Origin of the sequence: Treponema bryantii (assembly GCF_900113965.1) — a bacterium.
GTDB lineage: Bacteria > Spirochaetota > Spirochaetia > Treponematales > Treponemataceae > Treponema_D > Treponema_D bryantii_A.
In genome coordinates this window covers 1-55,080 of record NZ_FORI01000006.1, presented here as the reverse complement: position 1 = coordinate 55,080, position 55,080 = coordinate 1, and the positions used below count along the sequence as shown (strand labels likewise).

At 41.4% G+C, this 55,080-nt stretch carries 71 protein-coding genes and 2 tRNA genes (1 of these 73 only partly in view); 13 read left to right on the top strand and 60 right to left on the bottom strand.

Going from position 1 to position 55,080, the window contains the following annotated elements; all coding sequences use genetic code 11:
- On the bottom strand, positions 1-351 hold the 5' portion of the coding sequence (radC, locus tag BM161_RS08650; protein ID WP_074931751.1) for a RadC family protein. It extends 345 nt beyond the left edge of the window; only the first 351 of its 696 coding nucleotides appear in the window; it begins with the start codon at positions 349-351; the stop codon falls past the left edge of the window.
- Between the two features lie 105 nt (positions 352-456).
- Between radC and BM161_RS08645 the strand changes: the two genes are divergently transcribed.
- A complete protein-coding gene (locus BM161_RS08645) occupies positions 457-1,056 on the top strand; it encodes a glucosaminidase domain-containing protein (protein ID WP_074932114.1) in 600 nt (199 codons plus the stop codon).
- On the opposite strand, the gene pyrH is transcribed toward BM161_RS08645, so the two are convergent.
- The 5 genes from pyrH to cysS all read right to left on the bottom strand — a co-directional run bounded on the left by pyrH (position 1,053) and on the right by cysS (position 6,393).
- Positions 1,053-1,751, bottom strand: a complete 699-nt coding sequence (gene pyrH, locus BM161_RS08640; protein WP_074931749.1) for a UMP kinase — start codon at positions 1,749-1,751, stop codon at positions 1,053-1,055. The genes BM161_RS08645 and pyrH overlap by 4 nt on opposite strands.
- A gap of 17 nt (positions 1,752-1,768) precedes the next feature.
- Positions 1,769-3,478, bottom strand: coding sequence for a transglutaminase domain-containing protein (locus BM161_RS08635; RefSeq protein ID WP_074931748.1), 1,710 nt, complete (start codon positions 3,476-3,478; stop codon positions 1,769-1,771).
- Entirely contained in the window at positions 3,478-4,188 is a 711-nt protein-coding gene (locus BM161_RS08630) for an anti-sigma factor family protein (RefSeq protein ID WP_074931745.1), read from the bottom strand. The genes BM161_RS08635 and BM161_RS08630 overlap by 1 nt, the downstream gene beginning before the upstream one ends.
- Complete coding sequence (locus tag BM161_RS08625; RefSeq protein WP_074931742.1) at positions 4,169-4,738, bottom strand: RNA polymerase sigma factor; 570 nt, start codon at positions 4,736-4,738, stop codon at positions 4,169-4,171. The genes BM161_RS08630 and BM161_RS08625 overlap by 20 nt, the downstream gene beginning before the upstream one ends.
- An 89-nt stretch (positions 4,739-4,827) precedes the next feature.
- Complete coding sequence (gene cysS, locus BM161_RS08620; protein ID WP_074931738.1) at positions 4,828-6,393, bottom strand: cysteine--tRNA ligase; 1,566 nt, start codon at positions 6,391-6,393, stop codon at positions 4,828-4,830.
- A gap of 125 nt (positions 6,394-6,518) precedes the next feature.
- Here cysS and murB point away from each other — a divergent pair, with 125 nt between their 5' ends.
- From murB to BM161_RS08600, 4 genes are all read left to right on the top strand, one after another.
- On the top strand, positions 6,519-7,496 hold the full coding sequence (gene murB / locus BM161_RS08615; protein WP_083425739.1) for a UDP-N-acetylmuramate dehydrogenase: 978 nt from the start codon (positions 6,519-6,521) through the stop codon (positions 7,494-7,496).
- Positions 7,497-7,569: 73 nt separating this feature from the next.
- A complete protein-coding gene (locus tag BM161_RS08610; protein WP_074931734.1) occupies positions 7,570-8,751 on the top strand; it encodes a Crp/Fnr family transcriptional regulator in 1,182 nt (393 codons plus the stop codon).
- Positions 8,752-8,782: 31 nt separating this feature from the next.
- On the top strand, positions 8,783-9,331 hold the full coding sequence (locus BM161_RS08605; RefSeq protein WP_074931732.1) for a hypothetical protein: 549 nt from the start codon (positions 8,783-8,785) through the stop codon (positions 9,329-9,331).
- Positions 9,332-9,396: 65 nt separating this feature from the next.
- Positions 9,397-9,834, top strand: coding sequence for a DUF192 domain-containing protein (locus tag BM161_RS08600; RefSeq protein ID WP_074931729.1), 438 nt, complete (start codon positions 9,397-9,399; stop codon positions 9,832-9,834).
- A gap of 50 nt (positions 9,835-9,884) precedes the next feature.
- On the opposite strand, the gene BM161_RS08595 is transcribed toward BM161_RS08600, so the two are convergent.
- The 45 genes from BM161_RS08595 to BM161_RS08375 all read right to left on the bottom strand — a co-directional run bounded on the left by BM161_RS08595 (position 9,885) and on the right by BM161_RS08375 (position 40,627).
- Entirely contained in the window at positions 9,885-11,036 is a 1,152-nt protein-coding gene (locus BM161_RS08595) for a tetratricopeptide repeat protein (RefSeq protein ID WP_074931726.1), read from the bottom strand.
- A gap of 36 nt (positions 11,037-11,072) precedes the next feature.
- Positions 11,073-12,023, bottom strand: a complete 951-nt coding sequence (locus tag BM161_RS08590; RefSeq protein WP_074931724.1) for a PilZ domain-containing protein — start codon at positions 12,021-12,023, stop codon at positions 11,073-11,075.
- Between the two features lie 123 nt (positions 12,024-12,146).
- Positions 12,147-12,389, bottom strand: a complete 243-nt coding sequence (locus BM161_RS08585; protein ID WP_074931721.1) for a hypothetical protein — start codon at positions 12,387-12,389, stop codon at positions 12,147-12,149.
- 18 nt (positions 12,390-12,407) lie between these two features.
- Positions 12,408-12,920: a 50S ribosomal protein L17 gene (gene rplQ / locus BM161_RS08580; RefSeq protein ID WP_074931718.1), complete on the bottom strand. Its 513-nt coding sequence runs from the start codon at positions 12,918-12,920 to the stop codon at positions 12,408-12,410.
- Positions 12,910-13,968 (bottom strand): DNA-directed RNA polymerase subunit alpha, encoded by a 1,059-nt coding sequence (locus tag BM161_RS08575; protein WP_074931715.1) that lies wholly within the window; start codon positions 13,966-13,968, stop codon positions 12,910-12,912. Before BM161_RS08575 ends, rplQ begins: the two co-directional genes overlap by 11 nt.
- A gap of 15 nt (positions 13,969-13,983) precedes the next feature.
- A complete protein-coding gene (rpsD, locus tag BM161_RS08570; RefSeq protein WP_074931713.1) occupies positions 13,984-14,580 on the bottom strand; it encodes a 30S ribosomal protein S4 in 597 nt (198 codons plus the stop codon).
- A 19-nt stretch (positions 14,581-14,599) separates the two neighbouring features.
- Complete coding sequence (gene rpsK / locus BM161_RS08565; protein ID WP_022931779.1) at positions 14,600-14,980, bottom strand: 30S ribosomal protein S11; 381 nt, start codon at positions 14,978-14,980, stop codon at positions 14,600-14,602.
- Positions 14,981-14,996: 16 nt separating this feature from the next.
- A complete protein-coding gene (gene rpsM / locus BM161_RS08560) occupies positions 14,997-15,365 on the bottom strand; it encodes a 30S ribosomal protein S13 (protein ID WP_074931710.1) in 369 nt (122 codons plus the stop codon).
- Positions 15,366-15,382: 17 nt separating this feature from the next.
- Positions 15,383-15,496, bottom strand: coding sequence for a 50S ribosomal protein L36 (rpmJ, locus tag BM161_RS08555; RefSeq protein WP_074641226.1), 114 nt, complete (start codon positions 15,494-15,496; stop codon positions 15,383-15,385).
- Positions 15,497-15,628: 132 nt separating this feature from the next.
- Positions 15,629-16,963, bottom strand: a complete 1,335-nt coding sequence (gene secY / locus BM161_RS08550) for a preprotein translocase subunit SecY (protein WP_074931708.1) — start codon at positions 16,961-16,963, stop codon at positions 15,629-15,631.
- A gap of 13 nt (positions 16,964-16,976) precedes the next feature.
- Positions 16,977-17,459: a 50S ribosomal protein L15 gene (gene rplO, locus BM161_RS08545; RefSeq protein ID WP_074931705.1), complete on the bottom strand. Its 483-nt coding sequence runs from the start codon at positions 17,457-17,459 to the stop codon at positions 16,977-16,979.
- 1 nt (position 17,460) lies between these two features.
- Complete coding sequence (rpmD, locus tag BM161_RS08540) at positions 17,461-17,643, bottom strand: 50S ribosomal protein L30 (protein ID WP_022931783.1); 183 nt, start codon at positions 17,641-17,643, stop codon at positions 17,461-17,463.
- 3 nt (positions 17,644-17,646) lie between these two features.
- Positions 17,647-18,162, bottom strand: a complete 516-nt coding sequence (rpsE, locus tag BM161_RS08535; protein ID WP_074641232.1) for a 30S ribosomal protein S5 — start codon at positions 18,160-18,162, stop codon at positions 17,647-17,649.
- An 8-nt stretch (positions 18,163-18,170) separates the two neighbouring features.
- Complete coding sequence (gene rplR, locus BM161_RS08530; RefSeq protein ID WP_074931702.1) at positions 18,171-18,533, bottom strand: 50S ribosomal protein L18; 363 nt, start codon at positions 18,531-18,533, stop codon at positions 18,171-18,173.
- Between the two features lie 11 nt (positions 18,534-18,544).
- Positions 18,545-19,084 (bottom strand): 50S ribosomal protein L6, encoded by a 540-nt coding sequence (rplF, locus tag BM161_RS08525; protein WP_074931698.1) that lies wholly within the window; start codon positions 19,082-19,084, stop codon positions 18,545-18,547.
- A gap of 15 nt (positions 19,085-19,099) precedes the next feature.
- On the bottom strand, positions 19,100-19,498 hold the full coding sequence (gene rpsH / locus BM161_RS08520) for a 30S ribosomal protein S8 (RefSeq protein WP_074641238.1): 399 nt from the start codon (positions 19,496-19,498) through the stop codon (positions 19,100-19,102).
- Positions 19,499-19,507: 9 nt separating this feature from the next.
- Positions 19,508-19,693 (bottom strand): type Z 30S ribosomal protein S14, encoded by a 186-nt coding sequence (locus BM161_RS08515; RefSeq protein ID WP_022931788.1) that lies wholly within the window; start codon positions 19,691-19,693, stop codon positions 19,508-19,510.
- Positions 19,694-19,700: 7 nt separating this feature from the next.
- Positions 19,701-20,252 carry a 50S ribosomal protein L5 gene (rplE, locus tag BM161_RS08510; protein WP_074931694.1) on the bottom strand — a complete coding sequence of 184 codons (552 nt, stop codon included), beginning with the start codon at positions 20,250-20,252 and terminating at the stop codon, positions 19,701-19,703.
- Entirely contained in the window at positions 20,252-20,566 is a 315-nt protein-coding gene (gene rplX / locus BM161_RS08505) for a 50S ribosomal protein L24 (protein WP_074641241.1), read from the bottom strand. The genes rplE and rplX overlap by 1 nt, the downstream gene beginning before the upstream one ends.
- 12 nt (positions 20,567-20,578) lie before the next feature.
- Positions 20,579-20,947, bottom strand: a complete 369-nt coding sequence (gene rplN, locus BM161_RS08500) for a 50S ribosomal protein L14 (protein WP_022931791.1) — start codon at positions 20,945-20,947, stop codon at positions 20,579-20,581.
- Between the two features lie 17 nt (positions 20,948-20,964).
- The gene (gene rpsQ / locus BM161_RS08495) at positions 20,965-21,240 is read right to left on the bottom strand and encodes a 30S ribosomal protein S17 (RefSeq protein ID WP_074931691.1); all 276 of its coding nucleotides are present in this window, start codon (positions 21,238-21,240) and stop codon (positions 20,965-20,967) included.
- A gap of 10 nt (positions 21,241-21,250) precedes the next feature.
- Positions 21,251-21,463, bottom strand: coding sequence for a 50S ribosomal protein L29 (gene rpmC / locus BM161_RS08490; RefSeq protein WP_022931793.1), 213 nt, complete (start codon positions 21,461-21,463; stop codon positions 21,251-21,253).
- Between the two features lie 10 nt (positions 21,464-21,473).
- The gene (gene rplP / locus BM161_RS08485; RefSeq protein ID WP_074931689.1) at positions 21,474-21,893 is read right to left on the bottom strand and encodes a 50S ribosomal protein L16; all 420 of its coding nucleotides are present in this window, start codon (positions 21,891-21,893) and stop codon (positions 21,474-21,476) included.
- A 2-nt stretch (positions 21,894-21,895) separates the two neighbouring features.
- A complete protein-coding gene (rpsC, locus tag BM161_RS08480) occupies positions 21,896-22,639 on the bottom strand; it encodes a 30S ribosomal protein S3 (protein ID WP_074931686.1) in 744 nt (247 codons plus the stop codon).
- Position 22,640: 1 nt separating this feature from the next.
- Positions 22,641-22,997 (bottom strand): 50S ribosomal protein L22, encoded by a 357-nt coding sequence (gene rplV / locus BM161_RS08475; RefSeq protein WP_022931796.1) that lies wholly within the window; start codon positions 22,995-22,997, stop codon positions 22,641-22,643.
- A 16-nt stretch (positions 22,998-23,013) separates the two neighbouring features.
- On the bottom strand, positions 23,014-23,295 hold the full coding sequence (gene rpsS, locus BM161_RS08470; protein ID WP_022931797.1) for a 30S ribosomal protein S19: 282 nt from the start codon (positions 23,293-23,295) through the stop codon (positions 23,014-23,016).
- A 17-nt stretch (positions 23,296-23,312) separates the two neighbouring features.
- Positions 23,313-24,137 carry a 50S ribosomal protein L2 gene (gene rplB, locus BM161_RS08465; RefSeq protein ID WP_074931683.1) on the bottom strand — a complete coding sequence of 275 codons (825 nt, stop codon included), beginning with the start codon at positions 24,135-24,137 and terminating at the stop codon, positions 23,313-23,315.
- 26 nt (positions 24,138-24,163) lie between these two features.
- Positions 24,164-24,448, bottom strand: a complete 285-nt coding sequence (locus tag BM161_RS08460) for a 50S ribosomal protein L23 (RefSeq protein WP_074931679.1) — start codon at positions 24,446-24,448, stop codon at positions 24,164-24,166.
- The gene (gene rplD, locus BM161_RS08455) at positions 24,448-25,086 is read right to left on the bottom strand and encodes a 50S ribosomal protein L4 (RefSeq protein ID WP_074931675.1); all 639 of its coding nucleotides are present in this window, start codon (positions 25,084-25,086) and stop codon (positions 24,448-24,450) included. Before rplD ends, BM161_RS08460 begins: the two co-directional genes overlap by 1 nt.
- Before the next feature lie 10 nt (positions 25,087-25,096).
- Positions 25,097-25,717: a 50S ribosomal protein L3 gene (gene rplC, locus BM161_RS08450; RefSeq protein WP_074641251.1), complete on the bottom strand. Its 621-nt coding sequence runs from the start codon at positions 25,715-25,717 to the stop codon at positions 25,097-25,099.
- Positions 25,718-25,835: 118 nt separating this feature from the next.
- Positions 25,836-26,144, bottom strand: a complete 309-nt coding sequence (rpsJ, locus tag BM161_RS08445) for a 30S ribosomal protein S10 (protein WP_022931802.1) — start codon at positions 26,142-26,144, stop codon at positions 25,836-25,838.
- A gap of 73 nt (positions 26,145-26,217) precedes the next feature.
- Positions 26,218-27,402, bottom strand: coding sequence for an elongation factor Tu (gene tuf, locus BM161_RS08440; RefSeq protein ID WP_074931672.1), 1,185 nt, complete (start codon positions 27,400-27,402; stop codon positions 26,218-26,220).
- A 632-nt stretch (positions 27,403-28,034) separates the two neighbouring features.
- On the bottom strand, positions 28,035-28,505 hold the full coding sequence (gene rpsG / locus BM161_RS08435; RefSeq protein WP_074931669.1) for a 30S ribosomal protein S7: 471 nt from the start codon (positions 28,503-28,505) through the stop codon (positions 28,035-28,037).
- Between the two features lie 12 nt (positions 28,506-28,517).
- Positions 28,518-28,892: a 30S ribosomal protein S12 gene (gene rpsL / locus BM161_RS08430; RefSeq protein WP_074641255.1), complete on the bottom strand. Its 375-nt coding sequence runs from the start codon at positions 28,890-28,892 to the stop codon at positions 28,518-28,520.
- Positions 28,893-29,100: 208 nt separating this feature from the next.
- A complete protein-coding gene (rpoC, locus tag BM161_RS08425) occupies positions 29,101-33,405 on the bottom strand; it encodes a DNA-directed RNA polymerase subunit beta' (RefSeq protein WP_074931666.1) in 4,305 nt (1,434 codons plus the stop codon).
- Positions 33,398-36,955 carry a DNA-directed RNA polymerase subunit beta gene (gene rpoB, locus BM161_RS08420; RefSeq protein ID WP_074931663.1) on the bottom strand — a complete coding sequence of 1,186 codons (3,558 nt, stop codon included), beginning with the start codon at positions 36,953-36,955 and terminating at the stop codon, positions 33,398-33,400. The genes rpoC and rpoB overlap by 8 nt, the downstream gene beginning before the upstream one ends.
- Positions 36,956-37,126: 171 nt before the next feature.
- Positions 37,127-37,510, bottom strand: a complete 384-nt coding sequence (gene rplL, locus BM161_RS08415; RefSeq protein WP_074931660.1) for a 50S ribosomal protein L7/L12 — start codon at positions 37,508-37,510, stop codon at positions 37,127-37,129.
- Between the two features lie 135 nt (positions 37,511-37,645).
- Positions 37,646-38,161, bottom strand: a complete 516-nt coding sequence (rplJ, locus tag BM161_RS08410) for a 50S ribosomal protein L10 (RefSeq protein ID WP_074931657.1) — start codon at positions 38,159-38,161, stop codon at positions 37,646-37,648.
- A complete protein-coding gene (gene rplA / locus BM161_RS08405; RefSeq protein WP_074931654.1) occupies positions 38,161-38,838 on the bottom strand; it encodes a 50S ribosomal protein L1 in 678 nt (225 codons plus the stop codon). Before rplA ends, rplJ begins: the two co-directional genes overlap by 1 nt.
- A gap of 1 nt (position 38,839) precedes the next feature.
- Complete coding sequence (rplK, locus tag BM161_RS08400) at positions 38,840-39,271, bottom strand: 50S ribosomal protein L11 (RefSeq protein ID WP_074931651.1); 432 nt, start codon at positions 39,269-39,271, stop codon at positions 38,840-38,842.
- Between the two features lie 157 nt (positions 39,272-39,428).
- Positions 39,429-40,007 (bottom strand): transcription termination/antitermination protein NusG, encoded by a 579-nt coding sequence (nusG, locus tag BM161_RS08395; protein ID WP_074931648.1) that lies wholly within the window; start codon positions 40,005-40,007, stop codon positions 39,429-39,431.
- Positions 40,008-40,016: 9 nt separating this feature from the next.
- The gene (gene secE / locus BM161_RS08390; protein ID WP_074931644.1) at positions 40,017-40,199 is read right to left on the bottom strand and encodes a preprotein translocase subunit SecE; all 183 of its coding nucleotides are present in this window, start codon (positions 40,197-40,199) and stop codon (positions 40,017-40,019) included.
- A 21-nt stretch (positions 40,200-40,220) separates the two neighbouring features.
- Positions 40,221-40,293 (bottom strand) — tRNA-Trp (locus BM161_RS08385).
- Positions 40,294-40,332: 39 nt separating this feature from the next.
- Positions 40,333-40,509: a 50S ribosomal protein L33 gene (rpmG, locus tag BM161_RS08380; protein WP_074641270.1), complete on the bottom strand. Its 177-nt coding sequence runs from the start codon at positions 40,507-40,509 to the stop codon at positions 40,333-40,335.
- A 45-nt stretch (positions 40,510-40,554) separates the two neighbouring features.
- A tRNA-Thr gene (locus BM161_RS08375) sits at positions 40,555-40,627 on the bottom strand.
- Between the two features lie 222 nt (positions 40,628-40,849).
- Here BM161_RS08375 and epsC point away from each other — a divergent pair.
- The 3 genes from epsC to BM161_RS08360 all read left to right on the top strand — a co-directional run bounded on the left by epsC (position 40,850) and on the right by BM161_RS08360 (position 44,078).
- On the top strand, positions 40,850-41,719 hold the full coding sequence (epsC, locus tag BM161_RS08370) for a serine O-acetyltransferase EpsC (protein ID WP_074931641.1): 870 nt from the start codon (positions 40,850-40,852) through the stop codon (positions 41,717-41,719).
- Between the two features lie 241 nt (positions 41,720-41,960).
- Positions 41,961-43,307, top strand: a complete 1,347-nt coding sequence (gene radA, locus BM161_RS08365) for a DNA repair protein RadA (protein WP_074931638.1) — start codon at positions 41,961-41,963, stop codon at positions 43,305-43,307.
- Positions 43,308-43,658: 351 nt separating this feature from the next.
- Positions 43,659-44,078 carry an Hsp20/alpha crystallin family protein gene (locus BM161_RS08360; protein WP_074931635.1) on the top strand — a complete coding sequence of 140 codons (420 nt, stop codon included), beginning with the start codon at positions 43,659-43,661 and terminating at the stop codon, positions 44,076-44,078.
- Between the two features lie 173 nt (positions 44,079-44,251).
- On the opposite strand, the gene pgsA is transcribed toward BM161_RS08360, so the two are convergent.
- The gene (pgsA, locus tag BM161_RS08355) at positions 44,252-44,848 is read right to left on the bottom strand and encodes a CDP-diacylglycerol--glycerol-3-phosphate 3-phosphatidyltransferase (RefSeq protein WP_074931633.1); all 597 of its coding nucleotides are present in this window, start codon (positions 44,846-44,848) and stop codon (positions 44,252-44,254) included.
- Between the two features lie 38 nt (positions 44,849-44,886).
- Positions 44,887-45,708: a cytidylate kinase-like family protein gene (locus tag BM161_RS08350; protein ID WP_074931630.1), complete on the bottom strand. Its 822-nt coding sequence runs from the start codon at positions 45,706-45,708 to the stop codon at positions 44,887-44,889.
- Between the two features lie 119 nt (positions 45,709-45,827).
- On the opposite strand from BM161_RS08350, the gene BM161_RS08345 reads away from it, so the two are divergent.
- Positions 45,828-46,397, top strand: coding sequence for an NUDIX hydrolase (locus tag BM161_RS08345; protein ID WP_074931627.1), 570 nt, complete (start codon positions 45,828-45,830; stop codon positions 46,395-46,397).
- A gap of 47 nt (positions 46,398-46,444) precedes the next feature.
- On the opposite strand, the gene BM161_RS08340 is transcribed toward BM161_RS08345, so the two are convergent.
- Positions 46,445-47,134, bottom strand: a complete 690-nt coding sequence (locus tag BM161_RS08340; protein WP_074931624.1) for a LysM peptidoglycan-binding domain-containing protein — start codon at positions 47,132-47,134, stop codon at positions 46,445-46,447.
- Between the two features lie 2 nt (positions 47,135-47,136).
- The gene (locus BM161_RS08335; protein WP_074931621.1) at positions 47,137-48,144 is read right to left on the bottom strand and encodes a hypothetical protein; all 1,008 of its coding nucleotides are present in this window, start codon (positions 48,142-48,144) and stop codon (positions 47,137-47,139) included.
- Between the two features lie 165 nt (positions 48,145-48,309).
- On the opposite strand from BM161_RS08335, the gene BM161_RS08330 reads away from it, so the two are divergent.
- Positions 48,310-48,531 carry a YdbC family protein gene (locus tag BM161_RS08330; RefSeq protein WP_074931618.1) on the top strand — a complete coding sequence of 74 codons (222 nt, stop codon included), beginning with the start codon at positions 48,310-48,312 and terminating at the stop codon, positions 48,529-48,531.
- Here BM161_RS08330 and holA read toward each other — a convergent pair.
- The 4 genes from holA to hprK are packed head-to-tail and all read right to left on the bottom strand — an operon-like array spanning position 48,528 to position 51,462.
- Positions 48,528-49,502 (bottom strand): DNA polymerase III subunit delta, encoded by a 975-nt coding sequence (gene holA, locus BM161_RS08325; RefSeq protein ID WP_074931615.1) that lies wholly within the window; start codon positions 49,500-49,502, stop codon positions 48,528-48,530. The genes BM161_RS08330 and holA overlap by 4 nt on opposite strands.
- Positions 49,503-49,533: 31 nt before the next feature.
- A complete protein-coding gene (gene lexA, locus BM161_RS08320; RefSeq protein WP_074931612.1) occupies positions 49,534-50,145 on the bottom strand; it encodes a transcriptional repressor LexA in 612 nt (203 codons plus the stop codon).
- 21 nt (positions 50,146-50,166) lie between these two features.
- Positions 50,167-50,433 (bottom strand): HPr family phosphocarrier protein, encoded by a 267-nt coding sequence (locus BM161_RS08315; protein WP_074641293.1) that lies wholly within the window; start codon positions 50,431-50,433, stop codon positions 50,167-50,169.
- Between the two features lie 39 nt (positions 50,434-50,472).
- Complete coding sequence (gene hprK, locus BM161_RS08310) at positions 50,473-51,462, bottom strand: HPr(Ser) kinase/phosphatase (protein WP_074931609.1); 990 nt, start codon at positions 51,460-51,462, stop codon at positions 50,473-50,475.
- Between the two features lie 185 nt (positions 51,463-51,647).
- On the opposite strand from hprK, the gene BM161_RS08305 reads away from it, so the two are divergent.
- Positions 51,648-51,935: an HPF/RaiA family ribosome-associated protein gene (locus BM161_RS08305; RefSeq protein WP_074931606.1), complete on the top strand. Its 288-nt coding sequence runs from the start codon at positions 51,648-51,650 to the stop codon at positions 51,933-51,935.
- Positions 51,936-51,937: 2 nt separating this feature from the next.
- Here the strand turns inward: BM161_RS08305 and BM161_RS08300 are convergent, their stop codons facing one another.
- Entirely contained in the window at positions 51,938-53,353 is a 1,416-nt protein-coding gene (locus BM161_RS08300) for an RNA polymerase factor sigma-54 (RefSeq protein ID WP_143090525.1), read from the bottom strand.
- A 47-nt stretch (positions 53,354-53,400) separates the two neighbouring features.
- Here BM161_RS08300 and BM161_RS08295 point away from each other — a divergent pair, with 47 nt between their 5' ends.
- The gene (locus tag BM161_RS08295) at positions 53,401-54,735 is read left to right on the top strand and encodes a DUF1015 domain-containing protein (RefSeq protein WP_074931598.1); all 1,335 of its coding nucleotides are present in this window, start codon (positions 53,401-53,403) and stop codon (positions 54,733-54,735) included.
- Between the two features lie 87 nt (positions 54,736-54,822).
- A partial coding sequence (locus BM161_RS08290; protein WP_143090502.1) for a transposase occupies positions 54,823-55,080 on the top strand: 258 nt, incomplete at its 3' end.

Here is a 55,080-nt window from a genome sequence, read left to right as displayed (position 1 = left end):
TTTACTCACCGCATAATTCTGCACATAGGGAACCACATCCGAAGAACTTTTTATCGGCGCACACAAATGAGAACTGCGTCGTTTTCCAAGCTCCAGAGCCGCCGCCACTGCCAGTGCTTTTCCCTGCCCCACACCCTTTAGCCTCAAAAGATTATCAACAACATCAGCAGGGTCAGAATCATCAAGAACTTCTACAATTTTTTCAGCCATCACTTCTACCGGCATACAACTGGTACCCGAACCAAGAATAAGCATAACCAGCTCTTCATTAAACAAAAACGAAAGCCCGTGCTCCATGGCAATTTCACGCACAGACGGTTTTATCTTATTGCTGTTATTCTGATTTATCATAAAAACCTCTACCTATAATATTGTTTTGATATGACAAAAAAGGAAAAGATTTTCAAAAAACTTTTAGAATTTCAGATTTTTTTTGCTTTCTCCGAAAATTTACATATGAAAAATAAGATTTTTATTGCTGTGATTGCAGCCGCAGCGCTTTTTACCCTTAATTCGTGTGCTTCTATGCCAAAGTCAAAGGCAAAGAAACCCGTTCAGCTTTCCCGCCGTATTATGGACACAGGCATACTCAATGCAGATCAGCTTGCCAATTATTTTATAAGCAGAAATTCAGAAGCAAACCGCGACCACATAAAGCAGTTTGCCCAGTATTATATAGATGAAGCTGCAGCAGAAGGTGTTAATTCAGATGTAGCCTTTGCTCAGATGTGTCTTGAAACAGGATATCTCAGATTCGGAGGTCTTGTTCAGCCGGAGTTTCATAATTACTGCGGTCTTGGCGCTATGGATGCAGAACATCCCGGAGAACAGTTCCCCGACGAACAGACTGGCGTACGTGCCCATATTCAGCATTTGCAGGCATACGGCACTACAGAAGATGTAAAGCTCGTTAAAGAACTTGTGGACCCGAGATATAACTGGGTCCACAAAACAAAGTTTATTAAAGATATTTACGGTCTGGCCGGCACATGGGCCACAGACCCTTTATACGGCCAGAAAATCGAAACCGTTTTAACCAACATGGGCTATTTTTAGCCGATAGTAGTTCCAAAATATTCCTTATCTTCCAGAATAGCCTGGATATTTGGAATATTCTTTCCGCCGGCGCAGATAACCTTCATGCTAAGCTCGCTGGCTTTTTTTGATGCGATCGGATCAAACGGACAGTTCTTTCCAGGAGTCCATTCGTCGCCAACCATCTTGCGGAAGTCTGCCCAGGAAATTGTATCCAGAGGTTTTGCATCAGGATTCTTACGTGGATCATCTGTATAAACCTTTTCAATATTAGAAAGATTTACGATTGTCTTAGCATCAAACTTTTCACCAAGATAAACAGCATCAGTATCTGTAGAGAATCCTGGTTTCCAGCCGGCAGCAACAAGCACCTGACCATCAAACTTCAAATTATCTTCAGTTGGATTATAAACAACATCATTCTTGCAGTAGTCACCAAAGCATGCTTTCAAAAGCTGAGCATTAAGGCGTGTTGCCATAATTCCAATCCAGTCTGCAGCGTTTGCATCAAAAGCATCACCTGTCTTTTCACAAACTTCTTTCAAACCATTCTGATAAACACGTGCAGGAGCTCCACCGCCGGCAACCAGAATAAGTCTGTTCTGCTTGTCTGCATCAAGCCATTTTTTACACATTGTAACAAACTCGCTTAAAAAAGCGCTGTCCGGCTTATCCGGAGCAATAATTGAACCACCAACAGATAAAATTTTTGTCATTTTCTTATAACCTCCAGTTAATAAACTCCCTTCACTACCGGCACAGACCAGTAGCTGCTGTATTTTGCTGTATCTTTATTTGCCTCTTCCCAGATAGACTGCAAAGCAAAGCTTCTTGGCTGCTGCACAATCTTGCTGTCTGCACTGAACGGCTTGAGCTGACTCCAGCCCCTAGAGAACATTATATGATGAGAATCCATATTTCCAAAGTAATATGTTTTTTCATCCGTAACATCACTGTCTGTCCAGCTCTTATAAACAAGGCCGGCTCCAAGTGCAGGGTCTGCAGGAACCCAGCCCACTCTGTCAATGTAGAACTCACACCACCAGTGAGACTGTGTCTGTAAATCTGAATTTACAAGAACACCGCCATCTGTATATGCAGGAATCTCAGCCGCTCTGAGTAATGCAGTATAAATTACCGCAAAATCATAAGCATCGCCGTTTCCCTTTTTAATCAGATCAAGAGGATCAGAATCTCCATTACGAACCTTTCCAATAATCTGATAATTATCGCACATATAATTATAAATCAGTTTTGCCTTATTCCAGGCATTTTTTTCTTTTCCGATAATCTTTTCACAGAGTTCTTTTACCGCAGCCTCATTACTTGGAACCAGGGCATCTGCCTTAAGCGCACTGCTCAAAAGATTCTTTTCTGTATTCTTATAATTTCCAATCTTTACAGGATTTACAGTTGAACGAACCTCAAAAACAGGAAGTACAAAAGTCTGCTTAAACACACTCTTAGGAGTATTATTACGGCTCTTTGTAATCTGATGAATAAGATTATTCTGATAATTCAAAAGAATAGGCTCCGGAGAAACCTCTGTAATTTCAATAGTCGGCTGTGCCGGGCAAGAAAATGGAACCGGGCATCTCAATGTAATAGTAGAAATATCATCAGTAACAACATCAGCAATATCTGCAGTATACTGAACAAGGTATATTTTCTTATTCAGATATTCCTTGCGTCCGGCATCAGTATTAATAGTAATTTCCTTAGGGTCAGATTTTTCACGGCCGGTATCTACTATAACAACACCAGTGCTTGCTCCATCAGGAACTCTCACAGAAATTTCTGTATTAGACCAGGAAACATAATCAAAATCAGCTTCATTTGCAGGAATCATATTCTCAGTAAGCATAATCATATTTTTATAATCTGCTTCACTGATTTTATTGTTACAGTCCATAGTAAAAAGAACCTGAGACTGATTTTTCGAATCACCAAAATTGTTACCGGTAATAACCAGAAGTTCACCAGGGCTCACCTTGTCTGCAGAAAGCAAAGTAATAACAGGCTTTGTCACCTGCTGAACTGCAGGAACTGGAACCGGAATATCTACCTCATTTGCAAACAGAGCCGGCTTAGAACGCATTTCCTTTGTTCCAACAACAAGAAGCCCGTCCTGTACATTTGCAGGAAGTACAATTTTAATACAGTTATCTGTCCAGGAAATATAAGAGCTTGCGGTGAGTTTTGAGCCTGCAATTTCAACATAGCTCATATCACGAACATCACCAAAATTTATTCCGTTAATTACAACAAGATCTCCCGGAGAACCTACAGGAGGTACAACAGAAACAATTTCAGGAACTGGTTTATTCTTGAAGCCGATGAGATAAATTGAACCGAGAATTATACTTATGATAAAAACAACAGAAAGTACCCGGAGTGCCGGATACTTCCTCAATGAATAACTGATCTTTCCAGAAGAATCCACTAATGTCTGCCTGATACAAGTTCCATTGGAACGTTGATTTCAGTAGTTACCGGAAAATCACCCATACCTGGAACTGTAATCTTTATAGAGATTGCTTCGTCCTGAAAGTCTGGTCTTAAAACATCGACATCGCTGACATTTTTCGTGAACGAAGAACTGTTCTTTCGCTTCTTCTCAGAAGACAAAACGACATCTTGTATATTACCAGAAACGACAACGCTTCTTCCACTGTCATAGCCAACATTATTTGCCGAAAGAGAAGCGTTTGTTGAAACCGCAGTAACCGGTACAGCAGACACTGATTTTACAGACTGAATAAGAGGTGCTGTTACGACAGTAGAAGCTTCAGAAGAAGCTTGATTTGATTTTAACCCAAGTGGGAGCACTAATGCAAGAACCGCCGCAGCAGCAACGCCCGAAGCTACATAACTGACAATTTTAAACGGAGATTTCTGAGGAACCTTACCAACATTGCGGCTGTAAGCCATCTTAATCTGAAGACGCTGAAAACTATCTTCCATGAAGTGATCGTCAAGTTTAATTGATTCAGCATCAGCAATAAACATAGAACGAACAGCCTTCAACTGATTCAGCTCTTTACGGCACTTTTCACAGTGCTCGATATGATGTTCATACTCAGCCTTATAGTTCTCAGGCAGCTCACCGTCGAGGTAAACAGAATGAATATCTTTACTCGGGCAAAAAGACATTATCTTCTCCTATAATTTTTACCAGCTGTTCCCTGGCTCTGAAAATTCTCACCTTTACATTACCTTCTGTAATGCCAAGAATACGTCCAATCTCCTTATAGTTCAAGTCTGCATATTCCCGAAGCATAAGAACATCCTGAAGATTCTCAGGCAGTTTTTTCAAAGCTTCCCTTGCCTTGCTTATAGACTCAGCCTTAAGCAGGTCAACTTCCCCTGTATCCGCTTTTCTATGATCCTCATAAAGGACCTTTTCGTAAGCCTTACGCTCACGTTCTTTTCGCTTTATATAATTAATTGATGCATTCTTAACAACCCGAATAAGCCAGTACTTGGCATCGTTAATTGAAGGAAAAGTCAGATTCTTTTCATTCGCTTTAATTAAAGAGTCGTGTGCTAAATCCTCCGCAGCCTCTTCATCGTTTACAATTCTAAACGACACCTTATAGAGCATCTGCATTGTTGCATCATAAATTTTCTTGAAATCAACCGGATTTCCTGCGCATAGCGCTTCGTTACTTTCCTGCTGACTTCCTGCTATATTACCAAACACATTATTATCCAGAAAGTTACAGATTTTTTTCCGTTATGTCTGGTGGTTGAGTGCCCGCGAAGGCGGGCCTATCGAAACCACCAGTCTATTTATCCCCGTTTCCAAGTCGGACCATTCGGTGTATCAATAATAATAACACCACGGGCAGTCAACTGGTTACGAATTTCATCAGCACGAGCAAAATCTTTTGCTTTTTTTGCAGCTGTTCGCTCAGCAACAAGAGCATCAATTTCTGCTGCCTCAGGATCCCCTGCATGAGAATCTACAGCAGTTTCTGCTCCAGCTGCACCAGAAAACTTAATCTGTTCTGCAAGGGCCTCAAAACCATTCTTAATTACATCAAGACTCAAAACACTGTCCATCTTAAGGAGTGTGGCAAGTGCTATAGAAGCCTTCATTCCACCCTTTGCAGCAGCGGCCTTCTGCATTGCAGCCATTGCAACAGGAGTGGCAAGGTCATTTTCAAGGCCTTCGCGGAACTTATTCATGCTCTCTTCATCAAGGGCAATGCCTGCAAGAACAGAAGCAAAGTTTTCACGTGTAAGGCCAAGACCTTCTTCAGAATTTGCTTTCGAAATCAATTTAGCAACACGGGCATTCAAAGCCGCACGACCATTCTTAGCAGATTCTAGAGCATCCAGAGAAAAAACCAATTGTTTTCTATAATGACCACTCAAAAGGAAGAAGCGGTAATCAAGGGGAGCAAAGCCCTTATCCTTCAAAGAAAAACCTTTGTCTTCCGGCAAAGAAGTCTGCAGGGTAATAAAGTGTCCGCTGGACTTACTCATTTTACCGCCCTCAAGAATAAGGAACTCATTGTGCATCCAGTAATCAACCCATGGACCTTTAGCTCTCTCAGCCTCATCAAAAGAACCTTCCGACTGAGCAATCTCGTTAGTATGATGTACCGGCACATGGTCTATACCGCCAGTATGAATATCAAAATGCTTACCAAGATACTTCATACTCATGGCAGAGCATTCAATGTGCCAGCCAGGATAACCACGACCCCATGGAGAATCCCAGGTCATCGCCTGATCTTCGAACTTAGACTTAGTAAACCAGAGAACAAAGTCACCAGGATTACGCTTATTTTCATCAACAACAACAACCTTACGCTTACCAGCTCCGGCCTTAAGTTCATCAAGATTCAAATTTGCAAGTTTACCATAATCAGGGAAAGTAGATATATCAAAATAAAGATTTCCACCAGCCATATAAGTGTGGCCCTGTGCCTCAATCTTCTTAATCAGTTCAATCATATCATCAATATGCTCAGTAGCCTTGCAGATTACATCCGGATGGCGGATATTCAAAGCATCAATATCCTTCATAAAAGCGTCAGTATAATACTGAGCAACTTCAAGTACACTCTGGTGACGTTCAGCCGCAGATTTTTTCATTTTATCTTCGCCTTCATCATTATCTCCAGTCAAGTGACCAACATCAGTAATATTCATAACATGCTTTACGTCATAACCTAAAAACTGCAGAGTCTTATCAAGTATGTCCCAACAGACATAAGCACGAAGATTTCCCACATGTGCGTAATTGTAAACTGTAGGACCACAACCATAAAAACCAGCATGTCCTTCAACAAGTGGCTTAAACTCTTCCATTTTGCGTCCCATAGTATTGTATAATCTCAGTGCCATATTAAATCTCCTTATAAGGGGCTGCACCCCTAAGACCCGCTTTATTTCCTTCAATTATACAATTTTCCAACCTCTTAAACAACACACACCTTTTCCCAAAACCTTTTTCACATTATAATAATCTTATGATAAATTTCCTTGCTTCAATGCTAAAAACAGCAAAAATTCCTTATAAAGAAAACGAACTGCTCGCACCAAAATCAACCTTTAAGGTAGGCGGTACAGCAAGATTATTTATCACCCCGGAAACTCCAGCGCAGCTGGAATCTGTAATAAGCGCCGCACGCTCCGCAGAACTTTCTTTTTTTGTAACAGGCGGAGCAAGTAACGTTGTTTACCCTGATGGAACCTACGAAGGCGCAATTATTTCTACACAGCAAATCAAAGAAATCTTTTATGATTCTGATGAAACAACCCCAGATGGGTCAGTTCTGGTAACCTGCCAGTGCGGAGTTCCAATGGCAGCCTTTGTTGATTTCTGCACTAAAAAGAATCTCAGTGGCGCAGAACAGTTTGCAGGTCTGCCTGGAACTGTCGGCGGTGCCGTTTATATGAACGCACGCTGTTTTGACCGTTCTGTTAGTGATATTTTATACTCTACAACGCACATTGAATATACCGGCGAAAAAGCAAAGTTTGTTGAACTTCCTTTTAATGCCTCAGACTGGGAATATAAAAAATCACCATTCCAGGCACACACTGCAGAAGATGGCTCACAAATTACACAGCGTTACCTCACCCAGGCAACCTTCCGTCTCAGGCCTGCCGGCGCCGCCGCCCACGAACAAATTGTCGCAGACTGTAAAAAATACATCGCCGAACGCGTAGATAAAGGTCATTTCAAATATCCGAGCGCCGGCAGCGTTTTCAAAAACAACCGGGCTTTCGGTGCCCCAAGCGGAAAACTCATAGACGACTGTGGACTCAAAGGGCTTGCTGTCGGCGGCGCCCAAATTGCACCTTTCCACGGCAATTTCATCATAAATACAGGCAGCGCCACTGCCGCCGACATCCGTTCCTTAGTCCAGGCCGCCCAAAAAGCCGTTAAAGAGAAATTCGGCTTTGAGCTGGAACCAGAAATCATTTTTGTCCAGAATAATTGAATAATTCACTAATTGACAAATAAAAATTCTAAATTTATACTTATATATTGAATAATCTTAGGAGAGTACACTCTTGCTGCAGTTACAAATCGTTAGTTTCAGAAAAGGTTCTTATCTCGTCGTAGAAGGCAAGGAAAATACCGATCATTTTTATATTATCCAGAAAGGTAACGTACAATGTATGAAATCTTCTGGCTCTGGCCTTGCCCCTACAATGTATGGACCCGGAGACTTCGTTGGTGTAGTACCTTGTATGTCTGACCACCTTCAGATTGAAACTGCAATTGCCACAACAGACGTAATGGCAATCTCTGTACGCAAAGATCAGTACCCTGAACTCATTTCACAGAACACTCCAGTTGCTCTTAAAATCATCAAAACCTTTGCAAACCGAATGCGTGTTATGAATGAAATGCTTACAAAGGCAACTCTCCACTCTGTAGTTCAGGACACCTACGAACAAATTTTCAAAGTAGCTTCTTTCTATGAACAGAATGCACTCCCAGATGTTGCTGTTTTCGCATATTATCAATATCTCAAAACTAAACCTCAGGGACCTAATGCAGATCTTGCAAAACAGAAGTTTGTAGCACTTAAGCCTAAAACACACGCAGTTTATTTTGAACCTACAGCAGAACCTTCAAGACAGTATCCAAAAGATACAATGATCTTCTCTGAGGCTCAGTCTGGTTCAGATATGTTTATTATTCAGAGAGGTGAAGTTTCAATTACTAAGGTTGTAAACGGAAATGAAGTAACCCTCGCAGTACTTAAAAAAGGCGACATGTTTGGTGAAATGGCACTTATCGAAAACAAGCCACGTTCTGCCAATGCCCTCGCCCATAGCGACTGTACTCTTATGGTTATCAACCGTTCCAACTTTAACCAGATGGTAGCAACACAGCCTCAGCTGGTAGCAAAACTTACAACCACTCTTGCTGACCGCCTCTGGTCTATGTACCGTCAGCTGGATAATGCTGCACTTCATGAACCACTTGCCAAAATGCTTGATATGCTTTCTCTTCAGCTTGAAAAACAGCGCGTAAAGCTTGGTCTCTCAAAAGTTTCTATGCAGACTGAATTTACTCCAAAAGACCTTGCAAACATGTGTGGAATTGAAAATCAGAATCAGCCAAAAGCTATTTACGATTTTGAAAATTACAACCAGATTCGCATTGAAAACGGAAAAATTTTCATTAAAGATGCACAGGAAGTTATGAAGGCTGCTGCTTTCTATCGTAAACAAAATAAATAAATTATAAAAATTATCTTCCGATAATCTAAATATGATTCCGTTCAAGAAGAAATTTACTATCCTCATTTCAATTTCTGCTCTATCAATATGTTTATTTGCAGAAAGTCTACCACATGGCTATAAAGAAATAAAATTAGGAATGAGTCTTGAAGAAACCAAAGAAACTCTTGTAAAAAATCCCGAGTTTGGCTACCACGGCGACAGGGACGTATCTCTTATTCCACATTCAAGCAAAACCTTAATCGAAACAGATGCTGAACGCGGCATGGGCTCAGATTTTCTAACCCGCTGCTGGTTCCAGTTCTCTTTTGATGAGCTTTATATAATCACAATCAACGTAAATCCTGAAAAAATGGATTATTACAGCATTTTCAAAAAGCTCACAGAAAAATACGGAGAACCAACAAGCTTTAATCCACAGTCTGCAACCTGGAAAGATGATGAAGTTACAATGAGCCTTGAAAAACCTCTTACTCTTAAATACATAGACAATAAGATTTTTGATCAGACTCAGAATTACTCAAACATCCAGGCATCTCCAACAGAAATAACTCAGGAAATGTTCCTCGACGAACTTTAATAAACACCCAGTGGTTTCGGTCCCTGAGTGAAGTCGAAGGGCGAAACCACAATAATGGAGCTCTTATGAAAAAGTCTATTTTTATACTTTCTTTACTTCTTCTTACCCCATTTCTTTCCTGCAAAACCAAAAAACTCCCTGTTCAGGACGTAAAAATCATCCGCCAGGACGGAACAGAGTTTATTGTTAAGGCAGAAATGGCTATAAAAGCAGAAGACCGTAATCATGGTTTTATGGAACGTAAAAATATTCCGGATGGAACAGGTATGCTTTTTGTTTTTGAACGCGACCAGATTCTTTCCTTCTGGATGCACAATACACCACACCCGCTTTCAATTGCCTACATCGATTCAAAAGGAAAAATCCGCGATATTTTTGATATGAATCCTTACAGCACAGATTCAATTTTGAGTACAGTGTCTGTGCGTTACGCCCTGGAAGTCCCACAAGGCTGGTATAAAAAAAACGACATCACCACTGGTGACACCGTCGTACTTCCTTAAATATTCACACACCACGTCATTGCGAGGAGCGCAGCGACGTGGCAATCCATTTATTCTCCAACTTCTAATTTAGCAAGTTCACTCGCCGCAATTCTATCCTTAGGATCAAACTCAAGCACAGCAGTAAAATAATTACGCGCTTCCTGCTTATTTCCCATTGCAAGCGCAAGATAACCAAGATTTGACATAATCTTTGTGCTTTCAGGCTCCATTGCAAGTGCCTTCATAAGACACTTCTGAGCTTCTGCAAAATCCTTTTCCTGAACATAACACAATGAAAGTTCATTATAAGTATCTGCATTGGTGTCTCCACCATATTTCAGAGCCTCAAGGAAAGCCTGTTTAGCGTCAGAGAAGCGTTCAAGACGTCTGAGTCCCCAGCCAAGCATAAACCAGCCGTTCCAAACCTTAGGATTGCTCTGTAGGAAGTCTCTAATTTGCTCAAGGCCTTTTTCTTCCTGACCGCTTGAAATCAAATCATATGCAGCCTTAAAAGACTCATCTTCCATATTCTGGTTATTAATATTATTGATGATTTCCTGAGCACGTTCTTTTTTATAAACACCGTTCTCACCCATATCCTCATCACTTGTTTCACAGGTAAGTGCAAGATATGTTTCAAAAGCATCCTTTGCTTCACGGTATTTATGCTGCTTCATGTAATAAAAACCAACATTAAAATATACATCTGGAAGTGGTGGCTCAGCATTCATAGCCTGTTCATAATATGAATATGCATCTGCATCATAAGCATCAGCATCATCAAAAAGACCAGAGTTTCTGTAAGAGTCTGCACGCTGGTCAAGGAACAAAGCCATATTAAGAATGATTGCAACATCTTCAGGATCAAAGCCTATAAGGGCACGGAAGATTTCTTCTGCAAGGTCAAAATCTTCATTCTTTGTTTTAAGAATTGCCGCCTCACAAAGTTCTTTCTTAAGATTAGGCTTAATCTTTTTAAGAATTGAGCGGTAATAATCAAGATTTGTATTCTTTGAATCGTAGGCAAGAATTGTAAGCATACCTGCAAGAATCTGTTCAGGTTCAATTGCCTTAGGATCAAAGTTTTTGCCTTCTTCGCCTGGCTTTTTCTGTACCGGCAACGGAATTGTCGGATCAATTTCAAAAGAATTACAAGATGTAAGTTGAATTGATGGAATGTTAATAAAATAAATCGATTCCAATGGGTTTGATGGATTCATAATAATACCACTTAAAAATTTGATTTAGACAGCCTGTTAGTTAGCTGCAGTCGGATTTGCAGCTGCCTGCTGTGCAGATACTGCCTGAGCATCAGCAGTTTTCTGTTCAGCAGCGGCCTTCTTTGCAGCTGCTGCAGCTTCTGCCTTTTCTTCAGCTGCTTTGTTGTTAATCTGGTTCTGAATCAACTGCTTTTGGTAAGAAGTAATATAGCTGTTGATATGGAACTTATAGGTCATAGGAATTTCGTCTGGAATGAATTCAATATGAACAATTGAAATATCCTTACGACCAGGTAAGAAATCTGAATTCTTGATTACACCAGGAAGCGAAATCTTTTCATTTGTATCTATAAAGAACAGACGCAAATCTACAGCCTTATTCTCAAGGAACTTTGGAATTCCTACGAGCATTGCCTTAGCACCACCAAAAGAAATATCTTTAAGGATACACTTTCTAGGAACTCCTGCAATAAAGATGTAAGACTCCTCTTTTGGAATATTCAAGAGACGAAGTGAGTTATCATTAATTGCGATTCTTTCTTCCTTACGGTTCTGGAAGTTCTCATTTACTTCAATAAACTCGCCTATACGAAGAATCAAATCATCAGGCGGACGCTGTGTAAATGATAAAGTTACCAATGCAAGTTCGTTCGAATCCTGAAATGGTTTAATATCAATTACAGTACAATTTACAGAAAACTGAATAGGTTCATTATTCTGATCAAAAAAGCAGTATCTGATACTGATTGGTGCACTTCTGTTTTTCTGAACAGTTGTAAAGATACCACTAGAAGTTCCAATAATAACCTTAGCCTGCTGAAGTGAAGACGAGTTTATGATACAAGGCCATTGACCACCATTACTTTTAAGATAGATCTGACGTGGATCAATGCGCAGAGATTTTAAATTTGCCTTTGTAAAAACAATTTCCTTATCACGATAATAATCGTAATATCTGGAAATGTGATGACTGGTTGCTACACTCATTACTCTATAATTATATTTCAACTTGCCTTTTCTTTCAAGGCAAACTAATTAAGAAAATCACCCTAAAATAAAAAAACCGCCATCCGATATTGATGACGGTTTATAATGTCTGTAAAACAGAACTTACTCAGCAGCAGCTGGAGTTTCTTCTGCAGGAGCTTCAGCAGCAGCTGGCTTTGCCTTTCTTGCTTCTACGCGAGCTTCATTCTTGAGCTTAGCGTTGCAGAACTTACAAACATTTACAGTCTGACCATTAATTTCCTTTTCCCAAAGAACTTTGATATCTGTTTTACCACAGATAGCACATGTTCCTCTTCCGTGTGCAGGTAATGATCTAATTCCAGATCCACGATGGTTCTTTGACATATTAAACTCCTATTTAGCTTAGTTAGCAGGAGCTTCTTCTTTCTTTTCAGAAGCTTTCTTTGTTGTAGTTTTCTTTGGCTTAGCCTCAGAACTTGCATCCTTTGCCTTAGCTGCAGGCTTTTTACTTTCAGCTTTCTTAGCAGGCTTTTTTTCTTCAGACTTGTCAGCATCAAGCTTATAGTCTACCAGCTCAAGAATTACAACATCTGCAGCATCGCCCTGACGATATCCAAGCTTAAGAACACGAGTATAACCACCGTTTCTTTCCTTCATGCGAGGACCAATCTCTGTGAAAAGCTTGTTCAAGATCTTTTCATCCTGAATAAACTTTGCAGCTTCACGACGATTGTGTACAGTATCTTCTTTTGCTCTTGTAATGAGTTTTTCAGCAGATTTTCTTACTTCAAGAGCCTTAGATTTTGTTGTAGTAATACGCTCATATCTGAAGAGCGAAGTTACCATATTGCGTGACATAGCACGACGATGTGCTGTTGTACGTGAAAGCGGATTAAAACCATTTCTATGATTCATCTGTTTCTTCCTTCTGCTTTATAATATTGGCAGCATTCTTCAGATGACTGTAATCTGTCATACCAAGTGTAAGGTTCCATTCCTGGAGCTTTTCCTTGATTTCCTGCAGACTCTTCTTTCCAAAGTTTCTTGTCTTTGCAATGTCATCTTCAGTCTTCTTAGTTAATTCGCCGATTGTACGAATATTTGCATTCTTTAAACAATTTGATGAACGTACTGAAAGTTCGAGTTCCTCAACAGGAGTATTAAGAATAGTCTTAATAGTCTCATCTCCTTCATCACTTTCATCACCACCAGAAATCTCACTATCGTTGAAGTTGATAAAGATAGCAAAGTGGTCTTTAGCGATCTTTGCAGCTTCTCCAAGTGCATTTACAGGTGAAATTGTTCCATCAGTCCAAATCTCAAGAACAAGCTTATCGTAGTCATTACGCTGACCTACACGACAAGGCTCAATAGAATATTTTACTTTTGGAACAGGAGTGAAAATGGCATCCATAGGAATTGTACCAACAACTTCTATGTAATGTTCATTAGTTTCAGCAGGTACGTATCCCCTACCAAGGTCTACCTGAATTTCAATATCAAGCTGAGCACCTTCCATCATTGTAAAGATCACCTGATCTTTAGTCTTGATATCAAGTTTTCCCTCTCTTGCAAAATCATCACTCTTTACTACACCAGGACCTTTGAACTCATACTGAATAGTGTCTGATTCAACGTCCTCTGGCAAGCACAACCGTATCATCTTAAGACTATTGATAATCTCAAGAGTATCTTCAGCTACATTTGGAATTGCTTCAAATTCACTGGAAATAATATGAGAGATTCCACTTTCATCATAAGATGTAATACGGATAGAGGTAATTGCATAACCTTGGATAGATGACAACAATACTCTTCTTAAAGTGTTTCCAACTGTTGTACCAAAACCTGTTTCAAACGGGTAGGCATAAAACTTCTGATAATTCGGATTGGTACTGTCAATCGGTTCAAATGAAATACCTTTAGGTTTTTTGAAACCTTTAAGCAAGTTTTTGCGAGCCATCTAAACTCCTCTTTATTATTTAGAATAATATTCAACAATAAGGTTCTCTTTAACTGCGTAGTCAATATCTGTACGAGCAGCCAAGCTTACAACCTTTCCAGTAAATTTCTCAGCATCTACTTCGAGCCAACCAGGAACAACTTTGTCGCCATTAGCGAGAACAATTGTCTTGATTCCAGCAGAAGCTCTGCTTTCTTCTTTGATGGAAATTACATCGCCTACTTTTACGAGGTAAGAAGGAATATCAACCTTCTTTCCATTTACAGTAATGTGGCCATGGCTTACCATCTGTCTTGCCTGCTGACGAGTCTTAGCAAATCCCATTCTATAAACAACATTGTCAAGACGAGATTCAAGAATCTGCAGCAAAACTTCACCAGTTACGCCAGTCTTTTTTGTAGCCATTACATAGTACTTGCGGAACTGCTTCTCGAGAACACCATAGATGAAGCGGAGCTTCTGCTTTTCTGTAAGCTGAAGACCGTATTCAGACTTCTTAGCGCGTCTAACTTCTTTCTGATTTCTCTTTGATTCCTTTGTATAACCCATTACAACTGGGTTGATACCCAAGGCTTTACATCTCTTTAAGAGAGGCTGTGTGCTTTTACCCATAACGTATTCTCCTTAAGATTTACATGCGTCGAGTCTTACGAGGACGACAGCCATTGTGAGGAATTGGAGTAACATCAGAAATAGACTTTACTCTCAAGCCCATAGCACCAATAGAACGGATAGCGTTTTCACGACCCATTCCTGGTCCCTTTACATAAACGTGAACTTCACGCAAACCATAACTAGCAGCCTTCTGCAAAGCTGTTTCAGCAACAGACTGAGCGGCAAATGGAGTAGATTTCTTTGCTCCACGGAATCCGAGTCCGCCTGAAGATGCCCAAGAAAGAGCATTTCCCTTCATATCTGTTACAGTTACGATAGTATTATTGAACGTAGCCTGGATATAAACGTTTCCTTCGTATACGCTCTTTTTTTCCTTTCGTTTCTTAACGGTAGCCATTAATTATTCCTCCGCCTTATGCTTTCTTCTTGTTAGCAACAGTCTTCTTCTTACCCTTGCGAGTACGTGCATTTGTACGAGTTCTCTGACCGCGTACTGGAAGACCTCTCTTGTGACGAAGACCACGATAGCAACCAATATCCATTAAACGCTTAAGGTTAAGACCGATTTCAGAACGGAGACGTCCTTCTGTCTTGTATTCAGCGTCAATGATTTCACGAATCTTAGCCAATTCATCCTGTGTAAGATCGTTAGCCATTTTTGTTGGTTCAATCTTTGCTTTTTCGCAGATTGCATCTGCTGATGAACGGCCGATACCATAAATATAAGTTAAAGCAACTCTTACGTGCTTGTTAGGGATATCAACTCCCGCAATTCGAGCCATCTGTTTCTCCTTAAGCCTTAGCCCTGTCTCTGCTTATGTTTTGGGTTTGAACAAATGATACGAATAATACCATTTCTCTTAATAACCTTACACTTGTCACAGATAGGTTTTACACTGGTTCGTACTTTCATATAAAAGCCCCCATGAGAATATTTTTACCGAATTTTAGGCACCTCGCAATGAGAGCAATTCGGTAAAAGATAATATATCACATATTCCCAGTTCTTTTCTACTGCTAATTCACGAATTTTCTAAAAATTCTTTTAGAGATTTCGTGATCTGATTTTGCCCTTCTTTGTAAGTCCTTCATGATGATGCATTTTAAGGAGAGCCTCAACCTGACTCATTGTATCAAGATCAACACCAATCAAGATGATAAGTGAAGTTCCTCCCATAAGCTGTGCAACTGACTGCGGGAATCCAAACCAGCTCTGAATGAGTGTTGGGATAATTGCAATCAAAGCAAGGAACAATGAACCTGGTAATATAAGTCTGTTCAATATTTTTGTAAGGTATTCTTCTGTCTTATCTGTACGCACACCCGGAATGGAGCCGCCGTTTTCACGGATGTTCTTTGCGATTTCAGTAGGGTTCAGGGTTACCTGAGTGTAGAAGTAAGCAAAGAAGATAATAAGAATTACCAACAATAAATTGTACCACTTTCCATTAGGAGTAAGAACTCTTGCGATAGAACTAATCCATCTTGCAGAATTTTCTCCCTTTGCGACTGACTGTACAAACATCAGAGGCATTGTAAGGATTGAGTTTGCAAAAATCAAAGGAATAACGTTTGATGGGTTAACCTTGAATGGAATATATGTGCTCTGTCCGCCATACATTTTTCTTCCTACTACGCGCTTAGCATAGTGAACAGGAATCTTTCTCTGGCCTGACTCTTCATAAATTACCAATCCGATAATTGCAATGAACATGATGATTACAAGGATTACAAATACAAGCTGAATCTCGCCAGCCTTAACTTTCTGAGCAAGCTCAACAATTGCGTTAGGCAAGCGGGCTACGATACCTGCAAAAATCATCATTGAAATACCATTTCCTATACCACGAGCTGTAATCTGGTCGCCTAACCAAACAGCAACCATAGATCCAGTTGTAACAGTTACGAGGAAGAGAGCCTTGAAAGCCATCTTGTTCTCGAGAACGATACAACCAGGGATACTGTTTGCATAAACTGACATACCCCAAGCCTGGATGATACAAACAATGATTGTACCAATACGTGTGTACTGAGCAATCTTTCTCTGACCACCGTCTTCCTGAGATATGCGTTTAAGGGACGGGAAAATAATCACAGCAAGCTGCATGATAATCTGCATAGAGATATAAGGCATTACACCAAGCATCAAAATAGAGAAGTTTGAGAAAGCTCCTCCTACGAAGAAGTCCATATAACTGGCGAATGCGTTTTTGTTCTGCGCAGCTAAATCGTCAAAGTATTTAATAAGAACGTTAGCATCGATTCCTGGTACTGTAATTACAGATCCCAAACGGAAAACTGCGAGAATCAGGAATGTAAAGAACAAACGGTCTCTTATTTCTTTAACTTTAAACATATTTACAATTGGATTGCTTGCCATGTTCTACTCCGCCTTATTTTGCTTCTTCTGCAGATGCTTCAGCAGTTTTTACTGATCCACCAGCTTTTTCGATTTTTGCTTTTGCAGATTCAGAAACCTTATCAACTACAACGTTCAATTTCTTTGTAACGTCGCCGTTTCCAAGGATCTTTACGAGAGGAGCACTCTTCAAAGAGATGAATCCCTTTGCTGCGAGAGCTGCCTTATCTACTGTTGCACCGTCATCGAACTTTGCATTCAGAAGCTCAACATTTATACATACATATTCTTTCTTAAAAGGATAGTTTGAGAATCCCTTGCGAGCGATACGTCTGTAAAGAGGCATCTGTCCACCTTCAAAACCTACGTAAGGACCAGCCTTACCAGATCTTGACTGCTGACCTTTGTTACCCTTACCAGCAGTTGTACCGAGTCCTGAAGAAGAACCACGTCCAACACGCTTAGGATTTTTGTTAGCACCCTGAGGAGCGCTAAGAATTGGATTGTACTCTGCCATTTTAGATCTCCTCTACCTTTACCAAGTGTGATACAGCAGCAACCATTCCGCGAACAGCGTCTGTGTCTGGGAGAGTGTTAGAAGAAGAAATCTTCTTAAGTCCAAGACTACGAACTGTTGCTTTCTTTTCTGGTTTCTGACCAATTACGCTTTTAATTAATGTAACTTTCAACTGTTTAGCCATACATTAACCCCACAACTCGTCAAGAGTTTTACCTCTGTTGGCAGCAACCTTCTTAGCGTCCATAAGCTTTGAGATAGCGTCAAATGTTGCGCGAACAACATTTACTGCTGAGTTAGAACCCAAAGACTTAGACTGAACGTCTGTTGCACCAGCTGCATCCATAATTGCACGTACAGTACCACCAGCGATAATTCCAGTACCGGAACAAGCTGGCATAAGCAATACTTCAGAACTCTTGTATTTACCAATGATTTCGTGTGGCAAAGTGCCGTTCTTCATAGGAATTACTACAAGATTTCTCTTTGCACGATCAATACTCTTCTTAATAGCTTCAGATACGTCGTTAGCTTTACCAAGTCCGTATCCTACGCGACCTTTTCCATCTCCAACAACAGTAAGAGCAGAGAAAGACATACGACGTCCACCCTTTACAGTCTTACATGTTCTGTTAAGAGTAACGAGTTTTTCTACAAACTCCTTCTCTTTTGGATCTTTATCAAAGTTTTTCTGATGTTCCATAGTAACTCCTAGAATTCGATACCAGCTTTACGGGCACCATCAGCGAAAGCTTTTACAACACCATGGTACAAGTAACCATTTCTGTCGAATACAACCTTAGTTACATTCTTGTCCTTAAGGCGTGCTCCGAAAGCTTCACCAAGCTTTGCAGCTCCATCAGTATTTGGCTTAAGAGCAGCAAATTCTTTTTCCAAAGTTGAGATTGAAGCTAAAGTCTTTCCTTCATTATCATCAATTACCTGAACAGAAATGTTCTTGTTGCTGCGAGTGATAGTCATTCTTGGTCTATCAGCAGTTCCGAAAATTGACTTACGGATATGAATCTTTCTGTGCAAGCGTTTTCTGTTTTTATCGTTCATTTTCTTAAACATATAGCTTCACCTTATTTAACACCAGTCTTACCGACTTTACGTCTGATAACTTCGTTGTCATAACGAATACCCTTTCCTTTGTAAGGTTCAGGTTTTCGTAACTTACGAATCTGAGAACTGAATTCTCCAACCAACTGCTTGTCGATACCTGTAATTGTAAGCTTTCCATCTGGAGTTGCAACAACTGTAAGTCCTTCTGGAATGATTGCAATGTAGTCACTTGAGTAACCCAGGTTCATTACAAGTTCTTTACCTTTTACTTCTGCACGGTAACCAACACCAGTGATAACGAGTGTCTTTGTGAAACCATCAGTTACACCCTTTACCATGTTGCTGATAAGGCTTCTGTAAAGTCCATGATAAGCATTTGTCTGCTTAGCATTGTTCTTAGTTGTAAGAACTACTTCTGAGCCTTCAACCTTGATATCAATTTCGTCATGGAAATTCTGTTTAAGTTCGCCTTTTGGTCCCTTTACAGAAATAAGTCCGTTTGCAACGTTTACTGTTACACCTGCTGGAATAGCAACAGGAAGTTTACCTACTTTAGACATTTCTTCCTCCCCCTATTACCAAACAGTACATACCAATTCGCCACCAACCATCTTTTCAGAAGCTTTCTTACCAGTTGTTACACCAGCAGAAGTTGAAACGATGATTGTACCATAACCGTTGTAAACACGTGGCAAATCTTTGTAACCAGAATAAACGCGGCGACCAGGTGTAGAGATTTTCTTAACACCATGGATTACCGGATTATTATCATCATCATATTTCAAGAAAATGCGAAGTGTGTTCTTACCTTCTTCCTGAATCTTCTTAAAGTTTTTGATGTATCCTTCTGTCTTGAGAATCTTAACGATTTCAAGCTTAAGTTTTGATGCAGGAACATCTACTTTCTCGTGGCGGGCCATAGCCGCATTACGAACCTTTGTGAGCATGTCTGCTACTGGATCTGATGCACTCATTCTATTCTCCTACCAACTAGATTTTGTTACGCCAGGAAGCTGGCCTTCGCTTGCCAATTTGCGGAAGCAGATACGACACATCTTAAACTTACGCAAATATCCACGTGGACGACCGCAAATCTGGCAACGATTGTATTCACGTGTTGCGTACTTCTGTTTGCGGGCTGCTTTAATTAACAATGATTTCTTTGCCATACTTCACCTACTTGCGGAAAGGCATATTGAACTTTGTAAGAAGTGCCTTTGCTTCAGCATCTGTGTTTGCACTTGTTACAAAAGTGATATTCATACCAGCAATCTTTGTAATCTTATCGAAGTCGATTTCTGGGAATATCAACTGTTCAGTAATACCAACTGAGAAATTTCCGTGTCCGTCAAAACCAGTTGCTTTGATTCCGCGGAAATCCTTAATACGTGGGAAAGCAACATTGATGAGACGATCAAGGAACTCATACATAATGTCACCACGCAATGTTACCATTGCGCCCACTTCATTGCCCTCACGCAGTTTGAAGTTAGCGATACTCTTCTTTGCCTTTGTCTTAACAGCCTTCTGACCTGTGATTGCTGTGAGGTCAGCTACTGCGGCATCAAGGAGTTTCTTATTTGTGAGAGCTTCACCAACACCCATACTTACAACAATCTTCTTAATTGCAGGAATCTGCATTGGAGTTGTGTAGTTGAACTCTTTCATAAGAGCAGGTGCGATTTCGTCTTTATAGACTTTCTTAAGCCGAGGTACGTAATTTGCCATTACAGAACATCTCCACATTTACGGCAAACGCGAACTTTCTTGTCGCCGTCGATTTTATAACCAATCTTTGTAGGACCGCATTTTTTACATACGATTGCTACATTTGAAATATTAAGAGGAGCTTCGATCTCAGCGATACCACCCTGATCCTGCTGGCTTCTCTTCTTCATTGCCTTCTTAACGATATTTACACCAGAAACAACAACACGTTCTTTCTTGAGGTCAACGCGAACAACTTCGCCGCGCTTTCCCTTATCTTTTCCGGCAATTACTTCTACTGTATCGTTCTTGCGGATTTTTGATTTAGTCAACATATTCATTTCTCCTTAAAGAACTTCCGGAGCAAGTGAAATGATCTTCATGAAGTCCATATCACGGAGCTCGCGAGCTACAGGTCCGAAAATACGTTTTCCCTTAGGGTTCTTGCTATCGTCAACGATAACACAAGCGTTATCATCGAAACGGATATAAGTTCCGTCTGGGCGACGGTATTCTTTTGCCTGACGTACAATTACAGCTTTCTCAATTGTACCCTTTTTGATAGTAGATGTAGGAATTGCATCCTTAATAGCTACTACTACGATATCGCCGATACCTGCGTATCTGCGATGTGAACCGCCGATAACCTTAATACACTGAGCAATTTTAGCTCCAGAGTTATCAGCAACTGTCATACATGACTGCATCTGAATCATAATTCTAACTCCTTCGCTTATTTAGCACGCTCAATTACTTCTGCAAGGCGCCAGCACTTGTTCTTGCTGAGCGGTCTGCATTCAACGATTCGCACTGTATCACCTACATGAGCATCATTGTTTTCATCATGAGCCATGTACTTCTTAGATCTAGTAACATACTTCTTGTAAAGACGGTCCATTTTCTTTGATGAAATTGTTACTACAATTGTTTTGTCCATCTTTTCTGATGTAACAAGTCCAACAAATGAACGTTTTGCAGTCTTTACAGTCTGAACAGCATTCTCTTCCACAGTTCAGCTCCTACTTATTTTCTCCGGCGAGTTCTTTCGCACGGATAAACGTATTCAAGCGTGCGATTTCGCGGCGCATAGTACGTTTCTGCATTGGGTTATCTACATGGGAAATTACCATCTTGAAACGGAGATCCATGTATTCCTTTTTCAGCTCGTCACGTTTTGCTACGAGTTCTTTATAAGACAGTTCTTTATCGTTCTTTTTCTTTGAATCAGCCATCTTATTCCTCCTAGTCGCGTGTTGGCTTTACAGCAATCTTTGTAATAACTGGAAGCTTATCTGCAGCGAGCTCAAGAGCTCTGTGTGCGAGATTAATATCTACGCCTCCAACTTCAAACAAAATCATTCCCGGTTTGATAACAGCTGCCCAGTGATCTGGAGCACCCTTACCCTTACCCATACGAACTTCAGCTGGCTTCTTTGTAATTGGCTTGTCTGGGAATACACGAATCCAAACATTACCTTTACGATCCAACTTACGGTTGATGGCAACACGGGCTGCCTCGATTACTCTGGCATCGAGCCAGGTTGGTTCCATTGCAACAAGTGCAATCTCACCAAAATCAATGTTGTTATCGCGTGTCGCATTTCCTTTTTCACGACCGCGCTGTACCTTACGGTGAATTACTCTTTTTGGACTAAGTGGCATAACTAACTCCTTGCCTTTTTAGCAGGTTCAGAACCCTCAGTCTTTTCAGCTGCCTGACGAGCTGGACGTCTTGGTTTCTTAACGAGCTGACCAGCATCTTCATTGTGGTCGATACCATAGTTCATACCATTGTAAACCCATACCTTAATACCAATTTTACCGTATGTAGTAAGAGCTTCGTATGTACCATAGTCGATATCAGCACGAAGAGTATGAAGAGGTACACGTCCTTCCTTGTGCTCTTCAGTACGAGACATATCTGCTCCACCGAGACGACCACTAAGACGAACCTTTACACCCTGTGCACCAGCACGCATAGCATTGCTTACAGCCTGCTTCATTGCCTTGCGGAATGAACCACGACCAACAAGCTGACGACCAATATTCTGAGCAATCAGGTTTGCATTCAAATCTGCACGCTTGATTTCCTTAATCTTGATCTGAACTTTCTTTGTAAGCTGCTTCTGAATATCTGCACTAATCTTTTCGATTGATGCACCTTTAACACCAATAATTACACCTGGACGAGCTGTATGAATTACGATTGTAACGCGCTGTGGATGGCGTACAATTTCAATCTCAGCTATATCAGCATTTTTACACTCTGGGAGCTCAGATACCAGCTTACGGATCTTAATATCTTCCAGAACTAAATCTGCATATTCACGTGGATCTGCATACCAGCGTGACTGCCATGTCTTGTTTACGCCAAGGCGCAAACCAATAGGATTAACTTTCTGTCCCACTTTATTCCCCCGCCTTCTCGTCAACGATGACGGTAATATGACACATACGCTTCAAAAGCTGATCTGCACGACCACGTGCGCGGAACCATACTCTCTTGAGTCTTGGACCTTCATCAACTCTGATTTCTTTTACGTAAAGCATATCTTCATCCAACTTACTGTTCTGGTTAAGTGCATTTGCAGCAGCAGACTTCAAAGTAGCGCTAATCAAAGTTGCACCTTTCTGTGGCATGTTTGCCAAGATAGCCATAGCTTCAGTGTAGGATTTCTGATTAATTACATGTGCAACAGGGCGAACCTTTGTTGGAGATGCAATCAGGAACTTAGAAGTGGCTACATAACCTTTTTTCTCAGCCATAATATCCACCTATTTATTAGCCTTTAGAGGCAGTTTTGTCTGAACCACCATGGCCCTTGAATGTACGAGTTGGTGCAAATTCACCAAGCTTATGTCCAACAAGGTTTTCTGTAATATATACAGGAATCCATGATTTACCATTATAAACAGAGATTGTGTTTCCAACCATCTCTGGGATTATTGTAGAGCAGCGAGAATATGTTTTAATCATTTTTCTGTCTGCTTCTTTATTCATTGCCTGAACCTTTTTGTAAAGTGATTTCTCTACGAAAGGTCCTTTCTTAACAGATCTTGACACGATTATCTCCTCGCCAACTACTTCTTACGACGACTAACAATGAACTTGCTAGAAGTCTTTCTCTTGTTACGAGTCTGGTAGCCCTTACAAGGCTGTCCCCAAGGAGTAACTGGGTTACGTCCCTTACCAGCACCTTCACCACCACCAAGTGGATGATCAACAGGGTTCATAGCCATACCACGAACTGTTGGACGGATACCCATCCAGCGCTTGTGACCAGCTTTACCGAGCTTAACGTTCATGTGCTCTTCATTACCTACAACACCGATTGTAGCGTAGCACTTTCCGTTAATCTTTCTCATTTCACTTGAAGGCAAGCGAACGATAACGTAGTCACCTTCGCGACCTGCAATCATTGCACTAGCACCAGCTGAACGAACAAGCTGTCCGCCCTGACCAAGTGTAAGCTCAATGTTATGAATAGTAAAACCAACTGGAATTGCATTCAGAGGAAGTGCGTTTCCAACTGTTGGAGCTGCGTTTTCACCAGAAATAACCTTCTGTCCAACCTGCAGTCCCTTTGGAGCGATGATATAACGTTTATCACCGTCTGCATAATAAATCAAAGCGATGTTAGCACTTCTGTTTGGATCGTATTCGATTGTCTTTACGGTTCCAGGAATTCCGTGCTTATCACGTTTGAAATCTATATCACGATAGCGTCTCTTGTGACCGCCGCCCTGATGACGTACAGAAATACGACCACCAGCTCCGCGTCCTGCATGAGACTTACGACCTGACACCAAAGTTTTCTCGGGTCTATCAGTTGTCAGTTCGTCACGACGCAAGTCTACACGTCCACGTGTACCTGCTGTCATTGGCTTAAATACTTTAAGAGCCATTTTATATCCCCTTAATTCCTACCAGATTATACACCTTCGAAAGCTGCAATTGTTTCGCCTTCAGCGATACGTACGATAGCTTTCTTGTAAGATGCTGTACGACCTGGTTTTCCACGAAGTCGTTTCATTTTTCCAAGCACATTCATTGTTGTGCAGTCAACTACTTTTACCTTAAACAAGCGTGTTACAGCTTCTTTAATCTGTGTCTTTGTAGCATCTGGGTGAACGATGAATACATATTTGTTCTGTTCACGCAACATGCTTGCCTTTTCAGAAACAACAGGCTTAATAAGAATATCTTCGTAATTCATTATTTAGCCTCCTTATCTTCAGCATAAAAGTCAGACAGATTCTTTACTGCAGACTCAAGAATAATTACCTTGCGTCCATAGAAAAGTGTGTGTGCTTCAAGACGGTTGTAAGCAAGGAATGAGAGGTTAGGAATATTGCGTCCTGCCTGCTTAATCTTTGCATCATCATCTTTAAGGATAAGAACTGTTCTTTCGTCTTTAGCAAAGTTCTTGAGAATAGTTACCAAGTCCTTTGTTTTTCCGCTTTCTACAGTAAAATCCTCTACAACAGTAAGTCTGTCGCCCTGAGCGTGTGCGCTCAAGATTGACTTCATTGCAAGTCTTTTTTCTTTCTTTGGAATTGAATAGCTGAAATCTCTTGGTTTTGGTCCAAAAATTGTACCACCACCTACAGTGATTGGAGATTTCTTATCACCACGACGTGCGTTACCAGTACCCTTCTGTTTGTAAGGTTTATTGTTAGAACCATGTACTTCAGCACGAGTCTTAGTACAAGCTGTACCAACACGTCTGTTTGCTAATTCATTTGTAATAGCGTAATAGATTACGTCGTCATTAACTGGAAGACCGAATACTTTATCATCAAGAGTGATTGTACGCAGTTCTTTACCAGAAGTTGAATATACTTTCTTTTCCATATTCTATCTCCTATTTCTTTACTGCGGACTTCACGATGAGTGTACAGTCCTTATTTCCAGGAACAGCACCGCGAACCATAATTACTTTGAGCTCTGGATCAACTTTAACAATCTTCAGATTCTGCACAGTAACTCTTTTGAATCCCATGTGTCCAGGAAGCTTAATATTCTTGAATGAGTGACCTGGAGTTGTACATTCTCCTGTACCACCCGGCTCACGATGGAACTTAGAACCGTGTGTAGCACGTCCACCATGGAAGCCCCATCTCTTCATAACACCCTGGAAACCCTTACCTTTTGATGTAGCTGTTACATCGAGGAAACGACTACCTTCAAAGAGCTCAAGACCAACAACATCTCCAATGTTTACTTCTTTTTCGAAGTTGCGGAACTCTTTCAAGTGGCGCTTTGGAGTAATGTTCTCTGGGAATTGTCCGGCATATGCCTTGCTTGCTCTTGAAGCTTTCATATCATCAAGACCAAGAACAACTGCATCATAACCGCAATTTTCCTTTGTTTTCTTGGCAACAACAACATTTGGCTCGACCTGGATTACGGTTACTGGTGTCAGATTTCCGCTTTCGTCGAATATCTGTGTCATGCCAACTTTCTTTGCAATCAGACCTTTCATTCTGATATCTCCTATTTGGGATTTTGCTACTAACTATTCACAAAACTCCCTAATTATTCTCAGGCCGTCATCCCAAATCCAGAGGGACCGTACCTATTAAACTAAAAAAAATCTGTAATTACTGTGTAATTACTACATCTACACCGGCAGGAAGCTCAAGCTTCATCAGTGAATCCATAACATCCTGTGAAGGATTCATTATGTCAATAAGGCGTTTGTGTGTACGCATTTCAAACTGCTCACGTGACTTCTTGTTTACGTGTGGTGAGCGAAGTACAGTCACCTTGTTGATTCTTGTAGGAAGAGGGATAGGGCCTGAAACCTTAGCTCCCGCTTTCTGTACTGTCTGCACGATGGCTTTAGCACTCTGGTCGATCAGCACTGCATCAAATGCACGAAGTCTGACACGAATCTTTCCATTAGCCATTTAATTTTACTCCTTTTTCACAACTAACAGACTGATAAGCAATACCAGCCTGTTAGTTTGAAAAAAATCTTAACTATTCGATAATCTTTGTTACCTGTCCAGAAGCGATTGTGTGACCGCCTTCACGGATAGCGAGTTTAAGACCTTCGTCCATAGCGATTGGGTGAATAAGTTCACCGATAACTTTTACGTTATCGCCTGGTTTTACCATGTCTGTACCAGCTTCGAGTTCGATTGTACCAGTAATATCTGTAGTTCTGAAGTAGAACTGTGGGCGATATCCTGTGAAGAATGGAGAGTGACGTCCACCTTCTTCCTTTGAAAGAACGTAAATCTGAGCTTCGAACTTTGTGTGTGGAGTGATAGACTTTGGTGCAGCAAGAACCTGTCCGCGAACAACGTCTTTCTTTTCAATACCACGGAGAAGGATACCAACGTTATCACCAGCCATACCCTGATCAAGAGTCTTCTGGAACATTTCGATACCTGTTACAGTTGTATCAGCTGTTGGGCGGATACCTACGATCTGTACAGCATCGTTCATATTTACAACACCACGCTCGATCTTTCCTGTTACTACAGTACCACGACCAGAGATAGTGAAGATGTCTTCGATTGGCATCAAGAATGGTTTCTGATCATCACGAATTGGATCATCGAACCATGTATCCATAGCTGTAAGGAGCTCTTCGATACAAGCTGTGTTTTCTGGAGTTGGGTCATTCAAAGCCTTGAATGCAGAACCCTTAATGATTGGTGTTTCTTCAGAGAAACCATATTCCTTAAGAGTATCTTTTACTTCTTCTACTACGAGTTCGAGAAGATCTGGATCATCAACCTGATCAACCTTGTTCAAGAATACGATGATCTTTGGTACACCTACCTGACGAGCAAGAAGCAAGTGCTCACGTGTCTGTGGCATAACTGAATCTGGAGCAGATACTACGAGGATAGAACCATCCATCTGAGCAGCACCAGTAATCATGTTCTTAATATAGTCAGCATGTCCTGGACAGTCGATGTGAGCATAGTGTCTCTTGTCTGACTGATATTCCAAGTGACGAGTATTGATTGTAATACCACGCTCTTTCTCTTCTGGAGCGTTATCAATTTCGTCATACTTAAGGGCCTTATCACCATATTTGTTAGCACAATATGTAGTGATAGCAGCTGAAAGTGTAGTCTTACCATGGTCTACGTGACCAATAGTACCAACGTTCATGTGAGGTTTAGTTCTAACGAACTTCTCCTTAGCCATGTTTTTCTCCTTGCCGGATTTAATTTCGTTTTGACCCGGCATATTTATTTTTTTATGTGCTGCACTTTAAGCCAGAATATGCAGATTTCCTTTACCAGGAGCTGACATATTCGCAGACACACTATTTGAACGAGTAGATAAAGATTGATAGAAACGGATAAGAAACATATTTCAAAAACATTCCATATTATTCGAAATGTTCCAACCCGGTACCACCGATCATTATCACCTGATTGACAACTGGTCTGGTATATTCGAGTTTGCCTTTACCGGCGTCAGGAATACCCATAATCTGTTGTCTATATAATAATCACCAACGGTGAAAATTAACCGCATTAAGGGCCGCAACTACCTGAAAATCATTTCTGATTAACTTTACGGTGATGCCAGACTTGAGAGCTTGTGCTTATTCAAATCTGCCTGACTTCTCAAAGAACCCAATACCCCTATAAATTCAAAAAAGGGCAAGTTCAAACAATATACAAAATTTAAAAAATAAATTCAAGAGCTATTATTGAGTTTTATTGAAAATAATGCAGTTTTTCGCATTCTGTTCAATAACCCAATTTACATAAAAAAAACGGGTGGCACTTTTCAGCACCTCCCGTTTTATGACTTAGGCAGTTATTAAACTACCATCTGTAGTGAGCAAAAGCCTTGTTAGCTTCAGCCATCTTATGTACATCTTCACGCTTCTTGTAAGCAGTACCTGTATTGTTGTAAGCATCAAGAAGTTCAGCAGCAAGTGTATCTGCCATTCCGTGTCCGCTTCTTGAACGAGCTGCATCGATGATCCATCTCATTGCAAGTGCTTCACGACGTGATTCACGGATTTCCATTGGAACCTGATAAGTAGCACCACCAACGCGGCGTGACTTAACTTCTACCATTGGCTTTACATTTTCAAGAGCCTTAAGAAGAACTTCCAAAGGATCCTTGTCTGTTTTAGCCTTAAGGTTGTCCATTGCTTCGTAGATGATCTTTGTACAGATAGATTTCTTTCCGTCAAGCATCATACGGCAAACGAACTTTGATACAACCTTTGAGTTGTATTTTACATCCGGCAACATCGGACGTTCGATTGATTTCTTATGTCTTCCCATCTTAGTCCTCCATTATGCCTTAGGTTTTTTAGCACCGTACTTAGAGCGTCCGCGTTTGCGGTCTTCAACTCCAAGGGTATCTTTTGTACCACGGATGATATGATAACGTACACCAGGAAGGTCCTTTACACGACCACCGCGTACTAAAACTACTGAGTGTTCCTGCAAGTTGTGTCCAATACCTGGAATGTATGCAGTAACTTCAATACCATTTGACAAACGAACACGCGCAATCTTTCTGAGCGCAGAGTTTGGTTTCTTAGGTGTCTGAGTCATTACACGAGTGCAAACACCACGTTTCTGTGGACAGCCTTCGAGAGCTGGAGCTTTTGTTCTGTTTGCAGCAGACTTACGACCCTGATGAATTAATTGGTTAATTGTAGGCATCGCCTAGTTCTCCTGTTTGTTCCGGTCAGCACCCCGGAAATATTTCAAAACCCTTCAAAAAGGATAGGTTTAACGATTATAGTAAATTCAAAAAATGAATTCAACTGAATTTCAATGAATTTATATGAAATTCATTGAAAAAAAAGAGGCTGGTAGCTGAATTTTGCATTCAGACTACCAACCCCTCCTTTATTTATTTGATAACGAATTAGTCATTATCATCTGTCTCAAAGCTTGGTTCTTCAAGCTGAGACTTCTGCTCTGCCTCAAGGCGGCGGCGTTCAAGAATCTCGTTCATCTGAGCGTCAAGGTCACGGTCGCTGTCATCAAACAGCTTGATGTCCTTGTAATTCTTGATACCAGTACCAGCAGGAATCATGTGACCGATTGCAACGTTTTCCTTGATTCCGTGGAGTCCGTCTGTAGCACCAGAAATTGCAGCGTTTGTAAGAACGCGTGTTGTTTCCTGGAATGAAGCTGCAGAAATAAATGAGTCTACACCAAGAGAAGCCTTTGTAATACCCTGGAACATTGGGCGACCAACAGCTGGCTGTCCACCGGCAGCGATTACGCGCTCATTCTCTTCGTGGAACTTATATTTATCAACCTGCTGACCGAAGATGAACTTTGTATCTCCAACAGATACGATTTCAATCTTGCGGAGCATCTGACGTACGATAATACCGATATGCTTATCGTTGATGTCTACACCCTGCTGGCGGTAAACGTTCTGGATTTCATCCATAAGATAATTCTGAAGAGCGTTTTCACCGAGGATTGCAAGTACATCCTGTGGATTTGGAGATCCGGCACAAAGCATTTCACCAGCTTCTACCTTATCACCATCACGTACAAGCATACGCTTTGTCATTGGAACAAGGTGCTCGAACTTCTTACCATATTCATCAGTAATAGAAATTACGCGCTTTCCTTTGCGAACATCCTTAAACTCAACTGTACCAGAAATCTGTGCGAGTACACATGGATTCTTTGGTTTGCGAGCTTCGAAAAGTTCAGATACACGAGGAAGACCTCCAGTAATATCCTGAGACTTCTGTGCTTCCTTGTTCATCTTAGCAATCATATCACCGGCTTTTACTGGAGCCTTATCTTCTACGAGGAGGATGGCACCAGCTGGGAGGAAGTAGTTACCCTGTGGGTTACCAGCTTCATCGGTGATGATGATACGTGGCTGCTTAACATCAAGGTGAAGATCTGTGATGTAGCGTTCTGTTTTACCTGTCTGAAGGTCAACCTTCTCTTCAAGAGTAGAACCTACGATAACGTCTTCGAAGTGGATGTATCCGTCGCTTTCTGCAAGAATAGGCTCGATGAACTGTTCGAATTCACCAATAACTTCGCCCTTCTTAACCATAGCGCCAGCCTTTGTGAAGATTGTAGAACCGTTAGTGATTTCAATCTTCTGTTCCTTGCTGGTAATATAGATAACACCGTCACCCTTAATAACCTTACCGTTTACGCCTGCAACAACATCCTTACCTTTGTGCTTAAGGATTACGTCACCACGCATAAGGCTCTTTCCATCTTCAATAAGAAGTTCATCTTCTGGAGCGAACTTAACCTTGTCGAGAATACGGATAACAGTCATGAAACCTTTACGAGTAAAGAGCCACTTGTCTTTCTTTTCAACGTGTGTTCCTTCGATATTCTTAATGAATGCATCGAACTTAAGAACAATCTTGTTATCGTTTGTTGACATCTCAGCCGCACCACCCGAGTGGAAGGTACGAAGTGTAAGCTGTGTACCTGGCTGACCGATTGACTGAGCAGCGATAATACCAACTGCTTCACCAATTTCAACAATCTTATTACGTGCGAGGTTCTTACCATAACACTTAACACAAATACCGTGCTTAGCTTCACAAGTAAGAACTGTACGGAGTTTAACCTTTTCAACACCAGCAGCTTCAATCTTCTTAGCCATAGCTTCGTCGATGTACTGGTTTACATCGCAGATCAATTCACCCTTAGCGTTTACAACACGCTCAATTGTGTAATGACCTTCAATACGCTTGCTGAGAGGAACCTTAATTTCATCTCCCTCTTTGATAGCTGTGTAGTCAATACCGTTGATTGTACAGCAGTCTTCTTCGTTGATTACTACATCCTGAGCAACATCAACAAGACGACGTGTCATGTAACCGGCATCGGCTGTCTTAAGAGCAGTATCCGAAAGACCCTTACGAGAAGCGTTAGTTGAAATAAAGTATTCAATAACCGAAAGTCCCTCATAGAAGTTTGACTTAATAGGGAGTTCGATAATATCTCCGTTAGGCTTAGTCATCAAACCACGCATTGCGGCAAGCTGAGAAATCTGTCCACGAGAACCGCGGGCACCAGACTTAGCCATCATGTAGATTGTGTTAAAGCCCTGCTTATCTTTCTCAAGATTATCCATCATGAGGTTTGTAAGCTTTTCGTTAGTACGAGCCCAGATGTTGGTTACACGCTGATATCTTTCTTCTGCTGTAATAACACCCTTTCCGTACTGGTTAATAATATCTTCAACATCCTTGTTAGCCTGAGCCATGATTGCTGGCTTTTCATCAGGAACGAGGATATCCTTCATACAAAGTGTTGCACCATAGAATGTAGCGTTCTTGTAACCAACATCCTTGATTGCGTCGTGCATCTGGATTGTAAGCCAAGAGCCCTTTGTATGATATACGTGCTCAATCATCTTCTTCAAAGACTTATCGAACATCTGGCGGTTTACATATTCAATTTCTTCAGGCATTGCTTCGTTGAAAGCAAGACGTCCTGCTGAAGTTTCAATAAGATCACCCTTCTTGAAGACTTGAGTTCCACCAAGGAATCCGTCATCACCCTTAACCTTAAGAGCATCTGCATCGAATGAATCCTTTGGAGCTGGAACCTTAATAAGAGCCTGCCATTCAATAGCACCAAGTTCAGCAGCCATGCGTACTTCATCTGGTGTAGAGAAGCGCTTGCCTGTTCCCTTAGCATTAGGCTTGATAGCAGTCATATAGTAGATACCAAGTACCATGTCCTGAGATGGAGCAACGATTGTGTTACCGTTAGCTGGGTCAAGGAGGTTTCTCGCAGAAAGCATCAATGTCCAGCATTCCATCTGAGCAGCCTGTGTAAGTGGTACGTGGATAGCCATCTGGTCACCATCGAAGTCGGCGTTGAAAGCTTTACATGCGAGTGGGTGAAGCTTAAGAGCTTTTCCTTCTACAAGTACAGGTTCAAATGCCTGGATACCAAGACGGTGAAGGGTTGGCGCACGGTTCAACATAACTGGGTGCTCTTTAACTACTTCATCAAGAATTGCATATACTTCTGGAGACTCAGACTCTACAAGAGCCTTAGCCTTCTTAATATTAAATACTACGTCCTTGTCTACGAGCTTCTTCATAAGGAATGGCTTGAACAATTCAAGAGCCATCTTTGTAGGAAGACCGCACTGCCAGAGCTTCAATTCTGGTCCAACAACGATTACCGAACGTCCAGAGTAGTCAACACGCTTACCAAGAAGGTTCAAGCGGAAACGACCCTGCTTACCTTTGAGGAGGTCAGAAATTGACTTAAGAGGGCGGTTTGAAGCACCCTTAACTGCACGCTTTCTCTTTGTATTGTCGAACAATGCATCAACTGCTTCCTGAAGCATACGCTTTTCGTTGCGGATGATGATGTCTGGAGCAGAAAGCTGCTGCAATCTCTTAAGACGGTTATTACGGTTAATAACACGGCGGTAGAGATCGTTGAGGTCAGAAGTTGCGAAACGTCCACCATCGAGCTGTACCATTGGACGAAGCTCAGGAGGAATAACTGGAATTACATCCAGAATCATCCATGAAACTTTGTTTCCAGAAGCGCGGAAGTTTTCAACGATTTCAATACGGCGGAGAAGTCTCTTGTCAGACTTAGCACCCTTTTCAATCATCTTTGCGCGGAGCTCTGCAGCAAGTTCGTCGAGATCAAGGCGCTCAAGCATAGTCTTGATAGCCTCGGCACCCATATCTGCTGTGAAAGCAGAACCTGCATAGTGCTCAAGTGCTTCCTGATATTCTTCTTCTGTAAGGAGCTGTCCCTTCTTAAGGTCAGTATCTCCTGCATCAATTACGATATATTTTTCGTAGTACAAAACCGAACGGAGAGCAGCAACCTGAAGGTCGAGCAAAAGACCCATACGGCTTGGAACTGAACGGTAATACCAGATGTGGCTTACTGGAGCTGCAAGTTCAATGTGTCCTGTACGTTCACGGCGAACTTTGAAGTGAGTAACTTCAACACCACAGCGGTCACAAATTACACCCTTATAACGGATAGACTTGAACTTACCGCAGTAGCATTCCCATTCCTTAGTTGTACCGAAAATTCTTTCACAGAAAAGACCGTCTTTCTCTGGGCGGAGAGTTCTGTAGTTTATAGTCTCAGGCTTTTTTACCTCACCGTAAGACCATGAACGAATGGTCTCTGGAGAAGCCAGTTTAATCTTTAAGCTGTCAAAATCCTGTACATCACGCATTTGCATCCTCCTTATCAAATCCGGAAGCGTTCTTGTCAATCAGTTCCTGATCACGTTCTGTGAGGGCAATCTGCTTACCCTTTGCATCATAGATTGTGAAGTCAAGAGCCAAACCACGGAGTTCCTGTACCAATACGTTGAATGATTCTGGAATTCCGATTGGAGATGAAGGATCGCCCTTAACGATAGATTCGTAAATCTTAGAACGTCCACTCATATCATCTGACTTAATTGTCATCATTTCCTGGAGTGTGTTAGCAGCACCGTAAGCTTCGAGTGCCCAAACCTCCATTTCTCCAAGACGCTGACCACCAAACTGTGCCTTACCACCAAGAGGCTGCTGTGTAACGAGAGAGTAAGGACCAGTAGAACGAGCATGCATCTTGTCATCAACAAGGTGATGAAGCTTCATATAATAGATAACACCAACGAAAATAGGGTTTACGAAAGGTTCACCAGTACGTCCGTCGTGTACAATCTGTTTACAATCTGTAGAAATCTTAAGACCTGTACCTGCAACTGCCTTGTTAGCCTCTTCAAGTTTAGCTTCAATCATCTTCTGAGAAGGTGATTCGAATACTGGAACTTCGAAGAACTGGTTAAGGTACTTACCAGCAATACCAAGTTCAGACTCAAGAATCTGACCGATGTTCATTCGGGAAGGTACACCAAGTGGGTTCAAACAAACGTCGAGTGGAGTACCATCTTCGAGATATGGCATGTCTTCAACTGGGAGAATACGAGAAACAACACCCTTGTTTCCGTGGCGTCCGGCCATCTTATCACCTTCACGAAGCTTACGCTTGTTAGCAATAAGAACCTTTACAACCTTGTCTACACCAGGGAGAAGATCGTCACCTTCGAGGCGGCTCATCTGCTGGATATCAATTACAACACCTTCAATTCCGTGTGGAACGCGAAGAGAAGAATCACGAACTTCCTTAGCCTTCTCACCGAAGATTGAGTTCAAAAGCTTGAACTCTGGAGTTGTTTCAGTTTCTGATTTTGGAGTAACCTTACCAACAAGGATATCTCCAGAACGAACCTTAGCACCAATACGGATGATACCTTCTGAGTCAAGGTTAGCAAGAGCTTTCTCGGCTGTATTAGGAATATCACGTGTAATGCGCTCTGGTCCGAGCTTTGTTTCGCGGATTTCAATCTGGAACTCTTTAATATGGATAGATGTATACATATCCTCGCGAACAACGCGCTGAGAAATAAGTACGGCATCCTCATAGTTATAACCATTCCAAGGTACGAATCCTACGAGAATATTGCGTCCGAGAGCGAGCTCTCCGTTGAATGTTGCTGGTCCGTCAGCAAGAACATCACCGGCCTTAACCTTTTCACCAACATTAACTGTAGGGCGCTGGTGGTTACATGTATCATTGTTAGTTCTCTGATACTTCAAGAGGCTGTATTCATCAACTGCCTTAGAACCATCAACCTTTACCTTAATAAGTTCACTTGAAACGTAGATAACTTCACCGTCGTGCTTAGCCTTGATAAGAACACCAGAGTCATAAGCACACTTTCTTTCCATACCAGTTCCAACGTATGGTGGTTCTGGGAAAAGAAGAGGTACAGCCTGACGCTGCATGTTACAACCCATGAGCGCACGGTTAGCATCGTCATGCTCAAGGAATGGAATCAAAGAAGCAGATACAGAAATTACCTGACGTGGAGAAACGTCGATGTACTGTACATCCTTTGGAGAACGCTGAGTATAGTTACCACGGTTACGGCAAGAAATTGTTTCAGTTGGGAAAGAACCATCTTTCTTCATACCTTCAACAACCTGACCAATGTAGTACTTATCCTCATCCATAGCTGAAAGGTATTCAACTTCGTTTGTAGCCTTTCCGTTTACAACCTTGCGGTATGGAGCTTCAAGGAATCCGTAGTCGTTGATGCGTGTATACATAGCGAGAGATACGATAAGACCGATGTTCGGACCTTCAGGAGTCTCGATAGGACACATGCGTCCGTAGTGTGAATAGTGTACGTCACGAACTTCGAAACCAGCGCGGTCACGTGAAAGACCACCAGGTCCGAGAGCGTTAAGACGACGTTTATGTGTAAGTTCAGCCAGAGGGTTAATCTGATCCATGAACTGTGAAAGCTGAGATGAACCAAAGAACTCTTTGATAGCAGCTACGATAGGTTTGATAGAAATCAAATCCTGTGGCTTCATTGTATCAGTTTCTTTGAGACTCATTCTTTCCTTAGCAATGCGTTCCATTCTTGCAAATGCAGACTTAAGCTGATTTGTCATCAACTCGCCTACAGAACGGATACGGCGGTTTCCAAGGTGGTCAATATCATCAATCTGTTCTTCACCAATGTAAACCTTGATAAGGAACTTCATTGTGTTGATGATATCATCCTTAATAAGAGTAAAGTCTTTTACATCATCTGAGTAGTCGAACTTCTTGTTGAGCTTGTAGCGACCAACACGACCAAGGTCATAGCGGCGCTCAGAGAAGAACAATGAGTTGAGGTCTTTTTCAGCCTGTTCAACTGTCATTGGCTCACCTGGCTGCAAGATTGCATATACAGCTGCGAGACAGTCTTCCTTAGTTGGTTCGTTATCTACAGAACCTTCTTTTACAAACTTAACTTCCTCACGTTCGAAACAGTTGATAATCATCTGTGAATCAAGAGAAGTATTCTTTTCATCACTATTAGAATTGCTGCGTGTATCAAAGCGGATTACGCAGATTTCTTCGATTTTGTTTGCAATGAGGTCGTCAATGTCATGTGGGTGAAGTCTAACACCGGCATTGAAAAGTCTCTTTTCGTTACCTTCTTCATCCTTAATGAGAACTGCAGAAGCAAGAACCTTGTCTACAAGTTCATCACCCTTTACAACCTTTACGTCTTCTACATCGTAGAAGCAGCGGATAATTTCTTCACGTGTTGAATAGCCAAGTGCGCGAAGGAAAATTGTACCAAGAATCTTCTTTTTGCGGTCAATCTTTGCAAAAATAAGCTCTTTTTTCTGGTCAATTTCGAATTCAAGCCAAGATCCGCGGTAAGGAATGATACGGCTTGAGTATACACCTTTGTCGTGGCAGAAAATAACGCCAGGCGAACGGTGAATCTGGGAAACAACTACGCGCTCTGCTCCGTTGATAACAAATGTACCACGGTCTGTCATAAGCGGAATGTCGCCCATATAAATATCTTTCTGAAGAATTGCTCCAGTCTGAAGGAAATTCAAATTGATACGGGCTTTCAAAGGAACTGAGTAAGTAAGTCCCTTCTGCTTGCACTGCAACTCGGTGAACTTTTGGTTCTCCCAGTCGAGCTCATAAAACTCATACTCCAATGACATATCGCCGTTAGGACTTTCGATAGGGAATGTTGAAGTAAATACGTCCTGAAGCCCCTGATTAAGGACTTCTCTGTGTTCTTTCAGTGCTTCTGACTGAAGGAAATCATCATACGATTTTGTCTGGATTGCGATAAGATCAGGAACATCCATAGCATGCTGGATGGCCTTTCCATAATTCTGACGGTTGATTGTTCGAGTCTTTGCGAACATCAGATCCCCCTGATGATATTGTGTTTCGGATTGTAGACTGCTACATGCTGGAAACTCCGCACAGCACAGAAAACCCCGATTAAATAAATGCCATAAATACGACTAAAGGGGATACCCGACACTTTTACATGTCAGGCATCCCCTATAGATAAATTGTCAGATTATTCTGACTTATTTCTTGCTAGCCTTTCCACCAGCTTCTTCGATCTTCTTGATCATTTCGTCAGCGTCAGCCTTGCTTACGCCTTCCTTAAGAGCCTTTGGAGCACCTTCTACGAGTGCCTTAGCTTCACCAAGTCCGAGACCTGTGATTTCGCGAACAGCCTTGATTACTGGAATCTTCTTTGCTGCGTCGAATGATTCGAGAGTTACTGTGAACTCTGTCTGCTCTTCGCCACCAGCTGCTGCTCCGCCTGCTGCTGCAGGACCTGCTGCTACGGCTACGGCTGCTGTTACGCCGAATTTTTCTTCCATTGCTTTTACGAGTTCTGAAACTTCAAGAACTGACATAGATGCGATTGCATCAAGAATCTGATCATTTGTGAGAGCTGCCATATTGTCTTCTCCACTATAAATTAGTTATATTTTCCACCCGGTAGGTGGCAGCAGATTTAGTTCAACTGAACCGTTCTGCATTTAGCACCGACAGTCGACAGCTATGAAGCCTGACAGTGCTTTTTTGTACAAAAATTAGTTTGCACCTTCTGCAGCTTTTTTGTCTGCGTAAGCCTTCAATGTAGCGGCAAGCTTCTGAGCTGGACCGTTCATTGCAGACATAAGCATAGCAATAAGCTGGTTTCTTCCAGGAACCTTTGAGTAAGCCTCAATCTTAGCCTGGTCGTAGATTTCGTTAGCAATGCTAGCACCCTTTACAGAAAGAGCTGGAGCATCTTTAGCGAAGTCAAAAAGTACTTTTGCAACTTCGTTAGAATCTTCTTTTGCCATTGCAACTACTGTAGGACCTTTGAGGTAGTCAGCAACATTTTCTACTTTCATTTCCTCAAAAGCGATACGTGCAAAGTTGTTCTTTACAACTTTAAGAACAGCATTCTTCTCACGAAGTTTATCTCTAAGAGCAGTAATCTGCTCTACTGTAAGACCGCGATAATCAGCGAAAATGAAGTCGCTGTAATCAGCAAATGTCTTTTTTGCGTTTTCAATAGCCTCAGCCTTAGCTGGCTGAATTTTCTTTGCTCTTACTGCCATTATTCGCCTTCCTTATAGTCAACCCATACGCCTGGGCCCATAGATGAACTTACAGAAACAGACTTTACAAAACCAGCAGCTGCACCAACAGGCTTCTTCTTGCTTACTTCAGAAAGAAGAGTGTTTACGTTAGCAACAAGCTTATCTGTATCCATAGAACACTTACCAACAGCAATGTGTACGATACCAGTCTTATCAGCACGGAACTCTGTACGACCCTTCTTGAGTTCTGCAACAGCCTGAGCTACGTTAGGAGTTACAGTACCAGTCTTAGGGTTAGGCATCAAACCTTTGCGTCCAAGAACCATACCAAGACGACCTACGTCTTTCATCATATCAGGTGTAGCAACGGCAACGTCGAAGTCCAACCAGCCTTCCTTTACCTTTTCGATATATTCTTCACCTGCGAAAGCAGCACCAGCATCAAGAGCTTCCTTTACCTTGTCTCCCTTACAGAAAACGAGAACTTTCTTTTCACCCTTGAACTGATTTGGGAATACCAATGTATCACGTACAGTAGCATTTTTCTCAAGACGAAGTACTACGTGAGCTTCTACAGTCTCATCGAAGTTAGCAAACTTCATGTCCTGAACCATTTTACAAGCTGAAGCTACATCATATTTCTTTGAAAGATCATACTTTGCAGCAGCTGCGTTATATTTCTTTCCATGTTTCATATTACTGCTCCACCTCTACACCCATACTGCGTGCAGTACCGGCAATGATTTTCTTTGCTGCTTCGATATCGTTAGCATTGATATCTGGCATCTTTGTCTTTGCGATTTCTTCCAGGTCTTTCTTAGAAAGAGTTGCAACCTTGTTAAGAAGAGGATTTCCTGAACCCTTGTCGAGTTTACAAGCCTTCTTAATAAGAACTGCTGCTGGAGGAGTTTTAAGAATGAATGTGTAAGATTTGTCCTGATATACTGTAATTACTACAGGGATTACAAGACCTTTTTCCATTGACTTAGTTCGATCATTGAATTCCTGAACGAACTTTGGAGCTGAAACTCCGTGAGGTCCAAGAGCTGGTCCAATTGGAGGAGCTGGTGTTGCTGCTCCTGCAGGACACTGCAATTTGATCACGGCAGTTACTTTCTTTGTAGCCATTTTATTTCTCCCAATGTTGGTGTGAAAGCTTCATATAGAAGTCTTTCTAACGAAACGCCTATGTCCAACGGACCTGCGCCTCTCCCAAAAACAGGATAAGTTGGTTTGTATTTGGGATACAAACCCCTGAATTTGCTAAATATAAATAGTAAAGAACTTAGGCTTTTTCAGCCTGAAGGAAGCTTACCTCTACTGGAGTTGGACGTCCAAAAATCTGAACCTCAACACTAAGCTTCTCTTTTTCCATATTGATTTCTTTTACAGTACCAGTGAATGATGCAAATGGACCGTCAGCAATTTTAACAACATCGCCAACATTGAATGACTGACGTACACGAACCTGCTTATCACCCTTAATAACACCAGACTTCTGGAGAAGATTCATAGCTTCGTCTTTAGTGATAGGCATAGGACGATTTGAACGACTTACATTTCCAACAAAACCAGTAACACCCTGGATCTTGTAAAGCTTAGCACATGTATCTTTCCAGCCAATTTCTGGAAGATCCATTTCAAGCATAATATAACCAGGGAGGAATTTGTTAGAGCGAGTTCTCTTCTTGCCGTCTTTAATTTCGACAACTTCTTCAACAGGAACTCTAACATCAATAATTACTTCAGGATCAATACCTGCATTTTTGTCGGTTGGAAATTTTTCAAGAAGGGATTTAATTGTACGTTCAATCTTTCCTTCATAACCAGTGTAAGTATGAAGAATGTACCAGTTCTTAGACATCTTTCTGTCCTATTTCATCAAGATACGGAACAATGCAGTAAAGCCAAGATCAAGTAATCCAAGTACTAAAGCTACAATAATTGTAGAGATGATAACAACTTTAATTGAAGAAATTACATCATCTTTAGTAGGCCATACAACCTTCTTCAATTCTGCTCTGCTTTCTTTAAAAAACTGAATTACCTTAGCCATAATACCTTTCCTTTATAAAATCAGGGCAGGCAGGATTTGAACCCACGACAGGCGGTTTTGGAGACCGCTGCTCTACCAGCTGAACTACTGCCCTATATATCTAAACCGACCGAAGCCGGATAAATATCAAAAATTATTTTGCTTTTGTTTCTTTGTGAAGAATGCTCTTCTTGCACCATGGACAATACTTATTCTTCTCAAGTTTGCCTGTGATGTTCTTGCGGTTCTTGTAAGTAGTATAATTCTTTCTCTTACACTCTGTGCACTGCAAAGCGATAATTTCAACAGCACCTTTCTTCTTGCTTCCCATATTTAACTCCTAAATATATTCGCTCAAAAAATTTTCAATTTCAAAAGCCCACGTGCAGAATCGGACTGCAGACCTCCACATTACCGATGTGGTGCTCTACCAACTGAGCTACGGGGGCATCATGCAGTATTCCACACTAACTCATAGAAAACATGCGTTCTACGAATATAAACTAAGAAATAATTTTAGTCAATAAAATTCTTCACGAATTTATAAAAATTCACCTGAATTTTCGATAAATTTTATAACTTTTATTTATATAAACCTATAATATATATAGATAGAATATTTTACTTTTCTATGATATTATTTATCATCATTTAAAACAATGGGGTTTTCTATGAATATTGATATGCTGATAGATGGAATTCTTGATTCCTATGACCGCTATGGACTCATTAACCGAAACCATACAGAAGATTTTCCAAACAGACAGAATGTAGTTTCTATTCTTTCTGATATTCAGACTGTAATTTTTCCAGGTTTTAAGACTGCAGAAGATATTGATTCAGTAAATATCCGTTACATTACAGGACAGAAAGTAAACAATATAATCGCTAATCTGACACGCGAAATTCAGAAGGCATTGATTTATACAAAGGCCCAGACCTGCACACATGACGAAATCAATAATATTGCAGAATCACATTGTTTTAAGCTGGCTGAAAAAACAGCTATTGCATTAATAGAAGAAATACCAGAAATCCGCCGCAAGATTCAGCTTGATGTAGTTGCAACTTTTAATGGAGACCCTGCAGCAAGAAGTAATGAGGAAGTAGTTCTTTCTTATCCTGGTCTGGAAGCAATCCTTGTATACCGCATTGCACACTTCCTTTATGAAAACGGAGTACCTATTATTCCTCGTATTATGAGTGAGCATGTTCACGGTAAAACTGGTATTGATATTCATCCGGGCGCAACTATCGGTGAATCTTTCTTTATAGATCACGGAACCGGTGTTGTTATTGGCGAAACCTGTATTATTGGAACAAATGTTAAGATTTATCAGGGTGTAACACTTGGTGCTTTAAGCGTTAAAAAGAACCTTCAGAATAAAAAGAGACACCCTACTATAGAAGATGATGTAACTATTTACGCAAACGCAACAATTCTCGGCGGCGAAACAATTATTGGCCGTGGTTCAACTATTGGCGGTAACACCTGGGTTACAGAGAGTGTTCCGGCCGGATCGGTTATTACACAGGGGTAAAAGATAACAATGGTTTCGATACGCCCCTGTGGGGCTACTCAACCACCGAAGTTAAAAAAAACAAGGTTCCCAGACAGTAACACTAAAAGGGAACCTTGCCGTCCAGCGTTGCTGGACATCGGAGAGAGTTTATCAGCTTATTTACAAGCTGACTTTAATATAATACCATCTTATTTAGATGTCAATAGATTTGTGAAAATTTCACAAATAATTTCTTCAAAATCCGACCGAATGAGGTACTATGACAAAAAAAAGTGGATCTGTAAGCTACAGATGTTCTAACTGCGGTTATACACAGCCAAGATGGCTTGGCCGCTGCCCTGAATGCGGAGAATGGAACTCCCTCGAAGAAATCATAATCGATAAAAACAATATTTCTCCCGCCGGAAGAGGCTCAGAAGCTGTTGAAAAACAAAAACCAGTTGGTCTAGCGTCGGTAAAAGCACAGGAAAACAGCCGTCTTTCTACCGGAATAGACGAGTTTGACCGGGTTTTAGGAGGCGGAGCCACAAAACGTTCTGCAATTTTACTTGGCGGAGAGCCAGGAATCGGTAAATCTACACTGCTTTTACAGACATCAGCCAGTGTTGCACACTCTGGAGCGGTAGTTTTGTATATAAGCGGAGAGGAATCAGCCGCACAGATCAAAGAAAGAGCTGACCGCCTGGAACTTTCCTGCAATGGCATCAGTATTTTGTGCACTTCACGTCTGGAAGACTCTTTAGATGCCTTAGATTCACTGAATCCAGCCTTTGTAATTATAGATTCTATCCAGACAATATACAGCGCAGAAGCCGGAATTATCCCTGGAACAGTAAATCAGCTTAAATATTGTGCTAATGAGTTCATTTCATGGGCAAAAGAACGGGATACAGTGCTTATTATGACCGCCCATGTGACTAAAGAAGGTACAATTGCCGGTCCAAAGTCGCTTGAACACATGGTAGACACAGTAATTTCGTTCGAACGCAACGCAGATGACATAAGATTCCTTCATGCACAGAAAAACCGCTTTGGTTCAGTGGATGAAATAGGTATTTTCAGCATGAGTGAGAAGGGATTAGCCCCAGTTTTGAACCCGGCATCCCTGTTTTTAACCCAGAGAAAGGAAAATCAACCTGCAGGAGTGGCCTGTACACCAGTTTTTGAGGGTAGCAGAGTGTTCTTAGTAGAGATTCAGGCCCTTACAGTACCCGCAAAAGCCAGTGTTTCCCGCATTTACAGCGAAAAAATTGATTCTGGAAGAGTTGCCAGGGTAGCAGCCGTCATTGAAAAGCGTTGCGGCCTATGTTTTTCCGACCAGGACATATACGTAAACGTTGCCGGCGGCATTAAATTAAGCGAAAGTGCCATAGATGCCGCCTTAGCCGCAGCTCTTTATTCTGCCAGAACTGATATAGCCGTCAAAAATGGCACTGCAGTATTCGGAGAATTAAGCCTTGCCGGTGAAATCCGCCCGGTTACAAAGGCAAAACAAAGAGCCAAAGCCGCTGAAAGCCTAGGTTTTACCCAGATTATTGCCCCAGATAGTGATTCTGCCAAGGGAATTTCGGACATTAAGACTCTGATTAAAACCATTTTCCGTTAAATGTGAGTAGATTTGTCTGTAAGTGTGTCATTTTATCTGCAAGAATCGTGTCAATTTGACACACTGAGTAGTGAATATAAAAGCTGATAGACACGGCGAAGACGGAATCCAAAGGACACTCGTAGCATTTTTGCAGACTTGCATAAGAAAAAAAGCAGTTTTCGAACAGAAAACTGCTTTTTTATTCCCCAAAAATGCGCTGCGTGTCCTTTGGGTTACGTCGTAGCCGTGGCTATCAGCTTTTATATTCAAAGATCTCTGTTTTTGTCAACTTGGCACACTTATTGCTATATATACAGTGTAAGCTGTTAGCTTACGGCATAAACTAAATCAAATATAAGAGGTATAGATATGAACGAACTTTCATTTATTGATTCACTTTTTAATGACATGATGGGTAACACACCAAGTGTTATGTATTCTGCAAACGCTCCTCGTGTTGACGTAAAAGAGGAAGACAACGCTTACACTTTGGAAATGGAATTGCCTGGCCGTACAGAGAAAGACGTAAATATCGAGCTTGACCATGACAATTTGACCATTGCCTCTAAAACAGAAGAGACAAAGGAATCCAAAGAAGATAAGAAAGACAAGAAGTCTAAGTACATCCTTAAGGAGCGCAGATGCACAAGCTTTGAGCGACGCTTTAGTTTGCCGGCTGATGTTGATGCTGAGTCAATTAAGGCTAACTTTAAGAATGGTATTTTGACAATCAATATGGCAAAGAAAGCTATTGCAGCTCCAAAGCATATTGCAATTGAAGCATGCTAAGGTTGTTGAAAAACAATTGCTCCCATAGAAAAAGCCCTTGTGAAACGTGATAATGTTTCACAAGGGCTTTTTCTATTCCGCAACTGGTTTTCAAAAATCACAGTTGAACCAATTGCAATATGTTTTGGGTATTAACAAAATCTCGTCACCCCGAACTTGTTTCGTGGTCTATTTTAAATATCTTTTAGGATTTTTCCGAAGTGTACTAAGTAATCTATGAAAGAAGCGTAGCTTAAGATTACGCAGATGGCGAAGAGGGCGAAACCGCAGCCCTGAAGGATGTTGAAGAAGGATGGAACAACATCGAGGCGAACAAGAATCTCAAGGAAGATTCCATAGAACTCAGCTACGATGTACATTACAGTCTTAAACTTACCACCTTTTCTTGCGGCAATTGCTGTTCCCTGCTTTGCTGCTACCATACGAAGGAAGTTCTGAGAGAACTCTCTAAGCATAATCAAAACAAAGAATAAAACCGGCATATAAGAAAGGCCGATTTTTACTGAATGCATAAGACAGATAAATCCGGTAAGATGCAGTACAACATCTGCAAACGGATCAAACAGCTTTCCAAAATCACTTACTTCATTATGTTTTCTTGCGTAATGACCGTCTAAATAGTCAGTGAACTCTGCAAAAACAAGCAGAGGAACCGCAATTAACAAGGATACCTTAGTACCAAAACCTGTCCAGATTGGAATGAAATACAATAAGAAGAAAATTGGTGCAAAAATAATGCGAGTAAAAGTAAACTTGTTAGATAGTTTCATAAGAAATATTATCTACATTATAGAAAAGAAAGTCAAGTTCACTGAAATGTCTTGAAGTCGTGGATAATACTTACTGCGGACTTGGCATCGTAGCCGGGCATTTCTTCGCGGATAATCTGGAGAGCCTGCTCTACAACGGCTGGCGAATCAGAAACTCCGTGGAGAACTACTGTATTTCCCTGGATTGATGCGTGCATAAACTCAATATTGAGCTTACGTTCCATAGAAAGCTTATTCACAACAGTCTGGGCCTTAAGAAGATCTTCAATTATCTTATTACCCTCTTCTTCCTGCTTAACAGTAACCTTCTTTTCTACAAGACATGCAATTATATCTACGGCCTGTTCAAGACTGAGCAAACCTGTATTGAGAACTGCATGATAGTTTACAGGATCATTAATATCGACATTATAGAAGCTTGAGTGAAAGCCTGCTCTGTTTGCATCGCTTTCCTGAATGCGCTGAAGTGCCTGTTTTTCGTCCCAGTTGAACTCCTTGCGAAGACGTTCAATACGGGTCTGCTCGTCTGCAATAAGACGTACAGAGATATTATTAGGCACATTCTGAAGAACTGCAAAGGCACCACGGCCAATGATTACAACATTCTTCTTTTCTGCAGCCTCAAGAATGGCATACTGTGCGTAATTTAAGTATTCATCACGGTCTTTTGTAAGGGAAGCAAAGAATCCAGGCTTGCGTTCATCGAATTTAGGCATTTTGTTCTCTGGAAAACCAAGCTCCACAATGCGCTTTTCAATCTCTTTTCTTGTGATGAACTTATAACCGAGTCTTTTTGCGAGCTCGCCAGCTACTTCATCGCCCAATGCTGCTACCTGTCTAGAAAATGTAATAATTGCCATAAGATCACCTCTCAAAAATAAGATTTCGAATTAAAAAGATATTTTCAATAAACCCGTTTAATTCTATAATAATGATAAATCGAGATTTTGAATCTGTCAAAAAGTTACGGAGTTTTTTTATGAAAAATTATTTTTCACCTGAAGATGAAAAACTTAAATGGAAGGAAGGAGAGCCCGAAGCTCTTTTGAAAACAGTTGTATGCACAATTACCAAACGACACAACGTTTCTTCCGACGGTACTGAAGGTGACTATATTATAATGGATGCTCCAGACTGGGTTATTGTTATTGCAGAACTTAATGAAAACTTTCTGATGGTTAAACAGTGGCGCCACGGAGAAGCCGCATTGAGCGTTGAGTTTCCTGGCGGAGTTATTGATAAGGGAGAAGAACCGGAACAGGCTGCACGCCGCGAACTGGAAGAAGAAACCGGATACAAGGCCGGAAAGCTTACTAAGATTGGAACTGTAAATCCTAACCCTGCCCTATTTAGTAACCACGTGCATTTTTATCTTGCACAGGATCTTGTGGCAACAGGAAAACAGAATCTTGATGATGATGAATTTATAAACTGTATGGAAATGTCTAAAAAAGAAGTTCTGGATGGAATGGGTACAGAGGCTTTCCCACATGCGATTATGGGAATGGCGCTGTCGCTGTATATTAAACACAACGGTGGACGGATATAAAAAAAACGGTGGTTTCGACAAGCTCAACCACCGTTTCGATTATAGCCTTATTTACCGTAAGTTTCGTATTCCTTTTTAGGATCGTAAGTGCCTTTGCGGTATTCGCCGGTAAGGCTTGGAATCTTCATCTTCATACCAGGGTGGATGAGGTTTGGATCCTCAGGCTTTGGCATGTTGTTTTTGTTTGCCTGATAAAGATTTTCCCAAAGCAATGGGTTGTTGTAAACATAAGGACGACCAGAAATATTCCAGTAACAGTCTTTTGTTTCTGCCCAAGGCTTTACGATATAGAACTCTGGAAGAGGAGTAACTTCTCTGATTCCGTCGAGAGCTGCGAGAGAAGCCTTTGCATACGCATTAGCATTTTCGAAGTCTTCATCATCAAAAGAAGTTTCTGCTTTCTCAAGGTTATCTTTTGCAGATGTATATGCCATTGGGAAAGTATTTGGAGCATCAATCTTTTCTGCCCACGCAATCTGATTCTTAGCAAGCTTGATGTTGTTCTCTGCTTCACCGCGAGCCATCATCATTCTGATATATGCTTCTGAAAGAGCAGCGTTTTCTTCTGCCTTCTTTGAATATTCAACTGCATCATCATACTGACCTGCATCAAGTGCAATTTCAGCCTTCTTTGTATACTCGTCTGCGAGCTTCTGGAAAGTGTTGTTCTTGTAACTTACTGCGAATACAGAAGCTGCAAGTAATGCTGTTAATAATACAGAAATAATCTTTTTCATAATTACTTAGCCTCCGATTCATCAATATCATCTTCAAGCTCTTCAGCAATATCAGCTTCGGCATCTTCAGGATCTTCGTAGTCATCTGCTTCAAGGAGAACAGCATCTTCATCTTCAATACCTTCAACCTGTTCTGTGATTGGAGCCTTGACATCTGCTTCTTCAGCAAACTTTTCACTTTCTGCTACACGCTTCTTTGCTTCTTCAATTGCAGCCTGAGCAGCAGCACGTTTTGCTGCAACATCCTGATAAAGGTATGTGAACTTAACGTTTGCGTCCTTGTACTTTTCTGCAGCTTTCTTTGCGTTCTGCATTGAGTAGAGAGAGTCGCCAGACTGAATAAGGTCTGCAGCTTCGTTGTATTCTGTTTTGCGTGCAACACCAGCTTTTACACTGTCGGCATTTTTCTTTGCTTCCATTGCAGCTTCGCGTTCTTCTTTAGCAATCTTCTTGTAAGCAACGTTGATTACTGTGTTGAACTCTTTAAGAGCATTTTCAGCATTTACAAAAACAGACTTATCAAAATCATCAGAACCAGAATCGAATGCTGCGTCTACTTTAGCAAGGTTATCAACACCTCTGTCGTAGTTGTTCTGTGCATAAGATGCATAGTCGTTATCATCAATTTCTTTCTTTGCTTCTAGAGCAGAACTGTAATTTGCAAGAAGATTATATCTGTCGATAATTGATTTTGCTGCGCCTTCTGGATCATCGCTATCTTTAAGACCTGCGAGCAGGTAGTCAAGCTTGTTCATCTGATCTGGACAGTTTTTATCGGCACCAGCTTCAATAGCAGCTTGTCTTGCTTCATTAATCTGTTCCATAAGCTGTGCAAGTTTAGCAGCTTCTGAAAGACCTTCATCGGCAATATTTTCTGATAAATCTTCAACAGCTTCTGTTACATCTGGAGCCTCTGGGGCTGTTGTATCTTCTGCAGCAGGTTTTGAACCGCAGGAAATAAAGAACAGAAGAGTGAAAATAGAAAGAAGGGTTATATAAACTTTCTTCATATTTACCTCACGTTTAAGATATATATATAGTATAATTTTACTATATTATTTCTAATCTTACAACGATAATTTAAATAGATAAAAACATTTGAAGTCTGCGGTGGTTTCGACCCTTCGACTAGGCTCAGGGACCGCAGGCTCAACCACCGTATATGGAGGCATAAAATGGATGACTTCTCATTTAAGATTGAAAAGAATCTGGGAACTGTGGCTGAAGGAAAAGGGGGATGGAATCTTGAGCTGAACCTGGTTTCCTGGGGCGGAAGACCTGCTAAGTATGATTTGCGCAGCTGGTCGCCAGACCATCAGAAGATGGGAAAGGGATCTACATTTACGGAAGATGAAATTAAGGCTCTAAAAGATTTGTTGAATAAGATTGAGTTCTAATACGAAGACAACTGAGCGCCATTTTTGATTACTATTTCGTAAAGCATTTTTTGAAGTAACACATCCTCCATCTGAGCTCCGCCGGAGCGAATCTCCATGTCGGTAGAGGCAAGCACCGCAAGGATAGCTGCCGTATGTTTTAACTCCCACACTTTAGCCGCACTTCTATATTGTTTCTGAAGCATAGTCTGTGGAATAGCAGCTTCACCACGTTTATGCCAGTCCTCAAGTTTTCTAAAGCAGGAAGCAAGACCTGCAATAATCATTACAGAAGAGTTTTCTTTTGAAAGTCTGATTTTCTGAAGAATCTGAAGACCTTTTTCCAAACGTACTGGAGCAGGATCTGCACTGTTAGCAAGCTCACGGAAAAGGCTGAATGCATTTTCTTCGCGGCTGTGAGTAAGAACAGAATCGACATCTGCTTCTGTAATTTCGTGGTCTTTTGGAAAGAGAACAAAAAAGCGTGAACATTCAGCCGCAAGCGACTGAGTATTATTTTCAATTAATTCAAGAATCAGTTTTGCCGCACTCTGTTCAATGCGGTAACCGTTTTTACTGAAATAACTTGTTACCCAAGGAAGCTTGTCGCTTTCAAACATTTCCCAGAACTTTTTACGGTTTGGTGTTGGAACAAGTTTTTCAAGCTTTGAATCTACAGCAACTTCATCAGAAATAAGAATAAGGATTGCAGAAGGATCTGGATTTTGCAGCCAGTCTGCAATCATCTGAATCTCATCTTTCTTTTTAATAAGCTCAGCATTACGGCAGACAACACAAACTCCATCAGAGAAAAGAGTACCACTTTGAAGAATAGTCATTACTTCGCTGAGAGGAGTTTCGAGAAGATAAAAAGAATGTTCATCAATTACACCGAACTGTTTTTTGTGCGCAGCCTTTACTGCATCTACAGCTTCATTGCGTTTACCAAATTCAGGACCGGTGTAAAGATAGATAGGACTAATTGCTGCCATGTATATTAACGACCGTTAGTAAGTTTATGTTTTAGTAAGTTCTTACGATATTAGCAAGGATTCCAACAATGCGAACATCTGTGCAATAAATTGCCTGGAACTGGGGATTCTCCGGCTGAAGACGGATTCTTTCTGCTTCCTTGTAATAGCGCTTAAGAGTAATTGCATCATCAATAACGGCAACAATAATCTGGCCGTCCTGAGCAGTTGAAGCCTGCTCTACAACAGCAAGGTCACCGTCTAAGATGCCGGCATTAATCATACTCTGGCCACGAACGCGCAAAGCAAAATAGCTTTTACCAGGACGTACAAAAGGCTCTGTAAGATTTACATAGCCATCAAGATTTTCTTCACTTAAAAGAGGTTTGCCTGCAGCAACAGTTCCAAGAAGTGGTACCTTGCTGATATAAGTTTCTGGTTCCTTATCGCGGCAATCTGAGAGGACACGAATTGAACGGGCCTTTTTCTGGCTCTGAGAAAGGAAGCCTTTTTTCTGAAGTGCCAGAATATGATCCTGAACAGCGCGCAGAGAAATTCCAAAATGTTCACTGATATCACGAACTGTTGGAGGATAAGAATTTTCTTCAGTATAAGACGAAATAAAATTTAAAACTTCTTTCTGACGATCTGTAATGCCTCTCATTTTTAACCTCCTGATTTTTTATTAGTCTTCTTCGAAGCGGCTGTTAAAAAGCTCCTCGATTACAGAAGCGGCTTCTGATTCATCTGGACCAACAACCTGCATTGTGAGCTGAGTATTGTAACCCGCACCCATTGCAATTACACCCATAATAGATTTTGCATTTACAGTTGCTCCATCACGAGTGAGAGTAATTTCGCTTTCAAACTTGTTTGAAGTCTGAGCAATAATTGCAGCTGGTCTTGCGTGAATACCTGCTCTGTTCTGAACTGTTAAAATCTTTTCAATCATATCCCTTTCCTTGGCAGCCTTCTGCCTTATGATCTATTTTTAGTAAGAATCATCATTACCGTTATAAACGGCCTGCGCTTCTCCAGTTTCAATCCATTTAAGAACATTCTGATTGAAGTCCTTAGCAGAGTTATATCCCATATTCTTAAGACGCTCGTTCATAGCGGCAGCCTCAATAATAATAGGAAGGTTTCGACCCGGACGAACCGGAATCTCAAGTACAGGAACTTTAACTCCTAAAAGCTCCTTATATTTCTGCTCTGTTCCAAGACGGTCATAAGCCTTGGCAGAGTTCCAGTCTTCAAGTTGAACAATAAGTTGAACTTCCTTCTGATCACGGATGGCACCAACACCATAAAGCTGAGAGATGTTGATGATACCAAGACCACGAATTTCCATATGGTGGCTGATAACAGAGTTTGCACCGCGTCCAAGAATGATGTTTCCGTTTACACAGCGGATTTCAATAATATCATCTGCTACAAGGCGGTGACCACGTTCTACAAGCTCAAGGGCAGTTTCACTTTTACCAACTCCGGAGTGACCCGAAAGCAAAATACCAATACCGTAAACTTCAACAAGAACGCCGTGCAGAGTCTGACGTGGAGCAAACTGATTTGCAAATACACGGATAATACGGTTAGAAAATTCTGTAGAAGTAAGACTTGTTTGAAGAAGCGGACAATAGCTTTCTTCAGCAATCTTACGGAAATCTTCTGTAGGCTCAAGATTGTAAGTGAAAATACAGCAAGGCATTTGAGAGCGGAAGAAGTTTCTGATTGAATCGGTATTTTTTTCTTTGTGAAGCTTTTGAAGATAAGCAGTTTCACCGCGACCAAAAACCTGAACACGGTTACTGGCAAAAGATTCGTAGAATCCCGAAAGCGCAAGGCCTGGTCTGTTTAATTCAGGTACTGTAATTGCACGAGGTAAACCGCGACGGCCGGCGATACACTTTAAATCAAGGGCATCGTGTCCCGAAAGTTCGAGGTCAAGCAAATCCAGAACTGTGAATTTCTTATCTGCCATATAGTTTACTATACACAGTTTAAGATATTTTAGCAATACTACGATGATTTTTTCTAAATCTAAATTTGTTTTTTCGCAAAACCCGTGTTACTATTATGGTGATGAGTTAATCATCTGTCTGCGTATGCAGGCGCTACAATACTTACAGCCGAAGTAAAGTAATTTACTTCCCCGAGGAGACTACTATGACACCATCAATTACCGCAGTAGGATTTACACTTCAACCAAAGCAGTCTGAAATGATTGAATCAAAGCTTAAGAGAATTGCTTATGCTGATGATCTGATTGTAGATTTACTTATAAAGGTTAAACAGGATAAAGCCTACATTTTTGATACAACTATAAACTTTAAATGGGGAACATCTGCTCACGTTTCTGGTGATGATTTTGATTTCGGTGCAGCATTGAACAAAATGATGGATGTACTTGATAACAAGATCAAGAAGGAAAAGGACAAGGTTCAGGGCAAATAGTTCTACCTTTTATACGAGTTTTTTAAACCTAGTTGGGCGCGATATTTTGCTACCGTACGGCGGGCAATTTTCGCGCCCTTCTTATTTAACAGCTCGGTTAGTTCGCGGTCGGAGAGATTTTGATTTTCGGGGCGGCTAAGTATAGCCTGCATTTTTTGTTTGATTCTTTCTGAGGAAATCTGGCGCTGGCCGTCGCTGCTGGAAACACCGGAAGTAAAAAAGTACCACGCCGGGAACAGTCCCCATTCAGTCTGAATAAATTTTCTGCCGGAGCGCGCGGTTGTGCGGGACACGGTGGACTCGTGGATTCCAAGCTCGTTTGCAATTGAACGGCGGGTAAGAACGGCAAGGTGACCTGGCCCCTTAAGGAAAAAGTTTTTCTGAGCGGCTACAATTGCGCAGCCCTGCTCTACTATCGTAGATTCACGGAATTGCAGGGAATTAATTAAAGCCTGTGCCTTGGCAACGTTTTCACGGTCAAGCTTAAAGTCCGGCGAAATGCGGATCTCGGGAAGCGCACCAGAGGCATATTTAATCTGAAAGTGGCAGTCATTATTGCAGGAAACGACGCCGCGGCTGAAGTCGTCGGTGGCAGGGCCAGGTTCGCGTGTCACGGTGAGTACAACGTCTGGCTGAGAAGTGTCGGGGCTGGCTTCGCTGTTGTAGCCCTGGGCCGGGTGCGGGTTCAGGGAAAGGATAAACTTTAGCGCGGACGCGGCGGTGGCTTCTGTGAGCGGGAGGGTGTCGAGCGCGGTCTGAGAAGCAAAAGCTTTTTTGTGCCAGGCGTCTCTAAAGTCTATGAGCTTGCGGCAGATTTTTGCAGGCTCCGGCGGGTTCAGAAAATCAAGATGACCATCAAGAATAAAAATAGCAAGCGGATCTGCCTCTTCTGAAAGCTGTGCCTGAATCAAAAGACTTTCTTCTGGAGTACGGCAGCAGGTTCCAACAGGATCAAGCGACTGAACAATTTTTAAGCAGCGTTCCAAAAGCTGTTTTTCTGCAGCAGGATTTTTTCTTGGCAAAAAAGATTCAGGTGAAAGCATCGAGCCATAAAATCCATTTTTATCAAGATTATAAATAAGGCGTGTACAAAGATCATTTTCTTCATCAGAAATCTTCATTGAATTTAACTGATGTAAAAGATGCGCCTGAAGCGTCTCCCCATAATCTTCCTGATTTTCCAGAATCTGCTGATAAGAATCAGAAGCCTGCGAATTAGCATAGTGAGATGAATAGCGGTTATTGTCTGCCTCTCGCACAATTTCAATTGCAGGGTTTTCTCCAGCGGCACGATAAATTTCTTCGCGCAAATCTTCATTACCCATTGCCAGATAATTCAATGCGGTAATCTGAACCTGAGAGAGACGCTGAATCTGTTTTTGAACCTGCTTTTGATTCTGAGACAGAGAATTACTCATCTTTTTGATTATAGCATAAAAGGCTTTCAAACTGTATACTTGCAAATATGAAAAAGATTGAAGAATACGGAATCCGCATACCGGAAATCCTCTTGCCCAAAAACATTGATGTATCGAGCTGGTCTGTAATTGCTTGCGATCAGTACACACAGGACCTTGATTACTGGAAACGCGCCGAGGCCGCTGCTGCCGGTAAGCCTTCCACATTGAATCTGATTTTGCCAGAAGTTTATCTGAACTCTCCTGATAAACCTGCCAGAATTGAAAAAATCAGAAAAACAATGAAAGAATATCTTGATAGCGGGGTCTTCGCTGAACCTCGAAATTGCATGATATATATAGAAAGAAAAACAGCATTTGGACGCACCCGCAAGGGTCTTGTTGCCCAGATTGACCTTGAGACCTATGAATGGAAGCCATTCAGCAAGGCAAATATCCGCGCCACAGAAGCTACAATCGTAGAGCGCATTCCTCCACGTATGGAGATTCGTCGCGGAGCTCCTCTTGAACTCCCACACATTATGCTGCTTGTAAATGATAAGGAAGATATTCTTGTTGGTGGAACCGGCAACGCTGTAAAAGCAAAAGCCCCTCTTTATGATGGCCAGCTGATGTGTAACGGCGGTTCAATCACAGGCTGGGCTGTAGAAAGCGAAGCTGAGATTGCAGGAGTAACAGAAGCAGTTTCTAAGATTGCAGATGCAAACCGTGCGGCAGATGGTTCTACCTTCCTTTTTGCAGTAGGAGACGGAAACCACTCTCTGGCAACAGCAAAGGCTGTTTGGGATGAACACAAGGCAAAACTTATTGAAGGTGGAGCTGATGAGGCTGCATTGAAGGAATGCCCTGTACGTTATGCACTTGTTGAAATTGTAAACATTTACGACACAGGCCTTACCTTTGAGCCAATTCACCGCGTAATTTTTGACAGCGATGTTAAGAGTCTGATTTTGTATCTTGCAGATAAGCTTGGCGGAAATGTAAGCGAAGTTGCCGGAGCCGCTGAACTTGAAGCTGCAGTAAAGGCTTCTTCTGCTGATTTTGGATTTGCCTATAAATTAGACGGATCACAAAAATACGTGCTTTTGGAAACTGATATTAAAGAGCTCGCAGTTGCAAGACTTCAGCCAGAGATTGATTCTTTCCTTAAGAGTTCAACAAAGATTGACGGAAAGGCTCCAGAAATTGATTACATTCACGGAAGCGAAGAAACTCTCAAACTCGGAGAGCGCGAAAATGCAGTTGGAATTCTTTTACCGCCAATTGCCAAAGACAGCTTCTTTGAAACAATCAACGGAAGAGGACCTCTCCCACGCAAGAGCTTTAGCATGGGCGAGGCCGACGAAAAACGCTTCTACCTCGAGTGCAGAAAACTGTTCTAGATTGTATTATCCTCGGGCTTTGAAGTGAAGTTGAAGTGCACCCCTAAAGTTGGACAAATAAAGTTCACTTTAGGAGGTGCTTTTTTTATGTCCAAATACTCAGAAGAGTTCAAACTAAAGATTGTCTTAGACTATATTGAAGAACATATAAGTCCAGAACAACAAGAAAAAGCATATGGAGTAAGTTCAAGTCAAATTAGACAGTGGATTGCCCAGTACAAATTAAATGGAAAATTTACAAAACCAACCCGACATTTTAGCGGAGAATTTAAGCTAAAAGTGCTAAACTATCAACAAGAGCATAATCTTTCAAATTTACAGGTTGCATTGCTTTTCGGTATTACA

Excerpts from the sequence above, each read along its gene's own strand:
- BM161_RS08645 (WP_074932114.1), top strand. The coding sequence starts at position 457 with ATGAAAAATAAGATTTTTATTGCTGTGATTGCAGCCGCAGCGCTTTTT.
- pyrH (WP_074931749.1), bottom strand. The coding sequence starts at position 1,751 with ATGACAAAAATTTTATCTGTTGGTGGTTCAATTATTGCTCCGGATAAG.
- BM161_RS08630 (WP_074931745.1), bottom strand. The coding sequence starts at position 4,188 with ATGTCTTTTTGCCCGAGTAAAGATATTCATTCTGTTTACCTCGACGGT.
- cysS (WP_074931738.1), bottom strand. The coding sequence starts at position 6,393 with ATGGCACTGAGATTATACAATACTATGGGACGCAAAATGGAAGAGTTT.
- murB (WP_083425739.1), top strand. The coding sequence starts at position 6,519 with ATGATAAATTTCCTTGCTTCAATGCTAAAAACAGCAAAAATTCCTTAT.
- BM161_RS08605 (WP_074931732.1), top strand. The coding sequence starts at position 8,783 with ATGATTCCGTTCAAGAAGAAATTTACTATCCTCATTTCAATTTCTGCT.
- BM161_RS08600 (WP_074931729.1), top strand. The coding sequence starts at position 9,397 with ATGAAAAAGTCTATTTTTATACTTTCTTTACTTCTTCTTACCCCATTT.
- BM161_RS08595 (WP_074931726.1), bottom strand. The coding sequence starts at position 11,036 with ATGAATCCATCAAACCCATTGGAATCGATTTATTTTATTAACATTCCA.
- BM161_RS08590 (WP_074931724.1), bottom strand. The coding sequence starts at position 12,023 with ATGAGTGTAGCAACCAGTCATCACATTTCCAGATATTACGATTATTAT.
- BM161_RS08585 (WP_074931721.1), bottom strand. The coding sequence starts at position 12,389 with ATGTCAAAGAACCATCGTGGATCTGGAATTAGATCATTACCTGCACAC.
- rplQ (WP_074931718.1), bottom strand. The coding sequence starts at position 12,920 with ATGAATCATAGAAATGGTTTTAATCCGCTTTCACGTACAACAGCACAT.
- BM161_RS08575 (WP_074931715.1), bottom strand. The coding sequence starts at position 13,968 with ATGGCTCGCAAAAACTTGCTTAAAGGTTTCAAAAAACCTAAAGGTATT.
- rpsD (WP_074931713.1), bottom strand. The coding sequence starts at position 14,580 with ATGGGTAAAAGCACACAGCCTCTCTTAAAGAGATGTAAAGCCTTGGGT.
- rpsK (WP_022931779.1), bottom strand. The coding sequence starts at position 14,980 with ATGGCTACCGTTAAGAAACGAAAGGAAAAAAAGAGCGTATACGAAGGA.
- rpsM (WP_074931710.1), bottom strand. The coding sequence starts at position 15,365 with ATGGCTCGAATTGCGGGAGTTGATATCCCTAACAAGCACGTAAGAGTT.
- rpmJ (WP_074641226.1), bottom strand. The coding sequence starts at position 15,496 with ATGAAAGTACGAACCAGTGTAAAACCTATCTGTGACAAGTGTAAGGTT.
- secY (WP_074931708.1), bottom strand. The coding sequence starts at position 16,963 with ATGGCAAGCAATCCAATTGTAAATATGTTTAAAGTTAAAGAAATAAGA.
- rplO (WP_074931705.1), bottom strand. The coding sequence starts at position 17,459 with ATGGCAGAGTACAATCCAATTCTTAGCGCTCCTCAGGGTGCTAACAAA.
- rpmD (WP_022931783.1), bottom strand. The coding sequence starts at position 17,643 with ATGGCTAAACAGTTGAAAGTTACATTAATTAAAAGCGTAATTGGTCAG.
- rpsE (WP_074641232.1), bottom strand. The coding sequence starts at position 18,162 with ATGGAACATCAGAAAAACTTTGATAAAGATCCAAAAGAGAAGGAGTTT.
- rplR (WP_074931702.1), bottom strand. The coding sequence starts at position 18,533 with ATGTTTAAGAAAATGAACGATAAAAACAGAAAACGCTTGCACAGAAAG.
- rplF (WP_074931698.1), bottom strand. The coding sequence starts at position 19,084 with ATGTCTAAAGTAGGTAAACTTCCTGTTGCTATTCCAGCAGGTGTAACA.
- rpsH (WP_074641238.1), bottom strand. The coding sequence starts at position 19,498 with ATGAGTGCATCAGATCCAGTAGCAGACATGCTCACAAAGGTTCGTAAT.
- BM161_RS08515 (WP_022931788.1), bottom strand. The coding sequence starts at position 19,693 with ATGGCAAAGAAATCATTGTTAATTAAAGCAGCCCGCAAACAGAAGTAC.
- rplE (WP_074931694.1), bottom strand. The coding sequence starts at position 20,252 with ATGGCAAATTACGTACCTCGGCTTAAGAAAGTCTATAAAGACGAAATC.
- rplX (WP_074641241.1), bottom strand. The coding sequence starts at position 20,566 with ATGTTGACTAAATCAAAAATCCGCAAGAACGATACAGTAGAAGTAATT.
- rplN (WP_022931791.1), bottom strand. The coding sequence starts at position 20,947 with ATGATTCAGATGCAGTCATGTATGACAGTTGCTGATAACTCTGGAGCT.
- rpmC (WP_022931793.1), bottom strand. The coding sequence starts at position 21,463 with ATGGCTGATTCAAAGAAAAAGAACGATAAAGAACTGTCTTATAAAGAA.
- rplP (WP_074931689.1), bottom strand. The coding sequence starts at position 21,893 with ATGCCACTTAGTCCAAAAAGAGTAATTCACCGTAAGGTACAGCGCGGT.
- rplV (WP_022931796.1), bottom strand. The coding sequence starts at position 22,997 with ATGGCTGAGAAAAAAGGTTATGTAGCCACTTCTAAGTTCCTGATTGCA.
- rplB (WP_074931683.1), bottom strand. The coding sequence starts at position 24,137 with ATGGCTCTTAAAGTATTTAAGCCAATGACAGCAGGTACACGTGGACGT.
- BM161_RS08460 (WP_074931679.1), bottom strand. The coding sequence starts at position 24,448 with ATGAATTACGAAGATATTCTTATTAAGCCTGTTGTTTCTGAAAAGGCA.
- rplD (WP_074931675.1), bottom strand. The coding sequence starts at position 25,086 with ATGGAAAAGAAAGTATATTCAACTTCTGGTAAAGAACTGCGTACAATC.
- rplC (WP_074641251.1), bottom strand. The coding sequence starts at position 25,717 with ATGAAAGGTCTGATTGCAAAGAAAGTTGGCATGACACAGATATTCGAC.
- rpsJ (WP_022931802.1), bottom strand. The coding sequence starts at position 26,144 with ATGGCTAATGGAAAGATTCGTGTCAGACTTCGTGCATTTGATGCAGTG.
- tuf (WP_074931672.1), bottom strand. The coding sequence starts at position 27,402 with ATGGCTAAGGAGAAGTTCGTTAGAACTAAACCTCACATGAACGTTGGT.
- rpsG (WP_074931669.1), bottom strand. The coding sequence starts at position 28,505 with ATGGGAAGACATAAGAAATCAATCGAACGTCCGATGTTGCCGGATGTA.
- rpsL (WP_074641255.1), bottom strand. The coding sequence starts at position 28,892 with ATGCCTACAATTAACCAATTAATTCATCAGGGTCGTAAGTCTGCTGCA.
- rpoC (WP_074931666.1), bottom strand. The coding sequence starts at position 33,405 with ATGCGTGATGTACAGGATTTTGACAGCTTAAAGATTAAACTGGCTTCT.
- rpoB (WP_074931663.1), bottom strand. The coding sequence starts at position 36,955 with ATGTTCGCAAAGACTCGAACAATCAACCGTCAGAATTATGGAAAGGCC.
- rplL (WP_074931660.1), bottom strand. The coding sequence starts at position 37,510 with ATGGCAGCTCTCACAAATGATCAGATTCTTGATGCAATCGCATCTATG.
- rplJ (WP_074931657.1), bottom strand. The coding sequence starts at position 38,161 with ATGGCAGTAAGAGCAAAGAAAATTCAGCCAGCTAAGGCTGAGGCTATT.
- rplA (WP_074931654.1), bottom strand. The coding sequence starts at position 38,838 with ATGAAACATGGAAAGAAATATAACGCAGCTGCTGCAAAGTATGATCTT.
- rplK (WP_074931651.1), bottom strand. The coding sequence starts at position 39,271 with ATGGCTACAAAGAAAGTAACTGCCGTGATCAAATTGCAGTGTCCTGCA.
- nusG (WP_074931648.1), bottom strand. The coding sequence starts at position 40,007 with ATGTCTAAGAACTGGTACATTCTTCATACTTACACTGGTTATGAAGGA.
- secE (WP_074931644.1), bottom strand. The coding sequence starts at position 40,199 with ATGGCTAAGGTAATTCAGTTTTTTAAAGAAAGCAGAGCAGAATTGAAG.
- rpmG (WP_074641270.1), bottom strand. The coding sequence starts at position 40,509 with ATGGGAAGCAAGAAGAAAGGTGCTGTTGAAATTATCGCTTTGCAGTGC.
- epsC (WP_074931641.1), top strand. The coding sequence starts at position 40,850 with ATGAATATTGATATGCTGATAGATGGAATTCTTGATTCCTATGACCGC.
- radA (WP_074931638.1), top strand. The coding sequence starts at position 41,961 with ATGACAAAAAAAAGTGGATCTGTAAGCTACAGATGTTCTAACTGCGGT.
- BM161_RS08360 (WP_074931635.1), top strand. The coding sequence starts at position 43,659 with ATGAACGAACTTTCATTTATTGATTCACTTTTTAATGACATGATGGGT.
- pgsA (WP_074931633.1), bottom strand. The coding sequence starts at position 44,848 with ATGAAACTATCTAACAAGTTTACTTTTACTCGCATTATTTTTGCACCA.
- BM161_RS08350 (WP_074931630.1), bottom strand. The coding sequence starts at position 45,708 with ATGGCAATTATTACATTTTCTAGACAGGTAGCAGCATTGGGCGATGAA.
- BM161_RS08345 (WP_074931627.1), top strand. The coding sequence starts at position 45,828 with ATGAAAAATTATTTTTCACCTGAAGATGAAAAACTTAAATGGAAGGAA.
- BM161_RS08340 (WP_074931624.1), bottom strand. The coding sequence starts at position 47,134 with ATGAAAAAGATTATTTCTGTATTATTAACAGCATTACTTGCAGCTTCT.
- BM161_RS08335 (WP_074931621.1), bottom strand. The coding sequence starts at position 48,144 with ATGAAGAAAGTTTATATAACCCTTCTTTCTATTTTCACTCTTCTGTTC.
- BM161_RS08330 (WP_074931618.1), top strand. The coding sequence starts at position 48,310 with ATGGATGACTTCTCATTTAAGATTGAAAAGAATCTGGGAACTGTGGCT.
- holA (WP_074931615.1), bottom strand. The coding sequence starts at position 49,502 with ATGGCAGCAATTAGTCCTATCTATCTTTACACCGGTCCTGAATTTGGT.
- lexA (WP_074931612.1), bottom strand. The coding sequence starts at position 50,145 with ATGAGAGGCATTACAGATCGTCAGAAAGAAGTTTTAAATTTTATTTCG.
- BM161_RS08315 (WP_074641293.1), bottom strand. The coding sequence starts at position 50,433 with ATGATTGAAAAGATTTTAACAGTTCAGAACAGAGCAGGTATTCACGCA.
- hprK (WP_074931609.1), bottom strand. The coding sequence starts at position 51,462 with ATGGCAGATAAGAAATTCACAGTTCTGGATTTGCTTGACCTCGAACTT.
- BM161_RS08305 (WP_074931606.1), top strand. The coding sequence starts at position 51,648 with ATGACACCATCAATTACCGCAGTAGGATTTACACTTCAACCAAAGCAG.
- BM161_RS08300 (WP_143090525.1), bottom strand. The coding sequence starts at position 53,353 with ATGAGTAATTCTCTGTCTCAGAATCAAAAGCAGGTTCAAAAACAGATT.
- BM161_RS08295 (WP_074931598.1), top strand. The coding sequence starts at position 53,401 with ATGAAAAAGATTGAAGAATACGGAATCCGCATACCGGAAATCCTCTTG.